Consider the following 54847-nt stretch of genomic DNA (forward strand, 5'->3'; position numbering starts at 1 on the left):
CACCGTGCGGCAGGCAATCAGCGAGGGGCGCTCATCCCTTTGCGCGGCCTCGATCGCTGCGGCGACGGCCTCGCGGTCGTGGCCGTCCACCGCCTGCACATGCCAGCCCGCGGCGGCAAAGCGCGCCCTCTGGTCGGTCGAGGTCGAAAGCTCGGTCCCGCCATCGATGGTGATGCGGTTGTCATCCCAGAGCACGATCAGGCGGCCCAGCCGCTGATGCCCGGCGAAATCGATGGCCTCGTGGCTGATCCCCTCCATCAGGCAGCCATCGCCGCAGATGACATAGGTGCGGTGATCGACCAGATCGTCGCCGAAACGGGCGTTCATCATGCGCTCGGCCAGGGCCATGCCGACCGCCGTGCTGATGCCCTGGCCTAGCGGGCCGGTGGTGGTCTCGATCCCCTTGGCATGGCCATATTCCGGATGTCCCGCCGTGCGCGAACCCAGCTGCCGGAAATTGCGCAGCTGGTCCATGCCCATGTCGTCATAGCCCAGCATGTGGTTGATCGCATAGACCAGCATCGAGCCATGCCCCGCCGACATCACGAAACGGTCGCGGTCGGGCCATTTGTCGTCGCTCGGGTCGATCCGCATGAAGCGGTTGAAGAGCACCGCCGCGACATCGGCCATGCCCATGGGGGCGCCGGGATGGCCGGATTTCGCCGCCTCGACCGCGTCCATGGCAAGGACCCGGATCGCGGTCGCCATTCCGGCTTCCAGATCGGATTGAACGGGGGCCATCTGGTTCATCGCATCCTCCTTTCAGGCGCGCTTCGCATCTCCGACCATCCGCAGGATGATCGGGGTCAGGATTAGTTGCATGGCGAGGTCGAGCTTCGGCCCCGGAATGACGATGGAATTCGGGCGGCTCATCCACGAGCCGTGAATCATCGAGGTGAGATAGGGGAAATCGATCCCGCGCGGATTGCGAAAGCGGATCACAACGAGGCTTTCGTCATGGGTCGGGATCCAGCGCGCGATGAAGGGGTTCGAGGTATCGACCACCGGGACGCGCTGGAAGTTGATGTCGGTCTGGGTGAATTGCGGGCAGATCACATGCACATAGGCATGCATCCGGCGCAGGATCACGTCGGTGACGGCCTCGGTCGAATAGCCCCGGCTGGCCTTGTCGCGGTGGATCTTCTGGATCCATTCGAGGTTGATGACCGGGACGACGCCGATCTTCAGATCGGCCTGCCCCGCGATGTCGAGCCCCTCGGCCTTCACCGCGCCATGCAGCCCCTCGTAGAAGAGCAGGTCCGAGCCGGGCTGGAATTCCTCCCAATCGGTGAAGCAGCCGGGCGGCGTGCCGGTGACCTCGGCCTCGCGGTCGTCATGGACATAGTGGCGGGTGCGCCCGGTGCCGGTCTGGGCATAGGTGCGAAAGACCTCTTCCAGCGCGTGCAACTCATTGGCGTCGAGGCTGAAATGGCTGAAGGTGTGGTCGCCCGCCTCGGTCCGGCGCGCCAGTTCCGCCTTCATCGCCGCGCGGTCATAGCGGTGGAAAGCGTCACCCTCGATCGACGCGGCATTGATCCCCTCGCGGCGGAAGATCTGGTCGAAAGTGTTCTTGATCGTCGTCGTGCCCGCCCCCGACGAGCCGGTAACCGAGATGATCGGGTGTTTCTTGCTCATTGTCCCCCCTCAGGCCCGAAACAGGCCGCGCTGGCCGAAAAGCGCCGAGACTTCGGTCTCGGGCAGGTCGTGATAGGCGGCGATCCGGGCGACCTTCTCGGCCGAGCCGAAAACGAAGGGCGTGCGCTGGTGCAGCGTCTCGACGCGCAGGTCGAGGATCGGCTCGCAGGCATCGGTGGCCTGCCCGCCCGCCTGCGAGATCAGGAAGGCGATCGGGCCGCATTCGTAGAGCATGCGCAGCCGGCCATGCTCGTAGCCCTTGCGCGCGTCGGAAGGGTAAAGGAACACCCCGCCCCGGATCAGGATGCGATGCGTCTCGGCCACCAGCGAGGCGATCCAGCGCATGTTGAAATTGCGCCCGCGCGGGCCGTCGCTGCCGGCGAGGCAATCGTCGATGAAGGCCCGGACCGGGCGCGACCAATGCCGGTAGTTCGATGCGTTGATGGCAAATTCGCAGGCATCCTCGGGGATGCTCAGCCGCGCGGCCTCCAGGCGGAAGGCGTCGCTTGCCGGGCACAGCGCGTAATGCTGCACGCCGTCGCCGAAGCTGACCATCATGGCGCAGCGCGGGCCATAGATGATGTAGCCGGCGGCGATCTGGTCATGCAGCGGGCGCAGGAAGCTGGCCGCCGCATCGGCCTCGGCGGCATAGACCGAGAAGATGCTGCCGATCGAGACATTGGTGTCGATATTCGAGGACCCGTCCAGCGGGTCGATCGCCACCGCCCAGGTCCCCGAAGGGTCGAGCTCGATGGCGTCCTCCTGTTCCTCCGAGGCGAACCAGCGCACCCCCGCGCCAGCCAGCGCCGCCCGGAACAGGTCGTCGGCCATGACGTCCAGCGCCTTCTGTCCGTCGCCGTCGGCATTGGTCCCGACCGCGGCGGAAAGCGCGCCGCCCTGCCGGATGATCGCGGCAAGCGCCGCGCCCGAGCGGGCGATGGCTTGCATCAGCGGCTGCAATTCCTGCGGAATTCGATGTGTCTCGATGCTGGCGACGGTCATCGGCCCCTCCCCGGCACGGTTCCCTCCTTCTTGTTGACATGGCTGCGGTTTAAGACACATTTAAAAATCCGGAACCCATCTTCAGAAAATCCGAATGAGCCGCATTGATGCCGTCACCCTTCGCCAGTTGCGCACGCTGCGCGCGGTGATCGAGAACGGCTCACTAACCGGCGCGGCTGCCGACCTTGGTCTGAGCGCGCCGGCAGTTCACGGCCAGTTGCGCAGCCTTGAAGACCTGATGTCGGCCCCTCTTGTCCTGCGCGGCGAGCACGGCGCCTTCGTCCCGACGGATGAGGGCCTCGCGATCCTAGAGGCCGAAGCGCAGATTTCAGTCGCGCTCGAAAGTTGCGCGCGGCGAGTCGCGGCCTTGCAAAGCGGGCTGACCGGCAATGTCTCGCTGGGGGTGGTCTCGACCGGGAAATATTTCGCGCCGCGTCTGGTCGCCGAATTGCGCCGCGCCTTGCCTGATGTCGAGGTGACGCTGAAGATCGGCAATCGCGATGCGGTGATCCAATGGCTGGGCGCGCGGGCGGTGGATCTCGCGATCATGGGCCGCCCGCCGCGTAGCCCTGCGGTCGTGGCCGAGCCGGTCGGCCCGCATCCTCATGTCATCGTCGCGCCCCCCGACCATCCCCTCGCCGATGCCGACCCGGCGCTGCCGCAGGACCTGCTGGCCGAGACCTTCCTCGCCCGCGAGCGCGGCTCGGGGACGCGCATCCTGATGACGCGCTTCCTCGACCGCATCGGCGAGGGCGCGACCTGGCGCATGGTCGAGATGGGCACCAATGAGACAATCAAGCAGGCGGTGATCGCGGGGCTCGGCATCGCGCTGATCTCGCTCCATACCGTGACCGAGGAACTGCGCGCCGGGCGGCTGATCTCGCTGCGCGCCATCGGCCTGCCGATCCAGCGCAGCTGGTTCCTGATCCGGCGCGAGGATACCGCGCTTTCCCCGGCGGGGACGCGCATCCACGACCATATCCGCGACATGAACGGCTCATTCCTGCCCCAGCTCTGACGGCCCCCCTTGGGCTTTTCGGCTCAGGGCCTATATTGGAGGGCAAAGCGCGCCTCCGCCTTGCCGGGCCGCGCCACCCATTCCGAAGGACAAATCATGGCTCAAACAAAGGATCTTTCCTGGGACGACTGCGTGTTGCCCTTTCAACTGGACGCCTCGGGCGTGCGCGGCCGCATCGCGCGCGTCGGCCCGCTGCTTGAACATATCCTGTCGCGCCACGACTACCCGCTGGCTGTCAGTGCGATGGTCGCGGAACTGGTCACGCTGACCGCGCTGATCGGCCCGACGATCAAGCTGCGCTGGAAACTGTCGCTGCAAGTGCGCGGCAACGGCGCGATCCGCACCATCGCGACCGATTACTACGCCCCCGAGACCGAGGGTGGCCCCGCCCGCATCCGCGCTTGGGCAAGCTTCGATGCCGAGCGCCTCGTCAGCGACCGCCCCGCCTTCGACCAGATCGGCGAGGGCTATTTCGCCGTGCTGATCGACCAGGGCGAGGGCAACCTTCCCTATCAGGGCCTGACCCCGCTCGCGGGCGGCTCGCTCGCGACCTGCGCGCAGAACTATTTCCACCAATCCGAGCAGCTGCCGACCAGGTTCGAGCTGACCGTGGGCCGCTCGCGCCTCGCGGGCGACAGCGCCGAACATTGGCGCGCGGGCGGCGTGATGCTGCAGACCCTGCCTGCCCAGCCGCGCGTGCTGGCCGAGGGCGAGGAACTGGAGACCGCCGACATCCTGCAGGGTGCCGAATCCGAGGATTGGAACCGCGCGAACATGCTCGCGTCCACGGTCGAGGATATCGAACTGGTCGATGCCAACCTGCCGCTGCCGAACCTCGTCTATCGCCTGTTCCATGAGGAGCAGCCCGTCGCTTATGACCGCCAAGGGCTGCATTTCGGCTGCTCCTGCGCGCCGGACCGGGTGCGCGGCACGCTGTCGATCTATTCCGCCAAGGATATCGGCCGCATGACCAACGAGGACGGCATCGTCACCGCCGATTGCCAGTTCTGCGGCGCGCATTACGAGTTCGACCCGCGCAGCCTCGGCTTCGAGGCGACGCTGGACGCGCAGGGCAACCCGCTGCCGCCGGCCGAGCACGCGGCGCAGTGACATGCTGACCGCGCCGCAGACATTGCTGCGCGAAAGACTGGTGAAGGCCCTGTCGGTTCCGGCCGGGCCCTCATCGGATTATGATCTGCATCCCTCGCCCATGGCCGAGGCCGAACTGCGCCCCGCAGGCGTGCTCGCGGCCTTCGACCGCCAGGGGCAGCTTGTTCTGACCAAGCGGGCGAGCAGCCTGCGCCACCATCCCGGCCAGATCGCCCTGCCCGGCGGCAAGGTCGACCCCACTGACACCGACGCCACCGCCGCCGCCCTGCGCGAGGCCCGCGAGGAAATCGGCCTCGACCCTGCGCAGGTCGAAATCCTCGGCACGCTGCCGCCGCATCGCACCGTCACGAATTTCGCGATGACCCCGGTGCTCGGCCTGATCCGCGGCGATTTCACCCCCATCCCCGAGGCCGGAGAGGTCGACGAGGTCTTCCGCGTGCCCTTCTCGCATATCGCCGACCCGGCGAGCTACCGGGTCGAGCGGCGGCTGTGGCGCGGCGACTGGCGGGCCTATTACGTCGCGCCTTTCGGCCCCTATTACATCTGGGGCGCAACGGCGCGGGTGCTGCATGCTCTTGCCCAGCGGCTGGCGGCATGATGCGGATCGAGGCTGAATTCCTGCAAGATTCCGGGCTGCGGCGGGTGCTTTCCGCGCTAAACGATGCGGGCCATCAGGCCCTGATCGTCGGTGGCGCGGTCAGGAACGCGCTTCTGGGCGAACGCGTCGTCGATGTCGATATCGCGACCTCGGCTTTGCCCGAGGAAACCCGCCGCCTGACCGAAAAGGCCGGGCTGCGCGCCGTCCCGACGGGCATCGACCATGGCACGATCACCGTCGTCGCTGAGGGTCACGGCTACGAGGTCACCACTTTCCGCCGCGATGTCGAAACCGATGGTCGCCGCGCGGTCGTGGCCTTTTCCGACCGGATCGACGAGGACGCACAACGCCGCGATTTCACCATGAACGCGCTCTACGCCGATGCCTCGGGCGAGGTGATCGACCCGGTCGGCGGCCTGCCTGATCTCGCTGCCCGTCGCCTGCGTTTCGTGGGCGCGCCGCGCGCCCGCATCACCGAGGATTACCTGCGCATCCTGCGCTTCTATCGCTTCCACGCATGGTATGGCGCGGCGGGCAAGGCCGATCCCGAGGCACTGGCCGCCTGCGCCGATCTGGCGGCCGGGCTCGAGGGCATTTCCCGCGAAAGGATCGGGGCCGAGATGCGCAAGCTTCTCGCCGCGCCGGACCCCAGCGAGGCCGTCGGGCTGATGGCGGCCGCGGGCATCCTTGCGCGCACCCTGCCCGGCGCGGATGCTGCTCACTTGCCCGCGCTGATCGCGGCCGAGAATGGCACGCCTTCCGACTGGTCTTGCCGCTTGACCCTGCTTGCAGCAGATGACCCCGCCCGCTACCTGCGCCTGTCCCGCGACGAGGAACGCCAGCAAGAGAAATTGACCGAGGCCGCACGCCTGCCCCTGCCCGAGGCCGCCTATCGCCACGGAGCCCGCATCGCCCGGCTCGCCGCGCTGATCCAGACGGCGCGGGGCGCGCCGCCTGCCCCCGGCTGGGACGCGCAGATCGACCGCGCCGCCGCCTGCCGCCTGCCCATCGCCGCCCGCGACCTGATGCCGCAAATCACCGGCCCCGCACTTGGCGAGGCATTGCGCCGGGCCGAGAGCGCCTATATTGCCAGCGGCTTCTCGCTGAACCGCGACGAGCTCAAGCGCATCGCGCTGGAGCCATCGGCCATCTGAAAGGCTGAAGGATGCATGACTATTTCTCGCGCATGATCGACGCCTTCCGCCCGGCGGAAGGCCCGCCGCCGCGCACGCTTCTGGCCTTTTTCCGCTGGTGCCTCTCGGGGGCATGGTGGGGGCTGGCGATTGCCGGGCTGGCCTCGGCGATTGGCGGCACGGCGGATGTCATGGCGGCGGTCCTGCTCGGCTGGGTGATCGACGCGGTCGTCACCACGCCGCCCGCGCAGTTCTGGGCCGAGCAGGGCACGCTGGTCATGGGCTTCGTCGGCTTCTTCCTGATCGTCCGCCCGGCCATCGTCTGGCTCTCGACCGCGAGTTCCAGCGTCATCATCAACCCCAATATCATGCCCCTGGTGCTGTCGCGGCTGCATCGCTGGACGATGGGCCATTCCGTCACCTTCTTCGACAATGACTTCGCCGGGCGCATCGCGCAGAAGCAGATGCAGACCGCCCGCGCGGTGACCGATGTCGCCTCGGAGATGGTGAACGTGGTGGCCTTCGCGCTGGCCTCGGTGCTGGGCTCGGCGGCCTTCCTCGTCTCGGTCGATGGCTGGGGCGCGCTGGCGCTGCTGGCTTGGCTCGGCTCTTATGTCCTGCTGATCCGCTTCTTCCTGCCGCGGATCCGCACCACTTCGGCGGGCCGGGCCTCGGCGCGGGCGATGGTGACCGGGCAAGTCGTGGATACCATCACCAATATCAAGACCGTCAAGCTCTTCGCCCATGCCGAGCACGAGGACCGCGCGGCCCTCGGCGCGATGGCGGGCTTTCGCGAGCGCGCGCTGGATTTCGGCCGCGTCAGCACCTGGTTCCGCCTGTCGCTGATGACCATCGCCGGCGCGCTGCCGGTGATCCTGATCGGCGGCACGATGATCTTGTGGCGGCAGGGGCTGGCGACGCCGGGCGACATCGCCGCCTCGGGCGCGATCGCCATGCGCCTCGCGCAGATGACCGGCTGGGTCAGCATGGCGCTGATGGGGGTCTGGGGCAGCATCGGCGAGGTCGAGGACGGCATGAAGACCCTGTCTCCGCCGCATGGCCTGACCGACGCCCCCGACGCGGTCGAGTTGGGCCGCGTCGCTGGCCGCATCGAGTTCGACCATGTCGATTTCGCCTATGGCCGGGACGAGGGTGGCATCCGCGACCTGTCGCTGAGCATCGCGCCCGGCGAGAAGCTGGGCATCGTCGGGGCCTCGGGCGCGGGGAAATCGACGCTGGTATCGTTGCTCTTGCGGCTTTACGACGTCGAGAAAGGCGCGGTCCGCATCGACGGCCACGACCTGCGCGGCGTCACGCAGGAAAGCCTGCGCGGCAATATCGCCATGGTCACGCAAGAGACCGCGATGTTCAACCGCTCGGCCCATGACAATATCCTTTATGGCCGCCCCGATGCCACGCAGGACGAGATCATCGCCGCCGCCCGCGCCGCCGAGGCGCATGAGTTCATTCTCAGGCTGCGCGACCATGCCGGGCGCAGCGGCTATGACGCGCATCTGGGCGAGCGCGGGGTGAAGCTCTCGGGCGGGCAGCGGCAGCGCATTGCCCTGGCCCGCGCCTTCCTCAAGGATTCGCCGATCCTCGTGCTGGACGAGGCGACCAGCGCGCTCGACAGTGAGGTCGAGGCGCAGGTGCAGGACGCGCTGCATCGCGCCATGCAGGGCAAGACCGTGCTGGCCATCGCCCACCGGCTTTCGACCATCGCCGAGCTGGACCGCATCGTCGTGCTGGAGGCCGGGCAGATTGTCGAGCAGGGCACGCATGGCGAACTCTTGGCCCGAAACGGCACCTATGCCCGCTATTGGAACCGCCAGTCGGGCGGCTTCCTTGGAACCGAAGAAGACGAGACGACCGAGGCTGCCGAGTGACGATCTGGACTGTCGAGCGGCTTGGCCGCAAGGGCGATGGCGTGGCCATTGCCGATTCCGCGAGGGCCCTGGCGCCCCTGACCCTGCCCGGCGAGGTGATCGAGGGCGAGGCCGAGACCGGCCGCATCGCCGCCCCGCGCATCGTGACGCCCTCGGATCAGCGGGTGCGTCCCGCCTGCCCGCATTACCGCGCCTGTGGCGGTTGCACGCTGATGCATGGCTCGGATGAATTCGTGAAATCCTGGAAGGTCGGCGTGGTGACCGAGGCCCTGCGCGCGCAAGGGCTTTCTGCGCCGATCGCCGGGGTCCATGTCTCGCCGCCGCGCTCGCGCAGGCGGGCGGTGCTCTCGGGCAAGCGCACCAAGAAGGGCGCGCTCCTGGGCTTTCACGCCCGCGCCTCGGAGGTGATCGTGGATGTCGCGGATTGCCATGTCCTGCGCCCCGCGATCCAGAACGCCCTGCCCTTGCTGCGCCAGATCGTCATTGCGGGCGGCTCGCGCGGCGGGGAAGTGTCGCTGACCGTGGCCGAGACGCTTTCGGGGCTGGATGTCGCCGTCACCGGCGGCAAGCCGATGGAGCCCGCCCTGTTCGAGAGCCTTGCGCGCCTTGCCGCGCAAGGCGATCTGGCGCGCCTGACCTGGGACGACCAGCCCATCACCCGCCGCCCGCCGCTGATCGGTTTTGGGCGCGCGCAGGTGACGCCGCCTCCGGGCGCCTTCCTGCAAGCCACGGCCGAGGGCGAGGCCGCGCTGGTCGCCGCCCTGCGCGACATGACGCGGGGCGCTGGACGCATCCTGGACCTCTTTGCCGGTTGCGGCACCTTCACCCTTCCTCTCGCCGAGGGGGCGGATGTTCATGCCATCGAAGGGCTTTCCGCGCCCCTCGCGGCGCTAGATGCGGGCGCGCGTCGCAGCCGCGGCCTGCGTCGAATCACCACCGAGACGCGCGACCTGGCGCGTCGTCCCTTGCAGCCGGACGAGTTGAAATATGACGCGATCGTGATCGATCCGCCACGCAGCGGAGCCGAGGCGCAGGCGCGGGAAATCGCCCGATCCGAAGCCGCGAGACTCGCCTGGGTCAGCTGCGATCCGGTAAGTTTTGCCCGCGATGCGCGGATTCTCGCCGAGTCCGGTCTTAGCATTTCACGGCTTTTCGTCGTGGATCAGTTCCGCTGGTCGCCGCATGTCGAAACCGTGGCGGAATTTCGCCGACGCTAGCGATAAATTTACGCGCATGGTATTCAACTGGCGAAAGAAAATCGTGCCAAAGGCACATTGAGGGCAGTGATGATACGGGCGATCCGCGCAGCATTCGCGGTGGCGGCAATTTCGCTATTGGCGAATTGCGGGGGCGACAGTGCCCAGCCACCGACCAGCAAGTTCAAGACCTATCAGGGGCCGCCTGTCACACAGGTCGTCGTGAAAAAGGGCGAACGCAGGATGTATCTCATCAGCGGCCGGACCCCGATCAAGGCCTATGACATCAGCCTTGGAAACCAGCCCCTCGGCCCGAAGCGTTTCGAAGGCGATGGCCGCACGCCGGAGGGGATGTATTTCATCGACCGCAAGAATCCCCGCAGCCGGTATCACCTGTCGCTCGGGATTTCCTATCCCTCGACCGAGGATGTGGCCCGCGCCGCGATGATGGGCCTGCGGCCCGGGGGCGATATCATGATCCACGGTTTGGGACCCGAAGGGCGCGCCCTGAACCGCCCCGACTGGACCGCCGGATGCATCGCCGTCAATGACGAAGAAATCGAAGAGATCTTCGCGATGCTCAATCCCGGCGTGCCGATCTTTATCTTTCCCTGAAAGGGTGCGGAGCGGCCCCGGTTTGCGGGGCCTTTTCCGATCACAGACCGTTGGCCGCGGCCATGGCGAAACCGCCCACCGCGACCGGCGCGCCGCCCGATCCGGCCGTGATCATCACCCACCAGATCTTGCCCGAGGGTTCCTGGAACCAGCCGATGCCGAATTCGCTCGCACGCGGGTCCATCAGGATGTCGCGGGTGTCGCGGGTCTGCATCCAGGCGTTCAGGGTGACGATCTCGTTCTCATAGGTCTCCGAGATGTTCTCGCCGATCAGGTGGCCCATATAGCCCTGGCGGCGGATTCGATCGAGCGGCGAGGAACCGTCCGAGCCGAAATGCCAGGCGCGGTTCTGCGCCGCCATGTCGCGGGCATGCGCCATCGAGGCCATGTCCAGCATCGGGCTTTGCACCAGCCCCGGAGCGCCCACATTGGCGCGCAACTGGTTGATCTGGCCAGCCACGCGGGCCGGGATCTGCGCCTCTTCCTTTGGGGTGATCTTGTAGGCGACCGGAATCGGCTTTCCGTCCGGGCCAAGCTGGGGTTGCTGCTGCGTTTGGCAGGCCGCGAGGGCCAGCACCGAGACCAGCGCGAGGGTGGAAAGTTTCAGCATGTGATGTCGTCCCGTGAAATTTTGCTGCCAGCCTTACAAAAGCCTGCTGCCTGCTTCAAACCCAAGATTGCGTGAGCGCAACAGACTGCGGCAGCGATGCGACAATGACGCGAGTTTGAATTGCAAGCGCCTGCGGCAGCCCGTATTTCGCGCTTCAGAACCATCAACAAAATTGGGCAGTGACGGTCGTGAAAACGGCCCCCGAAACATTCAGGAGCGATAGATGATCACCTCGAAGGCTCCGGTCTCGCGCCGGAATTTTCTGTCCACATCCGTGGCACTGGGTGCTGCGGGTTTGGCCGCGCCTGCGATCGCGCAGTCGTACGACCCCTATACCGGCCAGCCCCTGCAGGGCTCGGGCGGTGGTGCCACGCCGGATGCCGGAATGGTGCAATATGACGCGGCGCAGGATTCCCGCCGGAATATCTCGAGCTTCCGGATGCAGGACTGGCAGCCCTATTTCAGCAATCTGACCAATGGCGCGATCCTTGTGGATCTGAACTCGCGCGCGCTGCATTTCTGGTCCGAGGACCAGGCGGTCTACAAGCTTTTCCCGACCTCGGTGCCGGTCAGCGCCGACCTGACGCGCACCGGCCGGACCGAGATCATCAAGAAGGTGAAGGGCCCGACCTGGTCGCCCACGCCCGAAATGAAAAAGCGCAATCCCGAATGGCCCGATTTCGTGCCTGCCGGCCCGGACAATCCTCTGGGCACCCATGCGCTGTGGCTCAGCTGGCAATATTACCGCATCCACGGCACGCATGACACGCGCAAGATCGGGCGCAAGTCCTCGAATGGCTGCATCGGCCTTTATAACGAGCATATCCAGCAGATGTATGATCTGACCAAGGTCGGAACCCAGGTCCTGATCATCTGAGCGAAGGATATTCGAGATCGCGAAAGGCCCCCGAGGGGGCCTTTTTCACATCCAGCCGCCGAGATTCTCGGCAATGATCGTGGTCAGCACGTCCAGATGGTCGGAGTGCGCGTTCAGGCAAGGAATATAGGTGAACTCCTTGCCGCCCGCATGAATGAAGGCTTCGCGGATCTCGCCCTGGATCTCTTCGAGCGTCTCGATGCAATCGGCCGAGAAGGCGGGCGAGATGACGGCGATCTCGGTAAAGCCCTTTTTCGCCAGTTCCGCGACATGCTCGACGGTATAGGGCCGCAACCATTCCTCACGGCCAAAGACGGATTGGAATGTGGTGTCGATCACATCGGATGCCCAGCCCAGCCGCTCGCCCAGAAGCCGCGAGGTCTTCTGGCACTGGCAATGATAGGGGTCGCCCTGCATCAGGTAGCGTTTGGGCATGCCGTGATAGCTCGCCACCAGCTTGCGCGGCACGACACCGTTCAGGGCGCGCGTGACCGATCCGGCCAGCGCCGCGATATAATCCGGTCGGTCGAAATAGGGCGCGACGGTGCGCGATGCGGGCTGCCGCGTCTGCTTCATCAGGGCGCGGAAGAACTGGTCATTCGCGGTGGCCGAGGTCGCGCCCGCATATTGCGGGTAAAGCGGCAGGAAGAGGATCCGGTCGCAGCCCGCCTTGACCATGCGGTCAACGACGGATTCGGTCGAGGGATTGCCGTAGCGCATGCAGAACTCGACCATGACCCGCTCGCCCCAAAGCGCATGGGCGCGTTCCCGCAGGCCCGCGACCTGCTCCTTGGTGATCGTCATCAACGGGCTTTCATTCGCCTCGTTGTTCCAGATCGTCTTGTAATTCGCCCCCGAACTGAAGGGCCGCTTGGACAGGACGATGCCTTGCAGGATCGGCTGCCATTTCCAGCTTGGCAGGTCGATCACCCGCTTGTCTGAGAGGAACTCGTTCAGATAGCGCCGCATCGACCAGTAATCGGTCCCGTCCGGCGTGCCCAGATTGGCCACCAGCACGCCGATGCGGGGGGGGGCGATCGCGGGATGATCGGCTGGGGCGGTTACGGGTCGGGTCATTCCTGCGGCTTCCTCATGTTTCTCAGCGCCTCGGCAAGCGGCATCTTGGCCGAACCGGGGCGCAGCGGTTTCTGCTGGCTCGCATCCGGTGACCAGCCGGTCAGAAAGACCAGCTCAAAGGTCGCGCGGACGCGGTCCGGATCGGCCGGGTCGGGATGGGATTCAGCATAGATCTGGGCGGCGCGCATCAGGACTTTTCGCCGCGTGGGATGGCGCAGACGGCCGTTCAGGGCATTGCCCTCGCCCATGCCGCGCAGATCCTGCGCAAGATGGAACAGACTGCGATAGCTCACATTCTGCGCGATCTGATCGGCCACCGGCAAAGCCAGCCCGGCCCGCCCCATCAGGGCGCCCAGATCGCGGATCTCTCCCATCGGCAGGACGCGGGGCGACAGCCCGCCCGTGACCTCGGCCTCGGCCCGGGTCAGCGCGTCACGCAATTCGTTCAGGGTCCTGCCGCCGGGACAGGCCGCGATAAAAAGACCGTCGGGTTGCAGGGCACGGCTGCATTGCGCGATCTGGCCGACCGGGTCCTCGGCCCAATGCAGCGCCATGGCATGGATCACCAGATCATAGGCGCCCGGCAGCAGGTCCAGTTCGGGCTCGTCGGCCACGACCCGGGCCGCAGGAAACACCCCGGACCAGAACTCCGCAAAGCCCGTGACCACGGCGATGCGGCTGAACGATCTTTTAATCTCTGCCAGCCTATCCTCGATTTCGTCCGCCATGAGGCGATGCAGAAAATCGACAGGTCCAAGGCGATCTGCGCGGCTGCGATTGCGCCGCAGCGCGGCTCGGTCGATCAATATGGGTACGGTGTTTTGATGGGTATTCATCATGGTTGCGCACAATAGGGGGCTTCTGGAGGTGATGAAAGGCGGATTGCGGATCATCTTTCCGCCCCAGTGCCTGGCCTGCGGTGAAGCAGTGGCCGAGGAAGGCGGGTTATGTCCGAATTGCTGGCGCGAGGCCCAGTTCATCACCGGCCCTGCCTGTTCGCGCTGCGGCACGCCGCTGCCCGGGGATGGCGTCGATGATCTCGATGAATCCGGGCCGCTCGTTTGCGACGAATGTCTGCATGTCGCGCATCCCTGGGTGCGGGGCCGTGCGGCGATGGTCTATGCCGGGACCGGTCGCAAACTGACGCTCTTGCTGAAACATGGCGACCGGCTGGACATCGCGCCGACACTTGGGGATTGGGTGGCCCGCGCCGCGACGCCTCTGGTCCGGTCCGAAATGATCGTGGTGCCCGTCCCGGTCCACATGCGCAGGCTCTTGCGCCGCAAGTATAACCAGGCCGCGCTGCTGTCCGAACGGGTGGCGCGCGTGCATGGTCTGACCCATCTGCCCTATGCGCTGCGCCGTCTTCGCCACGGCCCGATGCAGGATCATGGCAGTGTCGAGGACCGTTTTGCCAATGTCGAGGATGCCTTCGGCGCGGAACGCAAATATCGATCCGAAATCGAGGGGCGGGCCATCCTGCTGGTCGATGACGTGCTGACCTCGGGCGCGACGCTGGCCGCCGCCGCCGAGGCGCTGCGGGCGGCGGGATCGGGTCCGATCTCGGTGGTGGTTCTGGCACGCGCGGTCAAGGATCCCTAGATAGGGGTGGAACAGGAAACCACTGAAAGACGTGCTGATGGCCAAGGTCGAGATCTATACCACCCCCACCTGCCCCTATTGCGTTGCCGCCAAGGCATTGCTGAACCGCAAGGGCGTCCCCTTCGAGGAAACCGATGTGGCGCGCGACCCTAGCCTGCGCGCCGCGATGACGCAGCGCGCAGGCGGAAGCCGCACCGTGCCGCAGATCTTTGTCGATGGCCAGCATCTGGGCGGCTGCGACGACATCCACGCCCTCGACCGCGACGGCAAGCTGGATCGCCTGCTTGGCCTTGCCGCATGAGCCATGCTCCGATCACGGCCGGGCTGGTGCAGCTTTGCGTTTCGGACGACCCCGAGCGCAACCTGCCCCAGACCCGCGCCCTGATCGCCGAGGCCGCCGGGCGCGGCGCGAATTTCGTGCTGACGCCCGAGGCCACCAATCTTTTGAATGCCGACCGCAAGACGCAGGAGCGTCTGCTTTGCCCCGAAGCTTCGGACCCCACCCTTGCCGCGCTGCGCGAGGATGCGCGCCGCCTTGGGATCTGCCTGCTGATCGGATCGCTCTCGCTCAGGACGGACGAGCCCACAGACAGCCGCTTTGCCAATCGCAGCTTCCTGATCGCGCCGGATGGCGGGATCGTCGCGCGCTATGACAAGCTGCACATGTTCGACGTCACCGTCTCCGAGTCTGAAACCTATCGGGAATCGGCGGCCTTCCGACCGGGCGGACAGGCGGTTCTGGCGGATGGGCCCTGGCCGATCGGCCTGTCGGTCTGTTATGACCTACGCTTTCCCCATCTCTACCGCGATCTCGCCAAGGCCGGGGCACAGATCCTGACCGTGCCCGCGGCCTTCAACGACACGACCGGGGCCGCCCATTGGGAGGTGCTGCTGCGCGCCCGTGCGATCGAAACCGGCTGCTATGTTTTGGCTCCGGCGCAATGCGGCACACATGCCAACCATCTTTGCCCCGAACGCGCGCCACGGCGCAGCCACGGCCATTCGCTGGCCGTTTCGCCCTGGGGCGAAATCATCGCCGATGGCGGTACGGAACCCGGCGTCACGATGGTTGTGCTTGACCCCGCCGCCGTTCTAAAGGCACGGTCCCGCATCCCGTCCCTGACCCACGACCGAGTTTACTCGGGACCATGAGAGAGAAATGCCAGGCAAGCCCGTGGAACAACACCCGCCCAGCACCGAGGCTTCGGCCGATGCGCTGGCCGCGAGCCTGTTTTCCGAAGTCTTCATCGCCGACCAGCTCGCCCGCGACCTGATCGGGAACGCATTGCCCAAGGGCATGCAGATCTCGCATTTCTCGGTGCTGAACCTGCTTGCGCATCTGGGCGTCGAGCGCAGCCCCGCCGAATTGGCCGAGGCCTTTCACGTCACGCGCGGCGCGATGACCAATACGCTGTCGCGGCTGGAATGGGCGGGCCATATCCATATCCGCCCGGATTGGGACGATGCGCGGCGCAAATTCGTCTCGATCAGCCCGGCTGGACGCGCCGCCCGCGATGCGGCGCTGGCAGCGTTCATGCCGCGCATCGGCGACGTGGTGCGCGAGATCGGCGCAGACCGGGTGCGCGCGGCCCTGCCCGTACTCCGCCTCTTGCGCCGCCAACTCGAAGAAGCGACGCGCCAGAACGAGCGTTAGTCGCGCAGCGCCGTCATCGCGTAATTGACCGACAGGTCGCGATGGGACAGCGACCAACTCCAGCCCAGCGGGTTGAAGACCATGCCGCAGCGGTCGACGACGTTGAGGCCGGTGGCCTCGGTCATCGCGGCCAGTTCCTCGGGCGTGATGAAGCGGTGCCAGTCATGCGTGCCCTTGGGCAGCCATCGCATCACCCATTCCGCCCCGATGATGGCCGCCCCGAAGCTGCGCAGGGTGCGGTTCAGCGTCGATTGGATCAGCATCCCCCCCGGCTTCACCAGATCGCGGCAGGAGGCAATGAATTCGGCGGGGTCGGCGACATGCTCGACGATCTCCAGCGCCATGACGATATCATAGCTGTGGCCCTCGGCCAGCAGCGCCTCGGAGGTGGTGGCGCGGTAATCGATCGGCAGGCCCTGCTCTTCGGCATGAAGCTTGGCGATGGCGATATTGCCTTCCGCCGCATCAGCCCCGGTGACGGTCGCTCCCAGCCGGGCCAGGGGCTCGGACATCAACCCGCCGCCGCAACCGATATCCAGCACCGTCAGGCCCTCAAGCGGCAAGTCGGCATCGCGGTCGCGGCCGAACTGCGCCGCGATCTGGGTGGTGACATATTCCAGACGCGTCGGATTGAGCATGTGCAGCGGCTTGAACTTGCCCTGCGGGTCCCACCACTCCGCCGCCATGGCCTGGAATTTCGCAACCTCGGCGGGGTCGATGCTGCTGATTTGCGGTCTTTCGGTCATCTGGCCGTCCTTCGTATGGCGGGCGCCTGCGGGGCGTTATATAGTCGTCACATGGACAGATTGGCAGGGCAAATCGGCGGCAACCCGTCGCAAGGCAAGCTGCACCCGATGGTCGAGCCCTTCGACCAGCGCCAGATCGACGTTGGCGACGGTCATACGCTTTATGTCGAACAAAGCGGCCATCCCGAGGGAGTGCCGGTCATCGTCTTGCATGGCGGTCCGGGCGGGGGGTGCAGCCCCTTCATGCGGCGTTTCTTCGATCCCCGTCATTACCGCGCGGTGCTCTTCGACCAGCGCGGCTGCGGCCGCTCGCGCCCCCATGCCGAGGTCGCCGCCAATACGACCCAGCATCTGGTCGCCGATATCGAGCGCATCCGCCGTGAATTGGGCATCGGCCCCGCCATCCTGTTTGGCGGAAGCTGGGGGGCGACGCTGGCTTTGGCCTATGCGCAAGCCCATCCCGAGGCGGTTCTGGCATTGGTGCTGCGAGGGGTCTTTCTGGGCCGCCGCGCCGAACTTGACTGGTTCTATGGCGGCGGGGTCGCGCGGTTCTTCCCGGATCGCTGGGCCGAGTTCCAGCGCCCGATTCCCCAGGCCGAGCGCGACGACATGATCATGGCCTATCATCGTCGCCTGTTCGGCGGCGATCGCGGGCAGGAGATCCGTTACTCGCTGCCCTGGCTGCAATGGGAGAACGCGCTGGCGGGCCTCGAGATCTCGGGCGCGGGCCATGCGCCCCCGGATTACGCCCGCGCCTTTGCCCGGCTGGAGAACCATTACTTCGTGCATGGCTGCTTCCTCGACGAGGGGCAGCTTCTGCGCGACCGCCATCGCATCGAGCATCTGCCTGCCCATATCGTTCAGGGCCGCTACGATATGGTCTGCCCGCCGCAAACGGCTTGGGAATTGGCGCAGGGCTGGGACAAGGCCGAGTTGCGGATGGTCCCGGCCTCGGGCCATGCGCTGAGCGAGCCGCGAATCGCCACGGAACTCGTGCGGGTCATGGATGGTTTGCGAGATGCGGCGCAACGGGGCGGCCGCGTCGCCTGAGGACCAAACATGCTATTCGTGACCTTTTTGATCGCCTGTGCGGCGGCAGGGGCGACCGGTCTGAGCTTCAAGCCCGAAAGCTGGTATGAGGAACTGATCAAGCCGCCGATCACGCCGCCGCGCTGGGTCTTTCCCGTGGCCTGGACGACCATCTACGTCCTGATCTCATGGGGCGCGGCGCGGCTTGCGGTTCGGCCCGAAACCGGCATGGTGCTGGCCCTCTGGTCGGCGCAGATCGCACTCAACACGCTGTGGACGCCGGTGTTTTTCGGTGCGCACCGGCTGGACTGGGCGCTCGGCGTCATCGTGGCGCTGTGGGTCGTGGTCGCGGCGATGACCTTCGCGGCGTTCCGGCACGACGTCTTCGCAGCCCTTCTATTCCTGATTTATCTGGGCTGGCTCACTTACGCCGGACTTTTGAACCTGCATATCTGGCAGGATAACCGCGATACGATGGTCTGACGCGCGCAGGCGCGCTTTTCCTTGCATTCCGCCGCCAGCGCGACTATATGACGCTCAACAGCGGCGCAGGTGTCCACAGCCTGCCCACCGATAAGATGTGCGGGCCGCTTAGGCCCGTTTTTTGTTTTTGGGATACCGATCATGTCCGACCTCATTGCCAAGACTGCCATCGACCGGCGCCTGGCCGAGATCATCTCGCCGGTGATCGAAGATCTGGGTTTCGAACTGGTTCGCATCCGCCTGCAAGGCGGCAAGACCTCGACGCTGCAGATCATGGCCGACCGGCCCGAAGGCGGCATCAATGTCGATGATTGCGGCGATATTTCGACTGCCGTCAGCGCCGTTCTCGATGTCGAGGACCCGCTGGAGGAAGCCTATCACCTTGAAGTGTCCAGCCCCGGCATCGACCGCCCGCTGACCCGCCTCAAGGATTTCGCGACCTTTGAGGGTTACGAAGTCCGGCTTGAAACCAACGAGCAGATCGACGGGCGCAAGCGTTTCAAGGGCACGCTTGCCGGCGTCGAGGGCGACGAGGTTCTGCTGAATATCGAGGAAGCCGGAGAAACCCATACCATCGGGCTGAACTTCGACTGGCTTTCGGATGCCAAGCTTGTGCTGACTGACGAGTTGATCGCCGAAATGCTTCGGCAAAAGAAGGACGCGGGCGTGCAGATCGAGCATCTGGACGAAACCGACTTTGACGAGATCGAAACTGAAGCCGGCGAAGACAACGCCGACGCGAAGGAGTGAGGAATGGCCATTACCTCTGCCAACCAGCTTGAGCTTCTCCAGACCGCCGAGGCGGTCGCGCGCGAGAAGATGATCGACCCGGATCTGGTGATCCAGGCGATGGAGGACAGCCTCGCCCGTGCCGCCAAGTCGCGCTACGGCAGCGAGATGGACATCCGCGTCCATATCGATCGCAAGACCGGCAATGCCACCTTCACCCGCGTCCGCACCGTCGTCGAGGACGAGGAAGTCGAGAACTATCAGGCGCAGCTGACCGTCAAGCAGGCCGAGCCCTATCTGGCCAACCCGAAGGTCGGCGACGAGATCGTCGATCAGGTTCCGCCGGTCGAACTGGGCCGCATCGCCGCGCAATCGGCCAAGCAGGTCATCCTGCAAAAGGTCCGCGAAGCCGAGCGTGACCGCCAATACGAAGAGTTCAAGGATCGCGCCGGCACCATCATCAACGGCGTCGTCAAGCGCGAGGAATATGGCAACATCATCGTCGATGTCGGCCGTGGCGAAGCCATCCTGCGCCGCAACGAGAAGATCGGCCGCGAGAGCTACCGCCCGAACGACCGCATCCGCGCCTATGTCAAGGACGTGCGCCGCGAAAGCCGTGGCCCGCAGATCTTCCTGTCGCGCACCGATCCGCAGTTCATGGCCGAACTGTTCAAGATGGAAGTGCCGGAAATCTATGACGGCGTGATCGAGATCAAAGCCTGCGCCCGCGATCCGGGATCGCGCGCCAAGATCGCCGTGATCTCCTATGATAACTCGATCGACCCGGTCGGCGCCTGCGTCGGTATGCGCGGCTCGCGCGTTCAGGCTGTTGTCGGCGAGCTTCAGGGCGAGAAGATCGACATCATTCCGTGGTCGGATGATCAGGCGACTTTCCTTGTGAACGCGCTGCAACCCGCCGAAGTGGCGAAAGTCGTGTTCGATGAGGACGCCTCGCGTATTGAAGTTGTCGTCCCCGATGAACAACTAAGCCTTGCGATCGGCCGTCGCGGTCAGAACGTGCGTCTGGCCTCGCAGCTGACCGGTCTGGATATCGACATCCTGACCGAAGAAGAAGAATCGAAGCGTCGTCAGGCCGAGTTCAACGCCCGCACGAAGCTCTTCGTCGATGCACTGGATCTGGACGAGTTCTTCGCCCAGCTTCTGGTCGCCGAGGGCTTCACCAATCTCGAAGAGGTCGCCTATGTCGATCTGGACGAGCTGACCTCGATCGAGGGTGTGGACGAAAGCACGGCCGAGGAACTTCAGACCCGCGCCCGGGAAAATCTGGAGGCCGCGAACCGCGCCGCTCTGGAAAATGCCCGCGCTCTGGGGGCCGAGGACAGCCTGATCGAGTTCGAGGGCCTGACGCCTCAGATGGTCGAGGCGCTCGCCAAGGACGACGTCAAGACGCTCGAGGACTTCGCCACCTGCGCCGATTGGGAACTGGCCGGCGGCTGGACCACCGAGAATGGCCAGCGCAAGAAGGACGAAGGCATTCTCGAGCCTTTCGACGTCTCGCTGGAAGAGGCGCAGAACATGGTGATGACCGCCCGCGTCATGCTGGGCTGGGTCGATCCGACCGAAATGGAATCGGTTGCGGAACCTGAAGCCGCGACCGAAGCAACCGAAGACAAGGAGGCCGGGGTGTAACGCCCCGGGAGGCTGATGACACGCGGGGGCCAGACGAAGGACCGCGAGACGCCCGAACGGCGCTGCATCGTGACGGGCGAGACCCAACCCAAGGCGGGGCTGATCCGCTTTGTGGCTGGCCCCGACGCGATCGTCGTGCCCGATCTTGCCGAGAAGCTGCCAGGGCGCGGCTTCTGGGTCGTCTCGGATCGCAAGGCCTTGGATAAGGCCGCGGCAAAGGGTATGTTCTCAAGGGGAGCCAAGGCGCAGGTCTCGGTTCCACCGGAACTGCTCGAAATGATTGAAGCCGGGCTTGCGAAGCGCGTGATCGACACGCTTTCGCTGGCCCGCAAGGCCGGGCGGGCAGTGGCCGGCTTCGAAAAGGTCAAGGAGTGGCTGGCTGCAGGCAAGGCGAAAGTGCTGCTGCAGGCCAGCGACGGTTCGGACCGCGGCAAAGGCAAGCTTTGGACCCCGCCCGGCGGGCGTTGGTTCGGTTGCCTGACCGCATCAGAATTGGGTTTGTCCTTTGGGCGTGATCATGTCATACACAGCGCGCTTGCGCCGGGGGGCCTGACGAACACGTTGATCAGGGACGCAAGCAGACTGACGGGTCTGCGCGGGCATGACGGCGGCGCATCCGCCGAGAAGGAATGAATAGCGGAATGAGCGATACTGACGGAAAGAAACCCCTGGGTCTTGGTGGCGGCGCTGGTCGTTCGGGCCAGGTGAAGCAAAGCTTCAGCCACGGTCGGACCCATAACGTCGCGGTCGAGGTCAAGCGCAAGCGCGTGGTCGTTCCGGGGAAACCCGGCGCGGGTGCGGGCAATTCGCGCTCGGGCTCTTCCTCGACGATCGGCGGCGACCCCTCGAAACGCCCGGCCGGGATTTCGGATGCCGAGATGGAGCGCCGCCTGGCCGCCCTTCGCGCCGCCAAGGCCCGCGAGGTCGAGGAAGCTGCGCAGCGCGAAGCCGAGGAAAAGGCCCGCGAAGAAGAGCGCGAGCGTCGCCGCCTTGAGCTGGAAGCCAAGGAGCGCGAGGATCGCGAACGCGAGGAAGCCCTGCGCCTGAAGGCCGAAGAGGACGAGCGTCGTGCCCGCGAAGCCGAACTCCGCGCCCAGAAAAAGGCCGAGGTCAGCAAGCCCAAGGCACCGGAAGCACGCCAGACCCCGGCCGATCGCGCCGCAGCCGAGGCTGCCGCCGCCCGCGCCGAGACCAAAGGCGTCACTTCGGCCGCGCCGCGCAAGACCGAACGCGACCGCGATCCGCGCGGTGGTGCCGATGACCGCAACAACAATCGCGACAAGAACCGCGACGATAACCGCCGCACCGGCAAGCTGTCGCTGACCCAGGCTCTGGACGGTGAAGGCGGTCGCCAGCGCAGCCTCGCCGCGATGAAGCGCAAGCAGGAAAAAGCCCGGCAGAAAGCCATGGGCGGTGCCCAGCGTGCCGAAAAGCAGGTCCGCGACGTGCAGCTTCCGGAAACCATCCTGGTGTCGGAACTGGCGAACCGCATGGCCGAGCGCACCCCGGACGTCATCAAGTCGCTGATGCGCATGGGAATGATGGTCACCGCGAACCAGGCCGTCGATGCCGACACCGCTGAACTGGTGATCGACGAATTCGGCCATCGCGCCGTCCGCGTCTCGGATGCCGATGTCGAACAGGTCATCGATCAGGTCGAAGACAAGGCCGAGGATCTGCTGTCTCGTCCGCCGGTCATCACGATCATGGGTCACGTCGACCACGGCAAGACCTCGCTTCTGGACGCCATCCGCAAGGCGAATGTCGTTTCGGGCGAAGCCGGCGGCATCACGCAGCATATCGGCGCCTATCAGGTGAAGACCGAATCCGGTGCGCTGCTGACCTTCCTCGACACGCCCGGTCACGCCGCCTTCACCTCGATGCGTGCCCGTGGCGCGCAAGTGACGGATATCGTCGTGCTGGTCGTCGCTGCCGATGACCAAGTCATGCCGCAGACGGTCGAGGCGATCAACCACGCCAAGGCCGCCAAGGTCCCGATGATCATTGCGATCAACAAGGTCGACAAGCACGGCGCCGATCCGCAGAAAGTCCGCACGGACCTGCTGCAGCACGAAGTCGTCGTCGAGGCGATGTCGGGCGACGTGCAGGATGTCGAGGTTTCGGCCAAGACCGGCCTGGGCCTGGACAAGCTGCTGGAAGCCATTGCGCTGCAGGCCGAGATCCTCGAACTGAAAGCCAACCCCGAGCGCGCGGCCTCTGCCGCAGTGATCGAGGCCAAGCTGGACGTGGGCCGCGGCCCGGTCGCGACCGTTCTCGTGCAGAACGGCACCCTGAAGCGCGGCGACATCTTCGTCGTCGGCGAGCAGTGGGGCAAGGTCCGTGCGCTGATCAACGATCAGGGCGAGCGCGTCGACGAAGCCGGTCCGTCGGTTCCGGTCGAGGTGCTGGGTCTGAACGGCACGCCCGAAGCCGGTGACGTGCTGAACGTCGTCTCGACCGAGGCACAGGCCCGCGAGATCGCGGATTACCGTATCTCGGCGGCCAAGGACAAACGCGCTGCCGCCGGTGCCGCGATCACGCTGGACCAGATGCTGGCCAAGGCCAAGGCGGACAAGAACGTCGCCGAACTGCCGGTCGTCATCAAGGCCGACGTGCAGGGTTCCGCCGAAGCCATCGTCCAGGCGCTGGAAAAAGTCGGTAACGACGAAGTCCGTGTCCGGGTCCTGCATTACGGCGTCGGCGCGATCACCGAGTCGGATGTCGGTCTGGCAGAAGCCAGTCAGGCCCCGGTCATCGGCTTCAACGTCCGCGCCAATGCTCCGGCACGCAACGCCGCCAACCAGAAGGGCGTCGAGATCCGCTACTACTCGATCATCTATGATCTCATGGATGACATCAAAGCGGCGGCCTCGGGTCTGCTCTCGGCTGAAGTGCGCGAGAACTTCATCGGCTATGCCGAGATCCGCGAAACCTTCCGCGTCACTGGCGTCGGCAATGTCGCGGGCTGTCTCGTCACCGAGGGCGTGGCGCGCCGTTCGGCCGGCGTCCGCCTGCTGCGCGACAACGTGGTCGTCCACGAAGGCACGCTCAAGACGCTCAAGCGCTTCAAGGACGAGGTCAAGGAAGTGCAATCCGGCCAGGAATGCGGCATGGCCTTCGAGAATTACGACGATATCCGCAAGGGCGATATCATCGAGATCTTCGAGCGCGAGGAAATCCAGCGCAAGCTGTGATCGCCGCGCGACGGAGCCAAGAATCAAACGGGCGGATGCAGATGCATCCGCCCGTTTTCTTTTCACCGGCGGCTGCCGCGCCAGACGGGCGCTAAACTAAAACGGGGCCTCCCGAAGGAAGCCCCGTTTTAATGTCTTCATTCTTCCGAATGATGGTCAGGCTGCCAGTACAGGCTTGCCTTCGTAGGTCTTGGTGCCGACGCGCACAACGATGTTGCCGTTCGCCACCTGCCGCTCGAAGACACCCTGGACAGAGATGTAGCTGCCGATCGTGATCGTGCGAATCATGTCCAATCCCTCCTACTCATTTCATCTTTGCCACAAATTCGTTAAGAATTAACTAATTTTGTGTAACAGATCGGCAGAAGTTGAATCCTGCGTGGAACCTGTTGTGGCAAGGCCTCATATCCAATCTCGGAGGATGGGAATCAAGGGCAGATCGGCCGGTGGCATGGGGTAATTGGACAAATTTATAGCATTCACCCAGGTTATGGCCTGACCCTCGCGCGAGAAGGGGATCCCCTCCCATTTGCGACATGCGTAAAGCGGCATCAGCAGATGGAAATCATCATAGCGATGGCTGGCGAAAGTCAGCGGTGCCAGGCAGGAATCCCAAGTCTTGATGCCTAGTTCCTCATCGAGTTCGCGGATCAGGGCCGTCTCGGGGGATTCTCCCGGCTCGACCTTGCCGCCCGGGAACTCCCAAAGGCCCGCGAGGGATTTCCCCTCGGGGCGCTGCGCCAGAAGCACGCGGCCGTCTCTGTCGATCAGCGCAACGGCCGCAACCAGAACGATCTTCACGAGCGGTAATCCGCGTTGATGTCGATATAGCGATGGGTCAGATCGCAGGTCCAGACGCGGCGCGCGGCCTTGCCCAAGCCCAGATCGACCGAAATCACCAGATTGTCGCGCTTCATATAGGCGCTGGCCCGTTCCTCGTCGTAGCCGGGGGCGCGCCAGCCATTCTCGGCCAGAACCATGTCGCCGAAACGGATGGTCAGCCTGTCGCGATCCGCCTGCGCGCCGGACTTTCCGACCGCCATGACCACGCGGCCCCAATTCGCGTCCTCGCCGGCGATGGCGGTCTTGACCAATGGAGAATTCGCAATCGCCATGGCGACGCGATGGGCGTCAGCGACGCTTGCCGCTCCGGTCACATTCACTTCGACGAATTTCGTCGCGCCCTCGCCATCCTTCACCACCTGATGCGCCAGATCCAGCATGACCTCTCCGAGCGCCTTCGAGAAGGCGCGCGCCGGAGCCGAGCGCTGATCCGTGATCGCAGCCGCAGGCGATTTTCCCGTCGCGGCCAGCAGCAAGGCATCCGACGTCGAGGTGTCGCTGTCCACGGTGATGGCGTTGAAGCTGGCCTCAAGCTGCTTGGTCAGCATTTTCTGCAGCAGGTTCGGGGCGATTTTCGCATCGGTAAAGATATAGACCAGCATGGTCGCCATATCGGGCGCGATCATGCCGGAGCCCTTGGCGATGCCGACGATCTTGATCGGCCCGCCCTCCGCCTCGATGGTCGCCGTCGCGCCCTTGGCAAAGGTATCGGTGGTCATGATCGCCTGCGCCGCCTCGGCCGCGCCGTCGATCCGCAGCCCAAGCGCGAGCTGGTCCACCATCGCCGTGATGCGCTGCGCCGGAAGCGGCTCTCCGATCACCCCGGTCGAAGAGGAAAAGACCCGGTCACGAGGGATCGAAAGCGTCTCGGCCACGCTTCCAGTGACCTTGTCCACCGCCTCTTGGCCATTGCGTCCGGTAAAGGCGTTGGCATTGCCCGAGTTCACGATGATCGCCGCGCCCTGGGTCAGATCCTGCTTGAGCGCCAGCTTGGCCTGACAATCCAGCACGCTGGCCGCACGGGTCGATGACTTGGTGAAGGCGCCCGCGATCGCGGTGCCGGGCGCGAGCCGCACCAACATCACATCGGTGCGCCCCTGATATTTCACCCCGGCCGCCCCCGAGGCGAATTCGACGCCTTCGATCATGGGCAGGCGCGGAAAGCGGGCGGGGGCCAGCGGCGAAACCAGCTTTGCGGGTTTCGCGACCGGCTGCGGATTGGCAAGGGGTGCCGCCCCCTGCCCAGCCTCGGCCATGGCCGCCTTGAGCTTTTTCACCTTTTTCTTCAGGTCTTTGATTTTTTCAGCGCTCTTGTCGGCCTTGGCCATCACTTATTCCTCCAGCAGCTCGGTCTTGCCCAAAAGCTCGGGGCTGAGCCCTTCGGTCTTTTCGACCTTGGCCTCGGTCACGCGCTTCTCGATCTCGGCCTGAACCTTGTCGCGGCGGATCTGGATGACCAGTTGCTCGCGCACCTCTTCCAGCTTGGGCGGCGTCACCTCGCGTTGGTCGATCAGCTTGATGACATGCCAGCCGAACTGGGTCTCGACCGGCTCGGAGATTTCGTCCTTTTTCAGCGTCTTGACCGCATCGGCAAAGGGCTGGACCATCTGCTCGGGCTGGAACCAGCCCAGATCTCCCTTGTTCGGTCCCGAACCCGGATCAGTCGATTTCTCGGCGGCAATGGCCCCGAAATCGCCGCCTTCCTTGACCTGCTTGGCGATGGCCTCAGCCTCTTCCTTGGTTTTCACAAGGATATGGGCGGCGTTAAATTCCACCTTAGGTTCGGTTTCGCCGCCAAAGATCTGGTCATAGGCGGTCTTCAACTCGGCATCGGTCGGCTCGGCCCCGGCAACTTTTTCCAGAGCGGAACCCGCCAGATAGGCGCGGCGCTCGATCTCGAGCCCGATCTGGTCGCGCTTGCTGATGTCCTTGGAGGCGACCTGCGCCACGGCGGTCTGCCGGATCATCTGATCCAGCATCAGATCCCAGACCGCGGCGTCGGGCAGACCTTGCGTCGCCTGTTCGTCCAGGCCCTGCCGCATGGCGATCAATTGGCCCAGCGTGATGGTTTCGCCGTTCACGGTTGCGACAACGGTATCGGCATCCTGTGCGAAGGCGGGCAGCCCCGCCATCGAGACTGCGGCCAGCGCCGTGGCGGCGAGAAGCGTTTTCAACATCCTATTCCCTCTCCTGGGACCGGTTCGTTTCGGCAGGCCCACGCCCGGTGAACCGCCGCAAGCGTTGACAGAAAGGCATACGACGCATAGATCCGGTGCAACCGAAAATGCGCGCCCGTCGCCGTTTTTCCGGCCCATGTGATAGGGCATGGCGAATGGTGGCGGCAAGTGGGCGGAACGTCCGGCGCACCCACAGATACGCGATTTTGAAGGCTCACATGCTCGGCATCGGAAACTTGGCTAAACTGGTCTTTGGCACGCCCAATGACCGCAAGGTAAAATCTGTGCGTCCCCTGGTGGCTCAGATCAACGCGCTGGAGGACCAGTTCCGCGCCCTGTCAGATGCCGATCTGGTCGCGAGGACCCGCGATATGCAGGCCCGCGCGCAAGCCGGGGAAAGCCTGGACAAGCTGCTGCCCGAGGCCTTTGCGAACTGCCGCGAGGGCGCGCGCCGCGCGCTTGGCCTGCGCGCCTTCGACACGCAGCTTATGGGCGGGATCTTCCTGCATCAGGGCAATATCTCGGAAATGAAGACCGGCGAGGGCAAGACCCTGGTCGCGACCTTCCCGGCCTATCTGAACGCGCTGGCGGGCAAGGGCGTCCATGTCGTCACCGTCAACGACTATCTCGCCAAGCGCGACGCGGAGTGGATGAGCAAGGTGTTTGCCCAGCTGGGCCTGACCACCGGCGTCGTCTATCCCTTCCAGCCCGACGAGGAAAAGCGCGCCGCCTATCAGGCCGACGTGACCTACGCCACGAATAACGAACTGGGTTTCGACTATCTTCGCGACAACATGAAGGGCTCGATAGAGCAGATGGTCCAGCGCGGCCATTTCTTCGCCATTGTCGACGAGGTCGATTCGATCCTGATCGACGAGGCGCGCACGCCGCTGATCATCTCGGGTCCCTCGCAGGACCGCAGCGAGCTTTACAAGACCCTCGATGCCTTCATGCCGGAACTGACCGCCGAGCATTACAAGCTCGACGAAAAGTCCCGCAATGCGACCTTCACCGAGGAAGGCAACGAGTTCCTCGAAAAGCGTCTGCAGGCGGCGGCTGTGCTGCCGGAAGGCCAGACGCTTTACGACCCCGAATCGACCACGATCGTCCACCACGCCAACCAAGCGATGCGGGCCCATAAGCTGTTCCACCGCGACCAGCATTACATCGTGCGCGACGGCGAGATCGTGCTGATCGACGAATTCACCGGCCGGATGATGAAGGGCCGCCGCCTGTCGGACGGTCTGCATCAGGCCATCGAAGCCAAGGAAAACGTCCAGATCCAGCCCGAGAACGTGACGCTGGCCTCGGTTACCTTCCAGAACTACTTCCGCCTCTATGGCAAGCTGTCGGGCATGACCGGCACGGCCGCGACCGAGGCCGAGGAATTCGCCGAGATCTACAAGCTCGGCGTGGTCGAGGTTCCGACCAACCGCCCGATCCAGCGTATCGACGAGCATGACCGCGTCTATCGCACTGCCGCCGAGAAATACGCCGCCGTTCTGGAAGCCATCAAAGAGGCTCATGCAAAGGGCCAGCCGATCCTGGTCGGCACGACCTCGATCGAGAAATCCGAGATGCTGTCCCAGATGCTGGATCAGGCCGGCATCGCGCATAACGTGCTGAACGCGCGCCAGCACGAAGCCGAGGCCCAGATCGTGGCCGAGGCGGGCAAGCTCGGCGCCGTTACCATCGCCACCAACATGGCCGGCCGCGGCACTGACATCCAGCTGGGCGGCAATGTCGAGATGAAGGTGATGCAGGCGCTCGCCGCCGATCCCGAGGCCCATCCGGACGAATTGCGCGCCCGGATCGAGGCCGAGCACGAAACCGCCAAGCAGGACGTGCTGAGCGCCGGTGGACTTTTCGTCCTCGCCACCGAACGCCATGAATCGCGCCGCATCGACAACCAGCTGCGCGGCCGCTCGGGCCGTCAGGGCGATCCCGGCCGCTCGCTGTTCTTCCTGTCGCTCGAAGACGACCTGATGCGCATCTTTGGTTCCGAGCGTCTGGACAAGGTCCTGTCCACGCTGGGCATGAAAGATGGCGAGGCGATCATCCATCCTTGGGTCAACAAGTCGCTGGAGCGCGCACAAGCGAAAGTCGAGGGTCGCAACTTCGACATCCGCAAGCAGCTTCTGAAATTCGACGATGTGATGAACGACCAGCGCAAGGCGATCTTCAGCCAGCGTCTGGAAATCATGCATACCGAAGAGGTCGACGAGGTCGCCGCGGATATGCGCAATCAGGTCCTGGACGATCTGGTGGACGAGTTCCTTCCGCCCCGCGCCTATGCCGAGCAATGGGATACGGATGGGCTCAAGGCGGCGATCATCGACCGTCTGAACATGGACCTGCCGATCAAGGAATGGGCGGGCCTTGACGGCGTCGACCAGGAAGCCATGCGCGAGCGCATCCAGAATTCGGTAAGCGATTATATGGCCAAAAAGGCCGAGCAGTTCGGTCCGGACAATATGCGCCAGATCGAAAAGCAGGTTCTGCTGCAGCAGATCGACGCGAAATGGCGCGAGCATCTGGTGACGCTCGAACATTTGCGCTCGGTTGTCGGCTTCCGCGGCTATGCGCAGCGCGATCCGCTTTCGGAATACAAGACCGAGGCCTTCCAGCTTTTCGAATCGATGCTGGACGGGTTGCGCTATGACGTGACCCAGCAGCTTGCCCGTATCCGCCCGCTGACCGATGCCGAGCGCGAGCAGATGATGCGCGACTATCAGCAGCAGATGGCCGACACGCAAAGCCGCATGCAGCCCGAACATGAAGAGGCCGAAGGCGGCGAAGTCTCGGGCCGCGTCGCTGGATTCGACGAGACCGACCCGACCACTTGGGGCAATCCCTCGCGCAACGACCCCTGCCCCTGTGGCTCGGGGAACAAGTTCAAGCATTGCCACGGCGCGCTGGCATGAATGACAAGGGGCCCTGCGGGGCCCCTTTTTCGTCGCACCTGATCAGTCGGGCACCAGCATGTATCCCGTGCCCCGCACGGTCTGCAGATAGCGGGGCTCCCGGGGATCCGGTTCGATCTTGCGGCGCAGGCGGGTGATCTGCACGTCGATCGCCCGTTCGGAGTTTTCGCCGGCATCATCCGCGGGGCTGCGGCCCAGATCCTCGATCAATTCCGCGCGGCTGACCGGCTGTCGCGGCGTGTCGGCGAGCCGGCGCAGCAGGGCATGCTCGGTTCCGGTCAGCCGAAGCGGCGATTCCCCCTGCCAGAGTTCGCCCTTGTCGGCGTCATAGCGCAGCTGGCCGATCGACAGGAATTTCGGCCCCCGTGATTCCGCGGCCGGTACCCGGCGCAGGATCGCGGCAATGCGCAGCAAGAGTTCGCGCGGCTCGAAGGGCTTGGGCAGGTAGTCATCCGCCCCACTTTCCAGCCCCGAGATCCGGTCCTCGGTCTCGCCGCGCGCGGTCAGAAGCAGGATGGGCGTCGACATCCGCTTGCGCAGGTCTCGGGTCAGCGAGAATCCATCCTCCCCCGGCATCATCACGTCGAGGACGATCAGGTCGAAATCCAGCCCGGCCAGCAAACGGCGGGCATGGGCCGCGTCGCGCGCGGTGCTGATCAGGAAACCGTTCCGCATCAGAAAGCGGCGCAGCAAGGTTCGGATCCGCTCGTCATCATCGACGACGAGGATATGGGCCAGCGGCTGATCGTGCTCTGTCATGTCGGGTCGGAAAGATCCTTCAGCGCCTTGAACTGGCGCAGCGTATCACGGTCCATCATGGCCTCAAGCACCTGCCTGAAGCCCGCGACGGCCTGCGGCCCCGCTGCGCGATAGGCGCTGCGCATCCGCGCGCGCTGGGTCTCGGACAGGCGGCGTTCCAGCGCGCTGCCCTTTTCGGTCAGGAACAGCAGCCTTTCGCGGCGATCGCGCAGACCGACCCGGCTTTCGACCAGCCCGTCCTCGACCAGGGTGCGGAGCACGCGGTTCAGGGATTGCTTGGTCACGCCCAGCACGTCCAGCAGCGCCGTCACCGTCAGCCCCGGCTCGCGATGGACGAAATGCAGCGCGCGGTGATGGGCGCGGCCATAATCCATATCGGCCAGGATCAGGTCGGGATCGGAGGTGAAGGCGCGATAGGCGAAGAACATCGCCTCGATCCCGCGCCGCAACTGGTCATCGGTCAGGAACAGAAGATTTTCGCCGGAGACGGGCGCGATGCCGACCTTGTTCTGCATGGTTCCCCCGTGTTGCATGGCTCTTATTACGTCAGGCTTGTTGACTTTCCAATCACCAATGGATAGCTCAGACCCCATGTTGCGCAACTTTATATGCGGATACTGACCAGCTGACGCAACAATCCGAAAAACAGACCGGCCGGAGGACAAAATGGCAGGCGCTTACGACGATCGTGACGGTAAAATCTGGATGGATGGCAAGCTTGTGGACTGGCGCGATGCCAATGTCCACATCCTGACCCACGGCCTGCATTACGCAAGCTCGGTATTCGAAGGCGAGCGCTGCTATAGCGGCAAGATTTTCAAGGGCCACGAGCATTCGCTGCGGCTGATCGAATCGGCACGCCTTCTGGACATGCAATCGCCCTATACCGCCGAAGAGATCGATGCGGCCAAGGAAGAGGTGTTGAAGGCCAATGGTTTCACCGATGCCTATGTGCGCGCGGTGATGTGGCGCGGCTCGGGCCTCGACATGGGCGTGTCGGCCGCCCGCAACCCGGTGCGCCTGGCTGTCGCGGCCTGGGAATGGGGCAGCTATTACGGTGACGCGAAATGGCAGGGTGCCAAGCTCGACATCGCCAAATGGAAACGCCCGAGCCCCGATACCATCCCGACCGCCGCCAAGGCCGCCGGCCTCTACATGATCTGCACCATGTCCAAGCACGCCGCCGAGGCCAAGGGCTGCTCGGATGCGCTGTTCATGGATTGGGAGGGATATGTCGCCGAGGCGACCGGCGCGAACGTCTTTTTCATCAAGGATGGCGAGGTCCATACCCCGCTGGCCGACCGCTTCCTGAACGGGATCACGCGCCAGACCATCATCCAGATGCTCAGGGACAAGGGCATCGCGGTGCATGAGCGCCGCATCACTCCCGAAGAACTGGAAGGCTTCCAGGAATGCTTCCTGACCGGCACGGCGGCCGAGGTCACCCCGGTCGGTCAGATCGGCGACTGGCATTTCCAGGTCGGCCAACTGACCCGCGACATCGCCGCGGATTACGAGGCGCTGGTCCGCGCCTGATCCGGCCACAGGACATGAAAAGATCGGCCGCAGCGCAATGCTGCGGCCGGTTTCGATCCGTTCGGATCAGACGCGATGTCCGCGCTCGATACGGGCGAATTCGATGATGCGCCGGCCTTCGCTGGCAGTTTCCTTGCGAGGCCTGGAATGCAGGACCGCAACCGACGGGTGCATCCCGGATTCGCGCTCCTGACGGGTGAAATTCTGCAGGCGGCCCGGGCCATTTTCCTGCGTCTTATCCGTGATATGCCGTGTCATATGGCCAAACTCCCCCATTTGGTGCCGGGCAGCCTAGCATGAATCCGGAAACACTTCACCCTTTCAGGCGGCCTTGATCCCCGGAGCGGCGGCCAGCATGGCATGCAGCGCCACCGGATCCTCATTGGCCCGCAGCTTGGCGCGCAGATCCTGATCGCGCAGCGTCCGCGAGACCAGCGCGAGTGCCTTGAGGTGATCGACGCCCGAATTCTTGGGGGCCAGAAGGGCAAAGATCAGATCGACGGGCTGACGGTCCACCGCGTCGAAATCGAGCGGCTTTTCAAGCCGCAGGAAAAGCCCGACCACATGATCGAGCCCATGCAGCCTTGCATGGGGCAATGCGACGCCGTGACCGACACCGGTCGGACCCAGCGATTCCCGCTCTTGCAGCGCGTCAAGGGTCTGGGCCGCATCCACGCCATAGGCGCTGCGGGCCTGCTCTGCAATTTCCTGGAACAGCCGCTTCTTGCTGGTGCTCTGGGTCATCGTCCGAACGGCCGAAGGAGAGAGAATGTCGCTGATCTGCATGTTGCCCGAAATTGTCCAAGTCCCGGCCACGGGTCACGTGACCGGGACAATACCTTAGAAGACTGCTCTGTCGCTCAGTCTAGACCAGATTGCGGGGGTCGATCCAGCCCACGTTGCCGTCGTCGCGACGGTGGACCACATTGACGCCCCCATGTTTCTCGTTGCGGAACACCAGAAGCGGTGAGCCGGCCAGTTCCATCTGCATCACGGCCTCGCCGACCGAAAGCGTGGGAACGCGCGTTTCCATTTCCGCGATGATGACGGGCTGCAGGCCGTTCTCCGGTGATTCCTCGTCGTCCTCATCAGCGGCCAGCACATACATGCCGGCCTGCTCGAAGGCAACTGGCTCAACCCGGTCCTTGTGGTGATCCTTCAGGCGGCGCTTGTAGCGGCGCAGCTGCTTGTCCATGCGCTCCTTGCACTGCTCGAATGCGGCATAGATCTCGGTCGATGCGCCCTTGGCCTGCACATTCAGCCCGGTCGACAGATGTACCACGGCATCGCAGATCATTTCATGCGCATTACGGGAAAAGATGACGGTCGCGTCGGTCGGTCTTTGCGAATATTTCTCCATGACTCCGCCCAGCTCGGTTTTCACATGCGTCGTGAGTGCATCCCCGACGTCGATCTGTTTTCCGCTGATCTGATAGCGCATGATGGTCCGTCCTTTCGGTTGCCCGGCCTTGCTGCACACCGCCCGCGCGGCTGTGCCGTCCGGGTTGCTGGCAGGTTCTGTCGCACCCGCCATATGATCATTTGGTGACAGTGCCCCCGAACTGTCAACGGGCTCGCGATGTCGCAGGCGACATGCCCCTCAGTTCATCCGGAAGGATTCGCCAAGATAGACGCGGCGGACCTGCGGATCGTCCACGATCTCGGAGGTGGTTCCCGATTTCAGAACATGGCCGTCATGCAGGATATAGGCGCGATCGACGATTTCGAGCGTCTCGCGCACATTGTGATCGGTGATCAGCACACCGATTCCCCGGCTCTTCAGATCATGGACAAGGCCGCGAATCTCACCCACGGCAATCGGATCGACCCCGGCAAAGGGCTCGTCGAGCAGCAGATAGGACGGGTTCGAGGCAAGGCAGCGCGCGATCTCGACCCGCCGGCGCTCGCCGCCCGAAAGCGCCATGGCCGAGGCATTGCGCAGGTGTTCGATGGAAAACTCTCCGAGCAGCGTTTCCAGCCGCTCGCGGCGGTGATGCACATCGCGGCAGACCAGTTCCAGAACCGAGTTGATATTCTGCTCGACCGTCAGTCCGCGAAAGATCGACATTTCCTGCGGCAGGTATCCGATCCCCATCTGAGCACGGCGATACATCGGCAGCGCCGTCGCGTCCTGCCCGTCGATCAGCACCTGTCCGGCATCGGGCGAGACCAGCCCGGCAACGCAGTAGAACGTGGTCGTCTTGCCCGAGCCGTTCGGGCCAAGCAGCGCCACCACCTCGCCTCGGTCCAGCATCAGCTCGACATCCCGGATCACCGGCCGCGCGCGATAGGATTTGCGCAGACCGCGCACCCGCAGCCCGGTCGCAAGCTGTGACGAGGACATCAGTTTCCTCCTGGCTGCAACACGCTGCGCACCCGGCCCGAGGCATTGGCCGTGCCGGTGGCAAGGTTCACGGTGACCGTCTCGCCGGCCAATACATTCTGGCCCTGGGTCAGCAGCACATCGCCCCGAAGCACGACATTTCCCGAATTGACATCGTAATCCGCGCTCTGCGCCTCGGCCGCGTCCTGCCCGCTGACCAGCGTGACATTGCCCGTGGCCTGCAGCGCGCTGATCCGGCGGGCATCGCCCGAGGCATAGGTCACCTCGACCCGGTCGGCCGAAAGCCGCATCGCGCCCTGCCCGATCAGGACATTGCCGGAAAAGACTGCCAGACCGGTCGCCTGATCCACCTGCAGCGAATCGGCGGTGACCTCGACGGGTGCCTTGACGTCCTGCGCATTACCGAAACCGGTCGTCTGGGCGATAGCCGCATGGGCCAGGGCCAAGGCCAGGGCAAAGGGCAGCACTGCTTGCCGGATCATCATGCGTCCTTTCTGCCGGGCGACTGGGGCCGGTCCTGCCGCAAGGTCAGGGTCGGGCGGATCATGGGCGATATATCAACCGGACTCCGCCCGTCAAATCAAGAACGTGATCGGGATCGCCTGGCGCCTTGGGCCTCAACTCCATCCCACCGGCGGTCATCCGTCCGAAAGGGGCCAACACATTGACCTCGCGATCGGCCGTGAGCCTGCCCTCGAGCAGAGCCGCATGGAATTCAGGCGCGGTCACGATCCAGCCATCCGCCGTGGTCATGCGCGCGCCCTCGGTCAGGGACATGGACTGGTCATCCAAAGCGGCGGTCCCGGCGCTCAGATCGGCGGCCCGCCCGTCCTTGGCGCGCAGGGTCACCCGGATATCGCGCATCCGGCCCTGATCCGGGCCTGTTCCCGGCTCGCCCTCGGCCGCGACGATGGTCAGTTGCGCGCCATTGCTCGTCACCCCGCTATAGCGCGGGGCCGTGACTGCCTGACGCTCGGCCAGATCCTGCGGATCGACGGTGGCATAGGGAATGGCCGGGGTGGTCTCGGGCTTGCGCCCGAGCAGGAACAGCACCGACAAGAGGGCCAGCGCCGTCAGAGGCAGGATCACGCGCAGCCAGGCGACGATGCGCGACCGCAGCATGAGGTCAGACCATCCCGCTGCGCAGGAAATCGTGGATATGCAGCAACCCGACCGGCCGCTCTTCGGACAAGACGAACAGGCTGGTGATCTTGCGCGCCTGCATTTCGGCCAGAGCCTGCTCGGCAAGGCTTTCGGGCGAAATCGAGCGCGGCGCGCGGGTCATCACCTCATGCGCCTTGTGCGACAAGAGCCCGTCCATGTGCCGCCGCAGGTCGCCATCGGTGATGATCCCGGTCAGCCGACCATCGACATCGGTGACGCCGGTGACACCAAAGCCCTTCTGGCTGATGACCAGCAGCGCCTCGGACATCGGGGACAGTTCCTCGACCAGAGGGATGTCGCGATGCATCATATCGCCGACGCGCGACAGCTTTGCCCCCAGTTTCCCGCCGGGATGGAAAGTACGGAAATGCTCGGGGGTGAACTTGCGATGCTCCATCAGGGCGACGGCCAGCGCGTCGCCAAGCGCCATGGTCATGGTGGTCGAGGTGGTCGGCACGATCCCCGAACCGCAGGCCTCGGGCGCGGCAGGCAGGACCAGCGCCACGTCGGATTGCCGCAGCAGGGTCGATTCGGGGCGGCTTGCGACCCCGATCAGGGGGATGCTGAACCGCCGCGTATGGGCGATGAGATCGGCCAGTTCCGGGGTTTCGCCACTATTCGACAGGACCAGCGCCACGTCGCTTTCGGTGACCATGCCCAGATCGCCATGGCTCGCCTCGCCGGGATGGACGAATTGCGCGGGCGTTCCGGTCGAGGCCAGCGTGGCCGCGATCTTGCGCCCGACATGGCCCGATTTTCCCATGCCCGAGACGATCACCCGCCCGCGCGCCGCCAAGATCAGCTCGATGGCGCGGTCGAATTCATTCCCCAGCCCGTCAGACAAGGCGGCCATGCCCTCGGCCTCGGCGCGGATCACCCGGCGGGCGGTATCTAGATATGCACTCATGTTCTGAACCTAGTGACGGAAGATGTCGTTTTCATCCCCCCAACCCATCAGATCCAGATGGGCGCGGGCGGGCAGGAAGTCGAAGCAGGATTGCGCGAGCGCCATGCGCCCCTCGCGGATCAGGCGCTTCTCAAGTTCGGCCTTGAGGCGGTGCAGGTGCAGCACGTCAGAAGCGGCATATTCCATCTGCGCGTCGCTCAGCACCTCGGCACCCCAGTCGCTGGTCTGCTGTTGCTTCGAGATATCGACCCCGACCAGTTCGCTGAGCAGATATTTCAGCCCGTGGCGGTCGGTATAGGTGCGGATCAGCTTCGAGGCGATCTTGGTGCACCAGACCGGCGCGGTCACGACGCCGAATGCGGCTTCCAGCGCGGCAATATCGAAACGCCCGTAATGGAAAAGCTTCACCACGCCCGGATCGGCCAGCAGCCGGGCCAGATTGGGGGCCGCGCGCTGGCCGCGTTCAATGCGGACCAGATGCGCCGAACCGTCGCCCGAGGACAGCTGCACCAGACAAAGCCGGTCCCGCCGCATGTCGAGCCCCATGGTCTCGGTATCGATGGCGACGACGGGGCCAAGCTCCAGATCGTCGGGCAGGTCGTTCTGATAAAGATGGATGCTCATGCTGGGTTCCGGCTGGGACAGGGCGGCATTGCCCCGAGCCTTACCGCCTTTCCCCCGTCGCACGCCAGCCCCCACCTTGCGAGCGCCTCAGCCCATGCGCTCGCTGGCATAAGAACCGGGCGAGGCCGGGAAGACCACGGTCTTGTTGCCATTGAGGAAGGCGCGGCGATGGATATGGGCATGGATTGCGCGCGCCAGAACCTGGCTTTCGACATCGCGGCCAAGGCTCACATAATCCTCGGGCGATTGCGCATGGGTGACGCGGATCGTGTCCTGCTCGATGATCGGGCCTTCGTCGAGATCGGCGGTGACGTAATGCGAGGTCGCCCCGATCAGCTTCACGCCGCGCTCATAGGCCTGCTTATAGGGATTCGCGCCCTTGAACGAGGGCAGGAAGGAATGGTGGATATTGATGATCCGCCCCGACATCTTGCGGCACAGCTCATCGGACAGCACCTGCATATAGCGCGCCAGCACGATCAGTTCTGCGCCCGAATCCTCGACCACCTGCATCAACTGCGCCTCGGCCTGCGGCTTGTTCTCGCGCGTGACCTTGATGCAGTAATAGGGAATATCGTGGTTCACCACGACCTTCTGGTAATCCATGTGGTTCGAGATCACCGCCACGATCTCGATCGGCAAGGCCCCGATCCGCCAGCGATAGAGCAGGTCGTTCAGGCAATGGCCGAAGCGGCTGACCATGATGACGACCTTCATCTTCTCGGCCTCGTCATGGAAGGCATAGGTCATGCCGAAATCCGCCGCCGCCGCGTCGAGCCCCGCCGTCAGATCGTCAAGGCTCGCGCCCTGCTCCGAGACGAAACTCACCCGCATGAAGAAGCGCCCGGTCTCGACATCGTCGAACTGGCTCGAATCGGTGATGTTGCAACCCTTGGCGGCAAGGTAGGTCGAGATCGCCGCCACGATCCCGCGCGTCGAGGGGCAGGTGACGGTCAGGCAATATTTCGTCATCAGGATCTCCGCTGTCCGGGGCATCGGGCCCCTCTTCTTTGGTATGAAACTATCCCTTGTGCCGGGGGCAGAACCCCCGGATCGCGCCGCGGCTCAGGCGGTCAGGCCCTGCGGCTCGGGCAAGCCATTGGCGCGGCAGCAGGCGGTCAGCGTGTTGGCCAGAAGGCAAGCGATGGTCATCGGCCCGACCCCGCCCGGCACCGGGGTGATCGCGCCCGCGACCTCCTTGGCGCTGTCGAAATCGACATCGCCGACAAGGCGGGTCCTGCCATCCTGCGCGATGCGATTGATGCCCACATCAATGACCGTGGCGCCCGGCTTGATCCAGTCGCCCGGAATCATCCGCGGCCTGCCGACGGCGGCGACGAGGATATCTGCGCGGCGACAAATCTCGGCCAGATCCTTGGTCCGGCTATGCGCGATGGTCACCGTGCAGCTTTCGCCCAGCAAAAGCTGCGCCATCGGCTTGCCGACAATATTGCTGCGCCCGACCACGACAGCGTTCAACCCGGAAAGATCCCCCAGCCGGTCGCGCAGCATCATCAGGCAACCCAAGGGCGTGCAGGGCACCATCGCCTTCTGCCCGGTGCCGAGCAGGCCCACATTCAGGATATGAAACCCGTCGACATCCTTGGCCGGTTCGATCGCATTGATCACCGCCTCGGCATCGAGATGTTTCGGCAGCGGCAATTGCACCAGGATGCCATGCACCAAAGGATCCGCATTCAGCTCGGCGACCTTGGCTATCAGGGCGTCCTGCGATGTTTCGGCGGGCAGCTTGTGTTCCCAGGAATTCATCCCCGCCTCGCGGGTCTGGATGCCCTTGTTGCGGACATAGACCTCGGAGGCCGGATCCTCGCCGACCAGCACGACCGCCAAGCCGGGCGTGATGCCCTGCTCTTTCAGCTGCGCCACGCCCGCCGCGACCTCGCCGCGGATACGGGCCGAAAACGCCTTGCCGTCAATCAATTCTGCGCTCATGCGGGCCTTCTCCTTCGCTGCACCGGCCGTGCACTGCGCAGGGGCCGCGCAGAGAAGAGCCGGATCATAGCCGTGCTGTCGGGACGAGCGCCTAGCACCTTTCCCCGGCATGCTCCACTGCGAAGCTGCGCCGGATCAGCCGGCGGCAGCCAAAACCGCCTGAAGGTCGGAAAGCTGCGGCGCGACCGGATTGCCCTTCATCGAGGAACTCGCCAGCGAGGCACGAGCCACCTCGGCATGGCGCGCGGGCGCGAGCCCCTGAGCCTGCAATCCTAGCAAGCCGCATTCCCGCGCCCAATCCGACAATGTGGCGGGTGCATCAGCCGGCACGCCGCCCAGAACATCGGCGATGACGGCGCAGACCTCGTCGATCCGCGCGGTGTCGGCCACCAACCCGCGGTTCATGGCCAGCACCGGCCCCAGCAGCACGCCGCAGATCGCGCCATGCGACGCCGGGGTCACGCCCCCGATCACGCCCGCCAGCCCATGCACCGCGCCAAGCCCGCCGTTCGCAAGCGCGATCCCGCCGCAAAGGCTGGTCCAGGCCAGCTTGTCGCGGGCATCGGCATCCTCGGCCTGCATCAGCCGCGCCAAAGCACGCAGACCCGGCGCGATCACCGGGCGCACCAAAGCATCGGTGAAGGGCGTGGCCTTCGAGGAAATATAAGGCTCGATCACCTGCGCCAGCGCATCCAGACCCGAGGCCAGCGTCACCTTGCGCGGGCAACCATCCGTCAGCGCCGGATCTACGATGGCGACGCGCGGCAGCATCCGCTCATCCCGGATCGAGACTTTGCGGCCATGATCAGGCAGCCCGATCACGGCATTGCGCGTGGCCTCGGCCCCCGTTCCCGCCGTCGTCGGCAAAGCGATATAAGGCAAGGGCGCAGCGGCCAGCGTCAAGCCGCGACCCACCACTTCGAGATGGTCCATGATCCCGCCCGGCGCGGGGATCAGCCCGGCCAATGCCTTGCCGAGATCAAGCGCCGCACCACCGCCCAAGCCCGCGACCCAATCGGCGCGGAATCCTTTCGCTTGTGCCAGCGTGTCCTCCAGCATGGGCAGCGTCGGCTCCGACCCGCAGGCAAGCGTCAGGACCTCGGCCCCTTCGGCGCGCAGAGCCTCGACCAGCCACGCGGCCCGCCGGGCATCGGCGCCATGCACCACGATCCCGCGCGTCCCGTAAGCCCGGATCAATGCCGGAGCCTTTTGCGCCTCGCCCCGTCCGAAAATCACACGGCCCGGCAGGGCGAAACCAAAGGAATTCATGCAGCCTCCATCGTGGCCGCGACGGCCTTTCGCCAGCGGGCATACTTTGCCTGCCGCAGGCTGTCATCCATCTTCGGCTCGAAGCGACGATCCAGCGCCCATTGCCTGGCGATCTGGTCGGGCGTCGGGCAAAGCCCCGCCTGCAGCCCCGCCAGATATGCCGCGCCAAGCGCCGTAGTCTCGGTCACCTTGGGCCGATCCACGGGCGCGCCCAGAATATCGGCAAGGAATTGCATCGACCAATCGCTGGCCGTCATGCCGCCATCGACACGCAGCACCGCATCGCCCGCCGAGCCCCAATCGGCCCGCATCGCTTCCAGCAGGTCGCGGGTCTGGTAGCCCACGCTTTCCAGCGCGGCGCGGGCGAATTCGGCGGGACCGGAATTCCGCGTCAGACCAAAAATCGCGCCGCGGCAATCGGGCCGCCAATAGGGCGCGCCGAGCCCGGTAAAGGCCGGAACCATCATGACCTCCTGCGAGGGATCGGCCTTTTGCGCGAGTGGCTGGGTCTCCGAGGCAGTGCGGATGATCTTCAGCCCATCGCGCAGCCATTGCACCACCGCGCCCGCGATGAAGATCGAGCCCTCCAGCGCATAGGTCGTCTGCCCATTCAGCCGATAGGCGATGGTGGTCAGCAAACGGTTCTTGGACGGCACCATCTGACTGCCGGTGTTCAGCAGCGCGAAGCAACCCGTGCCATAGGTCGATTTCATCATGCCGGGCTGGAAGCAAGCCTGCCCCACGGTCGCGGCCTGCTGGTCGCCCGCGACGCCAAGGATCGGGATCTCATGCCCAAACAGATCGGCGCGGGTCATGCCATAATCCGCAGCGCAGTCGCGCACCTCGGGCAGCAGTTGCATAGGGATATTCAGCAGCGCGCAGATTTCTTCGTCCCAGCGGTTCTCAGCGATATTGTAAAGCAGCGTCCGCGCCGCGTTGGTGGCGTCAGTCGCGTGAACGCGGCAACCGGTCAGGTTCCAGATCAGCCAACTGTCGACGGTGCCGAAGGCCAGTTCGCCCGCCTCGGCCCGCGCGCGGGCACCTTCGACATTGTCCAGAAGCCAAGCCAGTTTCGTTCCCGAGAAATAGGGGTCGAGAAGCAGCCCGGTCCGGGCGGAAATCATCGCCTCATGCCCCTCGGATTTCAGGCGCTCGCACATATCGGCGGTGCGGCGGTCCTGCCAGACGATCGCGTTATGCAGCGCGCGGCCCGTCGCGCGGTCCCAAAGCAGAGTCGTCTCACGCTGATTGGTGATGCCGATGGCCGCGATGCTGCTTGCGCCGACCCCTGCCCGCTCGATCGCCGCCCGCGCGGTCGCCGCGACGCTGGCCCAAAGGTCGCCGGGGTCATGTTCGACCCAGCCCGAAGCGGGAAAATGCTGACGGAATTCGTCCTGCGCCGAGGCGATGACCTTCAGCGAGGCGTCAAACAGGATCGCACGGGACGATGTCGTCCCCTGATCAATGGCGAGGATATGGGTCATGGCTCATCCGGGGCCGAGAAATGGAAAAGGGGCGAGGCACGCAGCCCCGCCCCCTGATTGGCATTACTGCCAGGACTTGATCAGCTCGTCATAGGAAACGGTTTCGCCCTTGGGCTTTTCGTTTTCCAGCTTGGCGACCGGTGCGCCGGGCGCGTCGAGCCATTCTTTCGGGTCCTTTTCCTCGTTCATCTTCGGACCCAGATCGCCCTGCACCCCGGCGCGTTCCAGGCGCTCAAGCACGCGTTCCTGTTCCGCGCAAAGCGAGTCCAGCGCCTCTTGAGGGGTCTTGGCACCCGACATGGCGTCGCCGATGCTCTGCCACCACAGCTGCGCCATCTTCGGATAGTCCGGGATGTTGGTGCCGGTCGGCGACCATTGCACGCGGGCGGGCGAGCGATAGAACTCGACCAGACCGCCAAGCTTGGGCGCGCGTTCGGTGAAGGACTTGTCCTGGATCGTCGACTCGCGGATGAAGGTCAGCCCGACATGGGATTTCTTCACATCGACCGTCTTCGAGGTCACGAATTGCGCGTAAAGCCAGGCGGCCTGTGCGCGATCCACGGGCGTCGATTTCATCAGCGTCCAGCTGCCCACGTCCTGATAGCCGATCTTGGTCCCTTCCGACCAATAGGCGCCATGCGGGCTGGGGGCCATGCGCCATTTCGGCGTGCCGTCGGCATTCACCACGGCGGTGCCTTCCTTGACCATGTCGGCGGTAAAGGCAGTGTACCAGAACATCTGCTGCGCGATATCGCCCCGTGCTGGAACCGGGCCTGCCTCGCCGAAAGTCATGCCTTGGGCTTCCGGCGGGGTGTATTTCTGCAGCCAGTCGATCGCCTTGGTCACGGCATAGACCGCAGCCGCGTCGTTCGTCGCACCGCCACGCGCCACGCAGGAGCCAACCGGACGCGAGTTCTCATCTACCCGGACGCCCCATTCATCGACCGGAAGGCCGTTCGGCTCGCCCTTGTCGCCCATGCCGGCCATGGACATCCATGCGTCGGTATAGCGCCAGCCAAGGCTGGGGTCCTTCTTGCCATAGTCCATGTTGCCCCAGGCCTTGGCCGGGCCGCCCTCGATATAGGACATGTCGCGGCCGGTGAAGAATTCGGCAATGTCCTCATAGGCCGACCAGTTCACCGGAACGCCCAGATCATAGCCATATTTGGCTTTGAAATCGTCCTTGGTTTTCTGATCGTTGAACCAGTCATAGCGGAACCAGTAGAGGTTCGCGAATTGCTGGTCGGGCAGTTGGTAAAGCTCTCCATCCGGCGCAGTCGTGAAGCTGGTACCGATGAAATCGGCCAGATCGAGGCCCGGATTGGTGACATCCTTGCCCTCTTCGGCCATCCATTTGGTCAGCGAGCGGGCCTGCTGATAGCGCCAATGCGTGCCGATCAGGTCCGAGTCGTTGACATAGGCGTCATAGATGTTCTCGCCCGACTGCATCTGGGTCTGCAGCTTCTCGATGACATCGCCCTCACCGATCAGGTCATGGGTGATCTTGATCCCGGTGATGGCGGTGAAAGCCGGGGCCAGCACCTTGGATTCATATTCATGCGTGGTGATGGTTTCCGAGACGACCTTGATCTCCATCCCCGCCAGCGGCTTCGCGGCGTCGATGAACCATTGCATCTCGGCTTCCTGATCCGCGCGGGACAGGGACGACAGGTCCCCGATCTCGGCATCCAGGAACTTCTTGGCGGCCTCGATATCTGCCCAGGCCGGGGCTCCCCCCATGACCATCAGCGCAAGCGCGATGGCCGTGGTCGTCTTGGTCGGTCTCATGTTTTCCTCCCTGATGAGACGTCCATTATTCCGCGAGGGGCCTGACCCTCGCGGTATTTCAAACCCAGCGGAACACCGCCGCGGCATAGGCAAGGGCAAAAGCCAGCCCGCCCCAGACCGGCGGGCCGAAGAAAAAGAGCCAGCCGAGGCAGATGAAGGCCGAGCCGAGCAGCGAGATGAACAACCGGTCCCCGCGCGTCGTCTCGATCCGCAGGATGCCGCGACGGGGCGTTTCGGGGAAACGAATGGCGAGGATGGTGAACAGCACCAGAAGGCTCGCGATCACCCAGAAGAACAGCGCGACCGGAAAGGTCCAGGCCATCCAGCCGCCGGGGATCATCGGCGCGGTCCACGCCTTGGCCCCATCCTTGCTGGGCGTGGCCCAAAGCAGGAGGGCCAGCACAGCGCCCAGCAGACCCAAGGCCGTCAGATAGACCACCCTCCAGCTGCCGCGACGATGCAGGGGAATTGCGACATCGGCCATCAGACCCTCCCCAGGGCGAAGCCCTTGGCGATGTAATTGCGGACAAACCAGATCACGAGCGCACCGGGCAGGATGGTCAGCACCCCTGCCGCCGCCAAGACGCCCCAATCCATCCCCGAGGCCGAAACCGTGCGGGTCATCGTCGCGGCAATCGGCTTCGCGTTGACCGAGGTCAGGGTGCGCGACAGCAGCAACTCGACCCATGAGAACATGAAGCAGAAGAAGGCGGCGACCCCGATGCCCGATGCGATCAGCGGCATGAAGATCTTCACGAAGAAGCGCGGGAAGGAATAGCCGTCGATATAGGCAGTCTCGTCGATCTCCTTGGGGACGCCGCGCATGAAGCCTTCCAAGATCCAGACCGCCAGCGGCACGTTGAAGAGGCAATGCGCCAAGGCCACCGCTATATGCGTGTCGAAGAGGCCGATGGACGAGTAAAGCTGGAAGAAGGGCAGCGCGAAGACAGCAGGCGGCGCCATCCGGTTCGACAGAAGCCAGAAGAACAGGTGCTTATCCCCGATGAAGCTGTAGCGGCTGAACGCATAGGCCGCAGGCAGCGCCACGGTGATCGAGATCACCGTGTTCATCACCACATAGATGATCGAGTTGACATAGCCCATATACCAGCTCGGATCGGTCAGGATGACCTGATAGTTCCGGAAGGTCAGGTTGTTCGGAAACAGGCTGAACGTGCCGGTGATCTCGGCATTGGTCTTCAGGCTCATGTTCACGAGCCAGTAGATTGGGATCATCAGAAACAGCAGGTAAAGCACCATGACAATGGCAGAGCTACGCGATTTCATTGCCCGGCCTCCGCCTTGTCCATATTGCTCATCACTGTGTAGAAAACCCATGAAACCAGCATGATGACAAGGAAATACATCAGGCTGAAGGCCGCTGCCGGGCCAAGATCGAACTGCCCCACCGCCATTTTCACTAGGTCGATAGACAGGAAGGTCGTGGCATTGCCCGGGCCGCCGCCGGTGACGACGAAGGGTTCTGTATAGATCATGAAACTGTCCATGAAGCGCAGCAGGACCGCGATCAGCAGCACGCCCTTCATCTTCGGCAATTCGATATAGCGGAAGACGGCCCAGCGGCTGGCTTGGTCGATTTTCGCGGCTTGGTAGTAAGCCTGCGGAATGGATTGCAGGCCCGCATAGCAAAGCAGCGCCACCAGCGAGGTCCAGTGCCAGACATCCATCACGATGACCGTCGCCCAAGCGTCGATGGGGTCGTTGACGTAATTGTAGTCCAGCCCGATGGCCTCAAGCGTATGGCCCAAAAGGCCGATATCGACGCGGCCGAAGATCTGCCAGATCGTGCCGACAACGTTGAAGGGGATCAGCAAGGGCAGCGCCATTAGGACCAGCACGAGGCTGGACCAGAAGCCCTTCTTCGGCATGTTCAGCGCGACGAAGATTCCCAGCGGCACCTCGATCGCGAGGATGATCGCCGAGAACAAAGCCTGCCGTCCAAGCGCCGCGTGAAGGCGGTCGGAATGGATCATTTCATCGAACCATTCGAGGCCCGCCCAGAAGAATTCATTATTCCCGAAGGTGTCGTTGAAGGCGTAGTTCACCACCGTCATCAGCGGGATCACCGCCGAGAAGGCCACCAGCACCAAGACCGGCAGGACCAGAAACCACGCCCTATTGTTCTGGATCTTCTGCATCAGGCGGCCCTTTCCAGACTTTGCGGGGCGACGCGCCAATCATCGGCATAGACGCCCACCTTGCCCGGCAGGAAGCTCACGCGCGGCGCGGGACCGGGCGGAGGCGCATCTTCGGGCAGGACGATATTGAAACCCGCGCCGGAGAGTTCGGCGCGCAGGATGCGGTGACGGCCGACATCCTCAACCCGGCGAACCCTAACAGGTAGACCGTGATCCGACAGAACCGCATGTTCGGGGCGGATGCCGATGCGGGTCTTGCCCGCCACCGTGCCGTAATTTGCACCCAGATCGACCACCTCGCCACCGGGCAGCAGGGCGCGGCTGCCCTCGATCTTGGCGTCGATGAAATTCATCCCCGGCGAGCCGATGAAATAGCCGACGAATGTATGCGCCGGGGTTTCGAACAGTTCTTCGGGTGTGCCCATCTGCACGACGCGACCGTCATACATGACGACGACTTTGTCTGCGAAGGTCAGCGCCTCGGTCTGATCATGGGTCACATAGATCATCGTATGGCCGAATTGGCGGTGCAACTGCTTCAACTGGGTGCGCAGTTCCCATTTCATATGCGGGTCGATGACGGTCAGCGGCTCATCGAAGAGGATCGCGTTCACGTCCTCGCGCACCATGCCGCGGCCAAGGCTGATCTTTTGCTTGGCGTCCGCCGTCAGCCCTTGGGCCTTGCGCGACAGCATCGCCTCCATCCCGATCATGCGGGCGATCTGGTCGACACGTGACGCGATATAGGCGGCATCCATGCCCCGGTTCCGCAACGGGAAGGCAAGGTTCTCGCGCACTGTCATTGTGTCATAGACGACCGGGAACTGGAAAACCTGCGCGATATTGCGCTCGGTCGTCGGCGCGTCGGTCACGTCGTGGTCACCGAACAGGATGCGGCCCTGACTGGGGCGCAAGAGCCCCGAGATGATGTTCAAAAGCGTGGTCTTGCCGCAGCCTGAGGAACCAAGCAGCGCATAGGCGCCGCCATCCTGCCAGACATGGGTCATTTCCTTCAGCGCGTAATCGGCATCCGACTTGGGATGGGCGCTATAGCTATGGGCGAGGTTTTCAAGCGTGATCCGTGCCATGATCCCCCCTCATGCCGCTTCAGCATAGGATGCGGGGGCAGCCAGCCGCCCCTCGGCATCGAACAGATAGATGTGGCGCGGCTCGAGCCACAGCGAGACCTCCTGCCCCGGCTCCAGTACCTGCACGCCCTCGACCAAAGCGATCCAGCGATCCTCGCCATGGCTGACATGGACGAAGCTTTGCGCGCCGGTGATCTCGGTCACGATGACCTTGCAGCGCAGGTCCAGCGCGGAAGTGGCGGGGCGGTGCAGCGACAAATGGTTCGCGCGGAATCCGGCCATATAGGCACCGTCAGCGACGGCGAAATTGCCCTCAGCCGGGGCGGTCACGTCCTGCCCGAATGCCAGCCTCGCGCCTTGCTTAAGGGCCGAGGTGAAATTCATCGGCGGATCGCTGAAAACCCGCGCCGTGGTCGCATCGACCGGCTGGCGGTAGACGCGGGGCGTCGGGCCGAATTGGGTCACGCGCCCCTCCCACAGGGTTGCGGTATTGCCGCCCAGAAGCAAAGCTTCCTCGGGCTCGGTGGTGGCATAGACAAAGATCGCGCCCGAGGCCTCGAAGATTCGCGGGATCTCGACGCGGAGTTCCTCGCGCAGCTTGTAATCGAGGTTCGCCAGCGGCTCATCGAGCAACACAAGGCCCGCCCCTTTGACCAGAGCACGGGCCAAGGCGCATCGCTGCTGTTGGCCGCCCGACAGTTCCAGAGGCTTGCGGGCCAACATCGGCGTCAGATGCAGCATCTCGGCAGTCTCGCGAACCTTGCGGTCAACCTCATCCTTGGGGCGGCCAAGAATGCGCAGGGGCGAGGCGATGTTTTCGTAAACCGAAAGACCAGGATAGTTGATGAATTGCTGATAGACCATGGCGACGCCCCGATCCTGCACGCGCCTGCCGGTCACATCCTCGCCATGCCAGAGGATGCGGCCCGTGGTCGGCGCATCCAGACCCGCCATCAGCCGCATCAGGCTGGTCTTGCCTGAAAGCGTCGGGCCCAGCAGCACATTCATCGTGCCATTCTGCAATGTCAGGCTGGTCGGGTGGATGTGAACCCGTCCCTCGACCATCCGTGACACTGATTGCAGTTCCAGAACCATTGCCTCTCCTTCATTCGGCCGCGTCGGCGGCGCGGTGGGCCAGCCATTCGGCCAGCCCGTCGATCTGTTCGCGGGTCATCTTCAGACCCAGCTTGCTGCGCCGCCACAGGATATCGTCCGGCGTGCGGGCATATTCCCGGCTCAGGAACCACCTGACCTCGGCCTCGGACAGGCCCGCCCCGAAATCATGGCCGAGATCCGCGCGGGTCGCGGCATTGCCAAAGATCTCGAAGATTTCGGTCCCGTGCGTGCGCAGCAGGCGCTGGACCTCGGGGCCGGTCAGGAAGGGATATCGCGCAGCGATGCGGGCGGTCAGATCGACCACCCCATCGACGGGGAAATCGCCCCCCGGCAAGGGCACGCCCGCCGTCCATGCGCCCCCTGAATGCGGGAAATGCGGCGCAAGCTTTCCCAGCGCGCTTTCCGCGAGCCGCCGATAGGTGGTGATCTTGCCGCCAAAGACATTGAGCAGCGGCGCGCCCTCTTCGTTCAGGCTCAGCACATAGTCGCGCGTCGCCGCCGTCGCGGATTTCGCGCCGTCATTGTAGAGCGGACGGACGCCGGAATAGGTCCAGACCACCTGATCCGGCGTCACCGGCAGCGCGAAATAGCGGCTGGCAAAGGCGCAGAGATAGTCGCGTTCCTCGTCCGAGCAGCGCGCCTCGCCCGCAGGCCCCTTGTGATCCATGTCGGTCGTGCCGATCAGCGTGAAATCCTGCTCATAGGGGATGGCAAAGATGATCCGCCCATCGGTTCCCTGAAAGAAATAGCAACGGTCGTGATCGTAAATTTTCGGCACCACGATATGACTGCCGCGCACCAGCCTGACGCCCTCGGTCGTGGGGATGTGTGTGACATTGCGAATCACATCCTCGACCCAGGGACCCGAGGCATTGACCAAGGCGCGGGCCTTGTGGCTGCGCTGCCCCTCGGGTCCCTCGGTGGTGACGCGCCACATGTCATCGACCCGCTCGGCATGGATGACGCGGCTGCGCGTCATGATGCGCGCGCCGCGCGCCTCGGCGTCGCGGGCGTTCAACACGACCAGACGGGCATCCTGAACCCAGCAATCGGAATATTCCCAGCCCAGCCGGAAGCCCGGCTTGAGCGCGCGCCCGGCCGGGTCGCTTGCAAGATCGAGCCGCCGGGTGCCCGGCAGCACCTTCCGACCGCCCAGATTGTCATAGAGAAACAGCCCCAGCCGGATCAGCCATGCTGGCCTGCGTCCGCGCATCCAGGGCATCGCGAAGCCCAGCAGGCGCGAAGTGGGCGTATCGGATTCAAAGCGCATCTGGGGCGAATAGGGCAGCACGAAACGCATCGGCCAGCTGATATGGGGCATCGCGGAGAGCAGGGTCTCGCGCTCATCCAGCGCCTCTCGGACCAGCCGGAATTCGAAGAATTCCAGATAGCGCAGCCCGCCATGGAACAGCTTGGTCGAGGCCGAAGACGTTGCCTGAGCCAGATCGCCCATCTCGGCCAATGTCACCGACAGGCCGCGCCCGACCGCGTCACGGGCAATGCCGCAGCCGTTGATGCCGCCGCCGATAATGAACAGATCGCTGACCGCTTCCGCCTGCATCGACACCGATGCCCTCCCCCTGACGAAGCCTCCCAACTCCAGAGACGAGGCTGCACCCGGCCTCACGCTTCCGTCAACATTTATTTTCGTTTACCCTACGCTAAGCGTAAAAACGAACATTCGCATTTGCAGCATGGCGGGGTTGCGCACATTCGCGAACGGCTTACAGTCGCTAGGCGACGATTCCGCGACAAGGGAGGGGGCATGGCCCTTGGTATCCGTCAGAACCAAATTCTAGAGCTGGCCCGCACCGAGGGGCGCGTGTTGGTCGATGAACTCGCCCAGCGTTTCGATGTCACGCTTCAGACCATCCGGCGCGATCTGGGAGAGTTGGCCGGCGCGGGCCTGCTGGACCGGGTCCATGGCGGGGCCGTTCCCCGCGCCGGGACCGTCAATCTGGGCTACGAGGCGCGTCGGCGCATGCATGCCGAGGCCAAGGCCGCCATCGGCGCGGCCTGCGCCGCCGTGATCCCCGATAATTGCAGCCTGATCCTGAACCTTGGAACGACCACCGAGGCGGTGGCTCAGGCGCTGATCCACCATTCGAACATCACGGTCGTCACGAACAACATGAATGTGGCGAATATCCTGCTGGCCAATCCGGGCTGCGAGATCATGGTCGCGGGGGGCGCACTGCGGCGCTCGGACGGGGGGCTGGTGGGCGAATTGACGACGCAGTTCTTCGAGCAGTTCAAGGTGGATTACGCCGTCGTGGGCACTTCGGCACTCGACCATGACGGCGATATGCTGGATTTCGATCTGGCCGAGGTCAGGGTCAGCCGCGCGATTCTGAAACAGGCGCGGCAGACCTTTCTCGTCTCGGATCATTCCAAGATCGGGCGCAGCGCCCCGGCGCGGATCGCAAGCCTGTCCGAGATTGACATCTTCTTTACCGACCGGCCGCTGCCTGGCGAACTTGCCGCGCGATGCGACCATTGGGGAACCGAGGTGAGCCTATGCGCCTCTCCCCGGATCCAGCAGGACTGAGCCCTCAGCGCAGGCCCAGCATGGAAAGAATGAAGAGCACGACGACGACCAAACCGACAAGATAGATGATGGAATTCATTCGGTAATCTCCTTGCATCCGGGCGCTGCCCGTTGCTGTCTCAACGACGCGCGGGCGAGATGGGTTTCATTGGGCCGTCACGAAATCTTTGGAAGGAGGCCCCAGAACGGGCCAGCGCAGCCGGAAAGAACCGCCGATACAAGCTTGCCGCGCAGGCATCGACCATAACTGCAAGACCCACGCGGCCAATCAAACGCAAGGAACCCGCCATGCGCAGCGCAATTCACAAGACATTCGGTGAACCCGCCGAGGTTCTGGAACCCGCCGAAAGCCCGACCCCCGATCCCGCCGAAGGGCAGGTCCGCATCCGGACGATCCTTTCGCCCATTCACAACCATGATCTGGTGACGATCCGCGGAATATATGGCTACAAGCCCGAACTGCCCGCCATCGGCGGCACCGAGGCGGTCGGGATCATCGATGCGATCGGCGCAGGCGTTGATGGGCTTGCCGTCGGACAGCGCGTCGCGGTCGCCGCGGTCCACGGCACTTGGGCCGAGTTCTTCATCGCTCCAGCCGCCGCCATCGTGCCTCTGCCCGAGGCGATCAGCGACGAACAGGGTGCGCAGCTGATCGCCATGCCCTTCAGTTCGCTGACGCTTCTGGAGTTTCTCGCGTTGGAAAAGGGCGACTGGATCGTTCAGAATGCCGCGAATGGCGCGGTGGGCAAGGCCGTCGCCATGCTGGGCGCGGCGCGGGGGATCAATGTCATCAGCATCGTGCGCCGCGCGGAGACGATCGCCGAAATGGCCGAACTGGGCATCGGCAATGTCGTCTCGACCGACAGCGCGGGTTGGCAGGATCGCGTCTGCGCCCTGACCGGCGGAGCAACGATCAAGGCCGGGGTGGATTCGATCGGCGGAAAGGCCAGCGGCGATCTGCTCTCGCTTCTGGGTGAGGACAGCACGCTCGTTTCCTTTGGCTCGATGACCGGCGAGCCGATGGTTCTGAATGCGGGCGCGCTGATCTACAAGCAGGCCGTGGTCAAGGGCTATTGGGCCTCGAAGATGGCCAGCAGCCTCGGCCGCGAAGGCATGGGACGCCTGATCGGCGAACTCATCGGGCTTGTCATCGCCGGCAAGGTCAAGCTGCCGGTCGAGGGCATCTTCGGCTTCGATCAGGTCGCAGATGCCGTGACCGCCTCGCTGACGCCGGGCAAGGCCGGCAAGGTCCTGCTGCGCCCCTAAGGCAGGGGGATGAATTCGTGATCATCGCCGCGGGGCAGGCTGAAGCGTCCCTGCCCCCAATTGGCGGCGGCCCATTCCGCCTTGGCCGCCTCGATCCTTTCGCGCGACGAGGCCACGAAGTTCCACCAGATATGGCGCGGCCCGTTCAGGGTCTCGCCTCCAAGGGCCATGATCCGCGCGCCTTGTGACCCTGCGGCCACGGTGATCCGGTCGCCGGGCCGGAACACCATCATCTGTCCCGCCGGAAATTCCTGCCCCGAAATCTGGACCGACCCTTGCGTGACATAGATCCCGCGATCCTCGTGATCATCCGGCAAGGGAAAGCGCGCACCGGGTTCCAGCGTCACATCAAGATAGAAGGTATCGGAATACAGCGTCACCGGCGCAGTCTTGCCATAGGCCCGGCCCAGGATCAGCCGCGCGCGGATGCCGCCATCCTCGAATTCCGGCAGATCCTGCTTGGCGTGATGCTCAAAGACCGGGTCCACATCCTCATGGCTTTCGGGCAGCGCGATCCATGTCTGAATGCCGAAAAGCGCGTGCGGCCCCTTGCGCCCGGCCTCGCTGGTGCGCTCGCTATGGGTCACGCCCTTGCCGGCAACCATCCAGTTCACCTCGCCGGGCCGGATCACCTGATCCGAGCCGATGCTGTCGCGATGATGGAAATCGCCCTGATAGAGATAGGTTACCGTTCCCAGCCCGATATGGGGATGGGGCCGGACATCGACGCCCTGCCCGGTCAGGAACTCGGCCGGTCCGGCCTGATCGAAAAAGATGAACGGCCCCACCATCTGACGCTTGGGCGCGGGCAAGGCACGCTTCACCTCGAAGCTGCCAAGGTCGCGGGCGCGGGGGATGATCAGCGTCTCGATGCTGTCAAGCGAGACGGCATCGGGGCAGCCTGGTTCGAGTGCGGGGTTCCAGCTCATGCGTCTCTCCGAGCGTTGCGGGTTTCAACGGCTGTCAAAGATGTTAGAGGGGATCGCGATTCTGACAAACCGTCTCGTGAGGCCATTCCATGCAAGCCGGAACCGGCATTCAGGTCCAGAACCTGTCCCACGCCATCGGGCCGCGCCGCATCCTTGACGGGATCAACCTTGCGCTGGACGCGCCGCGCATCGGCATCATCGGCCGGAACGGGTCGGGGAAAAGCACATTGGCGCGGCTCGTCGCGGGGCTTGTCGCACCCAGCGCGGGCCGCGTGCTGATCGAAGGCGTGGACGTCTGCAAGGACCGCCGTGCCGCCATCGCCACGGTCGGCATCCTGTTCCAGAATCCCGAGCATCAGATCATCTTTCCCACCGTGACCGAAGAGATCGGCTTTGGCCTGCGCCAGATGGGCCGCAGCAAGGCTGAGGCGCAGGACACCGTTGCCCGCACGCTGGCTCGCTTTGGCAAGTCGCAATGGCGAGATGCCAATACGGATGCGCTGTCTCAGGGCCAGAAGCACCTGCTTTGCATGATGGCCGTCATGGCGATGGAACCGCGCTGGCTGATCCTCGACGAGCCTTTTGCCGGTCTCGACATCCCCACCCGGATGCAACTGACGCGGCATCTGGACAACTGCGGTGCGCGCGTTCTGCATATCTCGCACGAGCCGCGCGATCTGGCGGGCTACGCACGGATCTGCTGGCTGGACCGGGGCCGGATCACCGCCGAGGGCGGCGCCGAGATCCTCGCCCAATTCGAAAGCGCGATGATCCGCGAAGGAGCCGCCGATGATCTCGCTGACCTCGCCGGTTAAAACCGCGGCACATGGCTGGCCCGCCGGGGCCAAGCTCATCACCCTGGCCGGGGCGACGACGGCGCTTTTTCTGATCGACAGCATCGCGGGTCAGGCCGCCGTGCTGGCCCTGTCCGTCCTCCTTTATGCCCTGCCGGGCCGCGCCTTTCTGTTCCACGGGCTGCGTCAGATCAGGATCGTCCTGCCCTTTGTCGTGCTGCTTCTGGTCTGGCACGCCTTTGCCGGGGACTGGCCCGAGGGAATCCGCACCGCATTGCGCATGACCTCGGCGGTGGCGCTGGCCAATCTGGTCACGATGACGACCGGGCTGTCGCAGATGACGGATCTGTTGCACAGGCTCTTCGGGCCATTGCGCCGGCTGGGCCTGCCGACAGGCCTGATCGAGACCGCGATCCCGCTGGTGATCCGCTTTACACCCGCCCTGATCGTCAAGGGACGTTTCCTGACCGAGGCATGGCGGGCGCGCTCGCCCCGCCGCGCGAACTGGCATATCGTCCTGCCGATGGCGCTGCTGGCGCTGGACGATGCCGACCGTCTGGCCGAGGCGCTGCGCGCGCGCGGCGGGCTGCACCCCAAGGAGGACTGAACATGGAAAGAAATGTCGCGCAAATCGCGCTATTCGCGGCGCTGATCGCCGCATTGGGATTGGTGCCCAAGATCACCCTCGCCTTTGGCGTGCCGATCACCGCGCAGGGCATGGGCGTGATGCTGGCCGGGGCCATGCTCGGCGCAAGGCGCGGTTTCCTTGCCGTGATGCTGTTCCTGCTTCTCGTGGCCATCGGCCTTCCCTTGCTGGCCGGGGGCCGGGGCGGCTTGGCGGTCTTTGCCGGACCCACCGCAGGCTTCCTCGCAGGATTCCCGGTCGCCGCCTATGTCACCGGGCTTTTCGTCGAACATGCCCGTCTGCGCCCGGTGGGGCTGCGCGCCTTTTTCGGCGCGGTTCTGGGCGGGGTGCTGGTGCTCTATGCCTTCGGGATCGTCGGCATGTCGATTGCTCTGGGCAAGACCATCGCCGAATGCACGGGGATGATGGCGATCTTCATTCCAGGCGACCTGCTCAAGGCGGGCATCACCGGGATGCTGGTCGCGGCCATCGCCAAGGCCCGTCCGCAAGTGGTCGGCTGGGCTGCCAAGGCCTGAAAAACATCCCGGACCCTGGCGGGTCCGGGACAGCCTGCTCAGGTCACTGCGGCGCGGGTGGAGAAACGCGCCTCGCGCCATGTCTCGCCCGCCAGCACGTCCTTGAGCACCGCGACCGCGTGCGCGACATCGGCATGGCTGATGTAAAGCGGCGTGAAACCGAAGCGCAG

General features: G+C 64.5%; 59 protein-coding genes (2 of these 59 only partly in view). 25 read left to right on the forward strand and 34 right to left on the reverse strand.

Features of this window, described 5'->3' with window-relative positions:
• The 3 genes in view from tkt to ESZ60_RS01190 are tightly spaced (at most 12 nt apart) and all read right to left on the reverse strand, a layout consistent with a single transcriptional unit that may run on beyond the window.
• Nucleotides 1–750: the start of a transketolase gene (gene tkt / locus ESZ60_RS01180; RefSeq protein ID WP_167620028.1), read on the reverse strand. It extends 1251 nt beyond the left edge of the window; 750 of the gene's 2001 nt are visible here — the first part of the coding sequence; it begins with the start codon at nt 748–750; its stop codon lies off the left edge, out of view.
• Between the two features lie 12 nt (nt 751–762).
• A complete protein-coding gene (locus tag ESZ60_RS01185; protein WP_134678574.1) occupies nt 763–1635 on the reverse strand; it encodes a phosphoribulokinase in 873 nt (290 codons plus the stop codon).
• A gap of 9 nt (nt 1636–1644) precedes the next feature.
• On the reverse strand, nt 1645–2637 hold the full coding sequence (locus tag ESZ60_RS01190; protein ID WP_134678575.1) for a class 1 fructose-bisphosphatase: 993 nt from the start codon (nt 2635–2637) through the stop codon (nt 1645–1647).
• 94 nt (nt 2638–2731) lie between these two features.
• Here ESZ60_RS01190 and cbbR point away from each other — a divergent pair, with 94 nt between their 5' ends.
• From cbbR to ESZ60_RS01225, 7 genes are all read left to right on the forward strand, one after another.
• Nucleotides 2732–3655 (forward strand): LysR family regulator CbbR, encoded by a 924-nt coding sequence (gene cbbR, locus ESZ60_RS01195; RefSeq protein ID WP_134678576.1) that lies wholly within the window; start codon nt 2732–2734, stop codon nt 3653–3655.
• 96 nt (nt 3656–3751) lie between these two features.
• Nucleotides 3752–4765, forward strand: a complete 1014-nt coding sequence (hslO, locus tag ESZ60_RS01200) for an Hsp33 family molecular chaperone HslO (RefSeq protein ID WP_134678577.1) — start codon at nt 3752–3754, stop codon at nt 4763–4765.
• A gap of 1 nt (nt 4766) precedes the next feature.
• Nucleotides 4767–5363: an NUDIX hydrolase gene (locus ESZ60_RS01205; protein WP_134678578.1), complete on the forward strand. Its 597-nt coding sequence runs from the start codon at nt 4767–4769 to the stop codon at nt 5361–5363.
• Entirely contained in the window at nt 5363–6517 is a 1155-nt protein-coding gene (locus tag ESZ60_RS01210) for a CCA tRNA nucleotidyltransferase (protein WP_167620034.1), read from the forward strand. The genes ESZ60_RS01205 and ESZ60_RS01210 overlap by 1 nt, the downstream gene beginning before the upstream one ends.
• 11 nt (nt 6518–6528) lie before the next feature.
• Nucleotides 6529–8382, forward strand: coding sequence for an ABC transporter ATP-binding protein (locus ESZ60_RS01215; RefSeq protein ID WP_134678580.1), 1854 nt, complete (start codon nt 6529–6531; stop codon nt 8380–8382).
• Nucleotides 8379–9599: a class I SAM-dependent RNA methyltransferase gene (locus ESZ60_RS01220; protein WP_134678581.1), complete on the forward strand. Its 1221-nt coding sequence runs from the start codon at nt 8379–8381 to the stop codon at nt 9597–9599. Before ESZ60_RS01215 ends, ESZ60_RS01220 begins: the two co-directional genes overlap by 4 nt.
• 69 nt (nt 9600–9668) lie before the next feature.
• Nucleotides 9669–10193: a L,D-transpeptidase family protein gene (locus tag ESZ60_RS01225; protein ID WP_134678582.1), complete on the forward strand. Its 525-nt coding sequence runs from the start codon at nt 9669–9671 to the stop codon at nt 10191–10193.
• 40 nt (nt 10194–10233) lie between these two features.
• Here the strand turns inward: ESZ60_RS01225 and dalA are convergent, their stop codons facing one another.
• Complete coding sequence (gene dalA / locus ESZ60_RS01230; RefSeq protein ID WP_134678583.1) at nt 10234–10803, reverse strand: divisome-associated lipoprotein DalA; 570 nt, start codon at nt 10801–10803, stop codon at nt 10234–10236.
• Nucleotides 10804–11026: 223 nt separating this feature from the next.
• Here dalA and ESZ60_RS01235 point away from each other — a divergent pair, with 223 nt between their 5' ends.
• Nucleotides 11027–11680, forward strand: a complete 654-nt coding sequence (locus tag ESZ60_RS01235) for a L,D-transpeptidase (RefSeq protein WP_134678584.1) — start codon at nt 11027–11029, stop codon at nt 11678–11680.
• 45 nt (nt 11681–11725) lie between these two features.
• Here ESZ60_RS01235 and hemH read toward each other — a convergent pair whose 3' ends face one another.
• A complete protein-coding gene (gene hemH / locus ESZ60_RS01240) occupies nt 11726–12757 on the reverse strand; it encodes a ferrochelatase (protein ID WP_134678585.1) in 1032 nt (343 codons plus the stop codon).
• Nucleotides 12754–13596 carry a methyltransferase domain-containing protein gene (locus ESZ60_RS01245; RefSeq protein ID WP_134678586.1) on the reverse strand — a complete coding sequence of 281 codons (843 nt, stop codon included), beginning with the start codon at nt 13594–13596 and terminating at the stop codon, nt 12754–12756. Before ESZ60_RS01245 ends, hemH begins: the two co-directional genes overlap by 4 nt.
• On the opposite strand from ESZ60_RS01245, the gene ESZ60_RS01250 reads away from it, so the two are divergent.
• The 4 genes from ESZ60_RS01250 to ESZ60_RS01265 are packed head-to-tail and all read left to right on the forward strand — an operon-like array spanning nt 13595 to nt 16013.
• On the forward strand, nt 13595–14359 hold the full coding sequence (locus ESZ60_RS01250; RefSeq protein ID WP_245155541.1) for a ComF family protein: 765 nt from the start codon (nt 13595–13597) through the stop codon (nt 14357–14359). The two genes, ESZ60_RS01245 and ESZ60_RS01250, sit on opposite strands and share 2 nt — an antisense overlap.
• A gap of 37 nt (nt 14360–14396) precedes the next feature.
• The gene (gene grxC / locus ESZ60_RS01255) at nt 14397–14660 is read left to right on the forward strand and encodes a glutaredoxin 3 (protein ID WP_134678587.1); all 264 of its coding nucleotides are present in this window, start codon (nt 14397–14399) and stop codon (nt 14658–14660) included.
• Nucleotides 14657–15511: a carbon-nitrogen hydrolase family protein gene (locus ESZ60_RS01260; protein WP_245155542.1), complete on the forward strand. Its 855-nt coding sequence runs from the start codon at nt 14657–14659 to the stop codon at nt 15509–15511. Before grxC ends, ESZ60_RS01260 begins: the two co-directional genes overlap by 4 nt.
• Nucleotides 15512–15518: 7 nt before the next feature.
• Entirely contained in the window at nt 15519–16013 is a 495-nt protein-coding gene (locus ESZ60_RS01265; RefSeq protein WP_134678588.1) for a MarR family winged helix-turn-helix transcriptional regulator, read from the forward strand.
• On the opposite strand, the gene ubiG is transcribed toward ESZ60_RS01265, so the two are convergent.
• On the reverse strand, nt 16010–16759 hold the full coding sequence (gene ubiG / locus ESZ60_RS01270; RefSeq protein WP_134678589.1) for a bifunctional 2-polyprenyl-6-hydroxyphenol methylase/3-demethylubiquinol 3-O-methyltransferase UbiG: 750 nt from the start codon (nt 16757–16759) through the stop codon (nt 16010–16012). The two genes, ESZ60_RS01265 and ubiG, sit on opposite strands and share 4 nt — an antisense overlap.
• A gap of 51 nt (nt 16760–16810) precedes the next feature.
• On the opposite strand from ubiG, the gene pip reads away from it, so the two are divergent.
• The 6 genes from pip to infB all read left to right on the forward strand — a co-directional run bounded on the left by pip (nt 16811) and on the right by infB (nt 23844).
• Nucleotides 16811–17809 carry a prolyl aminopeptidase gene (gene pip, locus ESZ60_RS01275; RefSeq protein ID WP_134678590.1) on the forward strand — a complete coding sequence of 333 codons (999 nt, stop codon included), beginning with the start codon at nt 16811–16813 and terminating at the stop codon, nt 17807–17809.
• 9 nt (nt 17810–17818) lie between these two features.
• Nucleotides 17819–18271, forward strand: a complete 453-nt coding sequence (gene tspO, locus ESZ60_RS01280) for a tryptophan-rich sensory protein TspO (RefSeq protein WP_134678591.1) — start codon at nt 17819–17821, stop codon at nt 18269–18271.
• Nucleotides 18272–18412: 141 nt separating this feature from the next.
• On the forward strand, nt 18413–19021 hold the full coding sequence (gene rimP / locus ESZ60_RS01285) for a ribosome maturation factor RimP (protein ID WP_209021216.1): 609 nt from the start codon (nt 18413–18415) through the stop codon (nt 19019–19021).
• Nucleotides 19022–19024: 3 nt separating this feature from the next.
• Nucleotides 19025–20650 (forward strand): transcription termination factor NusA, encoded by a 1626-nt coding sequence (gene nusA, locus ESZ60_RS01290; RefSeq protein ID WP_134678592.1) that lies wholly within the window; start codon nt 19025–19027, stop codon nt 20648–20650.
• A gap of 15 nt (nt 20651–20665) precedes the next feature.
• Entirely contained in the window at nt 20666–21283 is a 618-nt protein-coding gene (locus ESZ60_RS01295) for an RNA-binding protein (RefSeq protein WP_134678593.1), read from the forward strand.
• 8 nt (nt 21284–21291) lie between these two features.
• Nucleotides 21292–23844 carry a translation initiation factor IF-2 gene (gene infB, locus ESZ60_RS01300; RefSeq protein ID WP_134678594.1) on the forward strand — a complete coding sequence of 851 codons (2553 nt, stop codon included), beginning with the start codon at nt 21292–21294 and terminating at the stop codon, nt 23842–23844.
• A gap of 156 nt (nt 23845–24000) precedes the next feature.
• Here the strand turns inward: infB and ESZ60_RS21655 are convergent, their stop codons facing one another.
• From ESZ60_RS21655 to ESZ60_RS01315, 4 genes are all read right to left on the reverse strand, one after another.
• On the reverse strand, nt 24001–24132 hold the full coding sequence (locus tag ESZ60_RS21655; protein ID WP_280633990.1) for a hypothetical protein: 132 nt from the start codon (nt 24130–24132) through the stop codon (nt 24001–24003).
• Between the two features lie 114 nt (nt 24133–24246).
• Nucleotides 24247–24645 (reverse strand): 8-oxo-dGTP diphosphatase MutT, encoded by a 399-nt coding sequence (gene mutT / locus ESZ60_RS01305; protein ID WP_134678595.1) that lies wholly within the window; start codon nt 24643–24645, stop codon nt 24247–24249.
• Nucleotides 24642–26015 carry a bifunctional glutamate N-acetyltransferase/amino-acid acetyltransferase ArgJ gene (gene argJ / locus ESZ60_RS01310; RefSeq protein WP_134678596.1) on the reverse strand — a complete coding sequence of 458 codons (1374 nt, stop codon included), beginning with the start codon at nt 26013–26015 and terminating at the stop codon, nt 24642–24644. Before argJ ends, mutT begins: the two co-directional genes overlap by 4 nt.
• A gap of 3 nt (nt 26016–26018) precedes the next feature.
• On the reverse strand, nt 26019–26864 hold the full coding sequence (locus ESZ60_RS01315) for a peptidylprolyl isomerase (protein ID WP_134678597.1): 846 nt from the start codon (nt 26862–26864) through the stop codon (nt 26019–26021).
• A gap of 218 nt (nt 26865–27082) precedes the next feature.
• Between ESZ60_RS01315 and secA the strand changes: the two genes are divergently transcribed.
• Nucleotides 27083–29788, forward strand: a complete 2706-nt coding sequence (gene secA / locus ESZ60_RS01320) for a preprotein translocase subunit SecA (protein ID WP_134678598.1) — start codon at nt 27083–27085, stop codon at nt 29786–29788.
• Nucleotides 29789–29830: 42 nt separating this feature from the next.
• Here secA and ESZ60_RS01325 read toward each other — a convergent pair whose 3' ends face one another.
• Together ESZ60_RS01325 and ESZ60_RS01330 are read right to left on the reverse strand one after the other, a co-directional pair.
• Nucleotides 29831–30547, reverse strand: a complete 717-nt coding sequence (locus tag ESZ60_RS01325) for a response regulator (RefSeq protein WP_134678599.1) — start codon at nt 30545–30547, stop codon at nt 29831–29833.
• Complete coding sequence (locus ESZ60_RS01330) at nt 30544–31062, reverse strand: MarR family winged helix-turn-helix transcriptional regulator (RefSeq protein WP_134678600.1); 519 nt, start codon at nt 31060–31062, stop codon at nt 30544–30546. The genes ESZ60_RS01325 and ESZ60_RS01330 overlap by 4 nt, the downstream gene beginning before the upstream one ends.
• Before the next feature lie 151 nt (nt 31063–31213).
• Here ESZ60_RS01330 and ESZ60_RS01335 point away from each other — a divergent pair, with 151 nt between their 5' ends.
• Nucleotides 31214–32083, forward strand: a complete 870-nt coding sequence (locus tag ESZ60_RS01335; protein WP_134678601.1) for a branched-chain amino acid aminotransferase — start codon at nt 31214–31216, stop codon at nt 32081–32083.
• A gap of 66 nt (nt 32084–32149) precedes the next feature.
• Here the strand turns inward: ESZ60_RS01335 and ESZ60_RS01340 are convergent, their stop codons facing one another.
• The 19 genes from ESZ60_RS01340 to glpD form a co-directional block, all read right to left on the reverse strand.
• Nucleotides 32150–32341 carry a hypothetical protein gene (locus ESZ60_RS01340; protein ID WP_134678602.1) on the reverse strand — a complete coding sequence of 64 codons (192 nt, stop codon included), beginning with the start codon at nt 32339–32341 and terminating at the stop codon, nt 32150–32152.
• A gap of 63 nt (nt 32342–32404) precedes the next feature.
• Nucleotides 32405–32869: a PTS sugar transporter subunit IIA gene (locus ESZ60_RS01345; protein WP_134678603.1), complete on the reverse strand. Its 465-nt coding sequence runs from the start codon at nt 32867–32869 to the stop codon at nt 32405–32407.
• Nucleotides 32870–32948: 79 nt separating this feature from the next.
• On the reverse strand, nt 32949–33524 hold the full coding sequence (hpf, locus tag ESZ60_RS01350; protein WP_134678701.1) for a ribosome hibernation-promoting factor, HPF/YfiA family: 576 nt from the start codon (nt 33522–33524) through the stop codon (nt 32949–32951).
• A gap of 159 nt (nt 33525–33683) precedes the next feature.
• The gene (gene lptB / locus ESZ60_RS01355; RefSeq protein ID WP_134678604.1) at nt 33684–34427 is read right to left on the reverse strand and encodes an LPS export ABC transporter ATP-binding protein; all 744 of its coding nucleotides are present in this window, start codon (nt 34425–34427) and stop codon (nt 33684–33686) included.
• The gene (gene lptA, locus ESZ60_RS01360; protein WP_134678702.1) at nt 34427–34909 is read right to left on the reverse strand and encodes a lipopolysaccharide transport periplasmic protein LptA; all 483 of its coding nucleotides are present in this window, start codon (nt 34907–34909) and stop codon (nt 34427–34429) included. Before lptA ends, lptB begins: the two co-directional genes overlap by 1 nt.
• A 61-nt stretch (nt 34910–34970) precedes the next feature.
• Nucleotides 34971–35549, reverse strand: a complete 579-nt coding sequence (locus ESZ60_RS01365) for an LPS export ABC transporter periplasmic protein LptC (protein ID WP_134678605.1) — start codon at nt 35547–35549, stop codon at nt 34971–34973.
• Nucleotides 35550–35553: 4 nt separating this feature from the next.
• Complete coding sequence (locus tag ESZ60_RS01370; RefSeq protein ID WP_134678606.1) at nt 35554–36498, reverse strand: KpsF/GutQ family sugar-phosphate isomerase; 945 nt, start codon at nt 36496–36498, stop codon at nt 35554–35556.
• Between the two features lie 9 nt (nt 36499–36507).
• Nucleotides 36508–37122 (reverse strand): ribonuclease D, encoded by a 615-nt coding sequence (locus tag ESZ60_RS01375; RefSeq protein WP_134678607.1) that lies wholly within the window; start codon nt 37120–37122, stop codon nt 36508–36510.
• 87 nt (nt 37123–37209) lie between these two features.
• Nucleotides 37210–38094, reverse strand: a complete 885-nt coding sequence (gene purU / locus ESZ60_RS01380; RefSeq protein ID WP_134678703.1) for a formyltetrahydrofolate deformylase — start codon at nt 38092–38094, stop codon at nt 37210–37212.
• A 93-nt stretch (nt 38095–38187) separates the two neighbouring features.
• Entirely contained in the window at nt 38188–39075 is an 888-nt protein-coding gene (gene folD / locus ESZ60_RS01385; protein WP_134678608.1) for a bifunctional methylenetetrahydrofolate dehydrogenase/methenyltetrahydrofolate cyclohydrolase FolD, read from the reverse strand.
• Between the two features lie 135 nt (nt 39076–39210).
• Nucleotides 39211–40344 carry an iron-containing alcohol dehydrogenase gene (locus ESZ60_RS01390; RefSeq protein WP_134678609.1) on the reverse strand — a complete coding sequence of 378 codons (1134 nt, stop codon included), beginning with the start codon at nt 40342–40344 and terminating at the stop codon, nt 39211–39213.
• A complete protein-coding gene (glpK, locus tag ESZ60_RS01395) occupies nt 40341–41828 on the reverse strand; it encodes a glycerol kinase GlpK (protein ID WP_134678610.1) in 1488 nt (495 codons plus the stop codon). Before glpK ends, ESZ60_RS01390 begins: the two co-directional genes overlap by 4 nt.
• A 63-nt stretch (nt 41829–41891) precedes the next feature.
• A complete protein-coding gene (locus ESZ60_RS01400; RefSeq protein ID WP_134678611.1) occupies nt 41892–43616 on the reverse strand; it encodes an ABC transporter substrate-binding protein in 1725 nt (574 codons plus the stop codon).
• Nucleotides 43617–43674: 58 nt separating this feature from the next.
• Entirely contained in the window at nt 43675–44100 is a 426-nt protein-coding gene (locus ESZ60_RS01405) for a DUF2160 domain-containing protein (RefSeq protein WP_245155543.1), read from the reverse strand.
• Nucleotides 44100–44903 (reverse strand): carbohydrate ABC transporter permease, encoded by an 804-nt coding sequence (locus ESZ60_RS01410; protein ID WP_134678612.1) that lies wholly within the window; start codon nt 44901–44903, stop codon nt 44100–44102. The genes ESZ60_RS01405 and ESZ60_RS01410 overlap by 1 nt, the downstream gene beginning before the upstream one ends.
• Nucleotides 44900–45775, reverse strand: a complete 876-nt coding sequence (locus ESZ60_RS01415) for a carbohydrate ABC transporter permease (protein ID WP_134678613.1) — start codon at nt 45773–45775, stop codon at nt 44900–44902. The genes ESZ60_RS01410 and ESZ60_RS01415 overlap by 4 nt, the downstream gene beginning before the upstream one ends.
• Entirely contained in the window at nt 45775–46863 is a 1089-nt protein-coding gene (locus tag ESZ60_RS01420) for an ABC transporter ATP-binding protein (protein WP_134678614.1), read from the reverse strand. Before ESZ60_RS01420 ends, ESZ60_RS01415 begins: the two co-directional genes overlap by 1 nt.
• A 9-nt stretch (nt 46864–46872) precedes the next feature.
• The gene (locus ESZ60_RS01425) at nt 46873–47958 is read right to left on the reverse strand and encodes an ABC transporter ATP-binding protein (RefSeq protein WP_134678615.1); all 1086 of its coding nucleotides are present in this window, start codon (nt 47956–47958) and stop codon (nt 46873–46875) included.
• Nucleotides 47959–47968: 10 nt separating this feature from the next.
• Nucleotides 47969–49540: a glycerol-3-phosphate dehydrogenase gene (glpD, locus tag ESZ60_RS01430; protein ID WP_134678705.1), complete on the reverse strand. Its 1572-nt coding sequence runs from the start codon at nt 49538–49540 to the stop codon at nt 47969–47971.
• 204 nt (nt 49541–49744) lie between these two features.
• Here glpD and ESZ60_RS01435 point away from each other — a divergent pair, with 204 nt between their 5' ends.
• Both ESZ60_RS01435 and ESZ60_RS01440 read left to right on the forward strand, forming a co-directional pair.
• Nucleotides 49745–50527: a DeoR/GlpR family DNA-binding transcription regulator gene (locus ESZ60_RS01435; RefSeq protein WP_134678616.1), complete on the forward strand. Its 783-nt coding sequence runs from the start codon at nt 49745–49747 to the stop codon at nt 50525–50527.
• Between the two features lie 288 nt (nt 50528–50815).
• Nucleotides 50816–51793 (forward strand): zinc-binding dehydrogenase, encoded by a 978-nt coding sequence (locus ESZ60_RS01440; RefSeq protein WP_134678617.1) that lies wholly within the window; start codon nt 50816–50818, stop codon nt 51791–51793.
• On the opposite strand, the gene ESZ60_RS01445 is transcribed toward ESZ60_RS01440, so the two are convergent.
• Nucleotides 51790–52722, reverse strand: coding sequence for a pirin family protein (locus ESZ60_RS01445; protein WP_134678618.1), 933 nt, complete (start codon nt 52720–52722; stop codon nt 51790–51792). The two genes, ESZ60_RS01440 and ESZ60_RS01445, sit on opposite strands and share 4 nt — an antisense overlap.
• An 89-nt stretch (nt 52723–52811) precedes the next feature.
• Here ESZ60_RS01445 and ESZ60_RS01450 point away from each other — a divergent pair, with 89 nt between their 5' ends.
• Genes ESZ60_RS01450 through ESZ60_RS01460 form a run of 3 tightly spaced genes read left to right on the forward strand, consistent with a single transcriptional unit; the run spans nt 52812 to nt 54677 of the window.
• A complete protein-coding gene (locus ESZ60_RS01450) occupies nt 52812–53537 on the forward strand; it encodes an energy-coupling factor ABC transporter ATP-binding protein (RefSeq protein ID WP_134678619.1) in 726 nt (241 codons plus the stop codon).
• Nucleotides 53512–54123 carry a CbiQ family ECF transporter T component gene (locus ESZ60_RS01455; RefSeq protein WP_134678620.1) on the forward strand — a complete coding sequence of 204 codons (612 nt, stop codon included), beginning with the start codon at nt 53512–53514 and terminating at the stop codon, nt 54121–54123. The genes ESZ60_RS01450 and ESZ60_RS01455 overlap by 26 nt, the downstream gene beginning before the upstream one ends.
• 2 nt (nt 54124–54125) lie before the next feature.
• The gene (locus ESZ60_RS01460; RefSeq protein ID WP_134678621.1) at nt 54126–54677 is read left to right on the forward strand and encodes a biotin transporter BioY; all 552 of its coding nucleotides are present in this window, start codon (nt 54126–54128) and stop codon (nt 54675–54677) included.
• 38 nt (nt 54678–54715) lie between these two features.
• Here ESZ60_RS01460 and kynU read toward each other — a convergent pair whose 3' ends face one another.
• Nucleotides 54716–54847 carry the 3' end of a kynureninase gene (gene kynU / locus ESZ60_RS01465; RefSeq protein ID WP_134678622.1) on the reverse strand. 1113 nt of this gene lie beyond the right edge of the window, so only the last 132 of its 1245 coding nucleotides appear in the window; its start codon lies off the right edge, out of view; it ends in the stop codon at nt 54716–54718.

This window comes from Paracoccus ravus, from assembly GCF_004522175.1.
GTDB classification, from domain to species: Bacteria; Pseudomonadota; Alphaproteobacteria; order Rhodobacterales; family Rhodobacteraceae; genus Paracoccus; species Paracoccus ravus.

Bases quoted from the DNA above. Each gene is read 5' to 3' on its own strand.
- ESZ60_RS01185 (WP_134678574.1), bottom strand. From the start codon at position 1,635: ATGAGCAAGAAACACCCGATCATCTCGGTTACCGGCTCGTCGGGGGCG.
- ESZ60_RS01190 (WP_134678575.1), bottom strand. From the start codon at position 2,637: ATGACCGTCGCCAGCATCGAGACACATCGAATTCCGCAGGAATTGCAG.
- cbbR (WP_134678576.1), top strand. From the start codon at position 2,732: ATGAGCCGCATTGATGCCGTCACCCTTCGCCAGTTGCGCACGCTGCGC.
- hslO (WP_134678577.1), top strand. From the start codon at position 3,752: ATGGCTCAAACAAAGGATCTTTCCTGGGACGACTGCGTGTTGCCCTTT.
- ESZ60_RS01205 (WP_134678578.1), top strand. From the start codon at position 4,767: ATGCTGACCGCGCCGCAGACATTGCTGCGCGAAAGACTGGTGAAGGCC.
- ESZ60_RS01210 (WP_167620034.1), top strand. From the start codon at position 5,363: ATGCGGATCGAGGCTGAATTCCTGCAAGATTCCGGGCTGCGGCGGGTG.
- ESZ60_RS01215 (WP_134678580.1), top strand. From the start codon at position 6,529: ATGCATGACTATTTCTCGCGCATGATCGACGCCTTCCGCCCGGCGGAA.
- ESZ60_RS01225 (WP_134678582.1), top strand. From the start codon at position 9,669: ATGATACGGGCGATCCGCGCAGCATTCGCGGTGGCGGCAATTTCGCTA.
- dalA (WP_134678583.1), bottom strand. From the start codon at position 10,803: ATGCTGAAACTTTCCACCCTCGCGCTGGTCTCGGTGCTGGCCCTCGCG.
- ESZ60_RS01235 (WP_134678584.1), top strand. From the start codon at position 11,027: ATGATCACCTCGAAGGCTCCGGTCTCGCGCCGGAATTTTCTGTCCACA.
- hemH (WP_134678585.1), bottom strand. From the start codon at position 12,757: ATGACCCGACCCGTAACCGCCCCAGCCGATCATCCCGCGATCGCCCCC.
- ESZ60_RS01250 (WP_245155541.1), top strand. From the start codon at position 13,595: ATGGTTGCGCACAATAGGGGGCTTCTGGAGGTGATGAAAGGCGGATTG.
- ESZ60_RS01245 (WP_134678586.1), bottom strand. From the start codon at position 13,596: ATGATGAATACCCATCAAAACACCGTACCCATATTGATCGACCGAGCC.
- grxC (WP_134678587.1), top strand. From the start codon at position 14,397: ATGGCCAAGGTCGAGATCTATACCACCCCCACCTGCCCCTATTGCGTT.
- ESZ60_RS01260 (WP_245155542.1), top strand. From the start codon at position 14,657: ATGAGCCATGCTCCGATCACGGCCGGGCTGGTGCAGCTTTGCGTTTCG.
- ESZ60_RS01265 (WP_134678588.1), top strand. From the start codon at position 15,519: ATGCCAGGCAAGCCCGTGGAACAACACCCGCCCAGCACCGAGGCTTCG.
- ubiG (WP_134678589.1), bottom strand. From the start codon at position 16,759: ATGACCGAAAGACCGCAAATCAGCAGCATCGACCCCGCCGAGGTTGCG.
- pip (WP_134678590.1), top strand. From the start codon at position 16,811: ATGGACAGATTGGCAGGGCAAATCGGCGGCAACCCGTCGCAAGGCAAG.
- tspO (WP_134678591.1), top strand. From the start codon at position 17,819: ATGCTATTCGTGACCTTTTTGATCGCCTGTGCGGCGGCAGGGGCGACC.
- rimP (WP_209021216.1), top strand. From the start codon at position 18,413: ATGTCCGACCTCATTGCCAAGACTGCCATCGACCGGCGCCTGGCCGAG.
- nusA (WP_134678592.1), top strand. From the start codon at position 19,025: ATGGCCATTACCTCTGCCAACCAGCTTGAGCTTCTCCAGACCGCCGAG.
- ESZ60_RS01295 (WP_134678593.1), top strand. From the start codon at position 20,666: ATGACACGCGGGGGCCAGACGAAGGACCGCGAGACGCCCGAACGGCGC.
- infB (WP_134678594.1), top strand. From the start codon at position 21,292: ATGAGCGATACTGACGGAAAGAAACCCCTGGGTCTTGGTGGCGGCGCT.
- ESZ60_RS21655 (WP_280633990.1), bottom strand. From the start codon at position 24,132: ATGATTCGCACGATCACGATCGGCAGCTACATCTCTGTCCAGGGTGTC.
- argJ (WP_134678596.1), bottom strand. From the start codon at position 26,015: ATGGCCAAGGCCGACAAGAGCGCTGAAAAAATCAAAGACCTGAAGAAA.
- ESZ60_RS01315 (WP_134678597.1), bottom strand. From the start codon at position 26,864: ATGTTGAAAACGCTTCTCGCCGCCACGGCGCTGGCCGCAGTCTCGATG.
- secA (WP_134678598.1), top strand. From the start codon at position 27,083: ATGCTCGGCATCGGAAACTTGGCTAAACTGGTCTTTGGCACGCCCAAT.
- ESZ60_RS01325 (WP_134678599.1), bottom strand. From the start codon at position 30,547: ATGACAGAGCACGATCAGCCGCTGGCCCATATCCTCGTCGTCGATGAT.
- ESZ60_RS01330 (WP_134678600.1), bottom strand. From the start codon at position 31,062: ATGCAGAACAAGGTCGGCATCGCGCCCGTCTCCGGCGAAAATCTTCTG.
- ESZ60_RS01335 (WP_134678601.1), top strand. From the start codon at position 31,214: ATGGCAGGCGCTTACGACGATCGTGACGGTAAAATCTGGATGGATGGC.
- ESZ60_RS01340 (WP_134678602.1), bottom strand. From the start codon at position 32,341: ATGACACGGCATATCACGGATAAGACGCAGGAAAATGGCCCGGGCCGC.
- ESZ60_RS01345 (WP_134678603.1), bottom strand. From the start codon at position 32,869: ATGCAGATCAGCGACATTCTCTCTCCTTCGGCCGTTCGGACGATGACC.
- hpf (WP_134678701.1), bottom strand. From the start codon at position 33,524: ATGCGCTATCAGATCAGCGGAAAACAGATCGACGTCGGGGATGCACTC.
- lptB (WP_134678604.1), bottom strand. From the start codon at position 34,427: ATGTCCTCGTCACAGCTTGCGACCGGGCTGCGGGTGCGCGGTCTGCGC.
- lptA (WP_134678702.1), bottom strand. From the start codon at position 34,909: ATGATCCGGCAAGCAGTGCTGCCCTTTGCCCTGGCCTTGGCCCTGGCC.
- ESZ60_RS01365 (WP_134678605.1), bottom strand. From the start codon at position 35,549: ATGCTGCGGTCGCGCATCGTCGCCTGGCTGCGCGTGATCCTGCCTCTG.
- ESZ60_RS01370 (WP_134678606.1), bottom strand. From the start codon at position 36,498: ATGAGTGCATATCTAGATACCGCCCGCCGGGTGATCCGCGCCGAGGCC.
- ESZ60_RS01375 (WP_134678607.1), bottom strand. From the start codon at position 37,122: ATGAGCATCCATCTTTATCAGAACGACCTGCCCGACGATCTGGAGCTT.
- purU (WP_134678703.1), bottom strand. From the start codon at position 38,094: ATGACGAAATATTGCCTGACCGTCACCTGCCCCTCGACGCGCGGGATC.
- folD (WP_134678608.1), bottom strand. From the start codon at position 39,075: ATGAGCGCAGAATTGATTGACGGCAAGGCGTTTTCGGCCCGTATCCGC.
- ESZ60_RS01390 (WP_134678609.1), bottom strand. From the start codon at position 40,344: ATGAATTCCTTTGGTTTCGCCCTGCCGGGCCGTGTGATTTTCGGACGG.
- glpK (WP_134678610.1), bottom strand. From the start codon at position 41,828: ATGACCCATATCCTCGCCATTGATCAGGGGACGACATCGTCCCGTGCG.
- ESZ60_RS01400 (WP_134678611.1), bottom strand. From the start codon at position 43,616: ATGAGACCGACCAAGACGACCACGGCCATCGCGCTTGCGCTGATGGTC.
- ESZ60_RS01405 (WP_245155543.1), bottom strand. From the start codon at position 44,100: ATGGCCGATGTCGCAATTCCCCTGCATCGTCGCGGCAGCTGGAGGGTG.
- ESZ60_RS01410 (WP_134678612.1), bottom strand. From the start codon at position 44,903: ATGAAATCGCGTAGCTCTGCCATTGTCATGGTGCTTTACCTGCTGTTT.
- ESZ60_RS01415 (WP_134678613.1), bottom strand. From the start codon at position 45,775: ATGCAGAAGATCCAGAACAATAGGGCGTGGTTTCTGGTCCTGCCGGTC.
- ESZ60_RS01420 (WP_134678614.1), bottom strand. From the start codon at position 46,863: ATGGCACGGATCACGCTTGAAAACCTCGCCCATAGCTATAGCGCCCAT.
- ESZ60_RS01425 (WP_134678615.1), bottom strand. From the start codon at position 47,958: ATGGTTCTGGAACTGCAATCAGTGTCACGGATGGTCGAGGGACGGGTT.
- glpD (WP_134678705.1), bottom strand. From the start codon at position 49,540: ATGCAGGCGGAAGCGGTCAGCGATCTGTTCATTATCGGCGGCGGCATC.
- ESZ60_RS01435 (WP_134678616.1), top strand. From the start codon at position 49,745: ATGGCCCTTGGTATCCGTCAGAACCAAATTCTAGAGCTGGCCCGCACC.
- ESZ60_RS01440 (WP_134678617.1), top strand. From the start codon at position 50,816: ATGCGCAGCGCAATTCACAAGACATTCGGTGAACCCGCCGAGGTTCTG.
- ESZ60_RS01445 (WP_134678618.1), bottom strand. From the start codon at position 52,722: ATGAGCTGGAACCCCGCACTCGAACCAGGCTGCCCCGATGCCGTCTCG.
- ESZ60_RS01450 (WP_134678619.1), top strand. From the start codon at position 52,812: ATGCAAGCCGGAACCGGCATTCAGGTCCAGAACCTGTCCCACGCCATC.
- ESZ60_RS01455 (WP_134678620.1), top strand. From the start codon at position 53,512: ATGATCTCGCTGACCTCGCCGGTTAAAACCGCGGCACATGGCTGGCCC.
- ESZ60_RS01460 (WP_134678621.1), top strand. From the start codon at position 54,126: ATGGAAAGAAATGTCGCGCAAATCGCGCTATTCGCGGCGCTGATCGCC.